The 55231-nt window shown below is 36.5% G+C and carries 74 protein-coding genes and 1 riboswitch (2 of these 75 running past the window's edge); of the genes, 64 read left to right on the forward strand and 10 right to left on the reverse strand.

Annotated elements, in window-relative coordinates; translation table 11 throughout:
- From rplC to rpsI, 36 genes are all read left to right on the forward strand, one after another.
- Positions 1-177, forward strand: the 3' end of a protein-coding gene (gene rplC, locus ACONDI_RS15135) for a 50S ribosomal protein L3 (RefSeq protein ID WP_241079364.1). The gene continues 459 nt to the left of window position 1, outside the view; 177 of the gene's 636 nt are visible here — the last part of the coding sequence; its start codon lies off the left edge, out of view; its stop codon occupies positions 175-177.
- Positions 178-229: 52 nt separating this feature from the next.
- The gene (rplD, locus tag ACONDI_RS15140) at positions 230-853 is read left to right on the forward strand and encodes a 50S ribosomal protein L4 (protein ID WP_241079365.1); all 624 of its coding nucleotides are present in this window, start codon (positions 230-232) and stop codon (positions 851-853) included.
- Positions 853-1134 carry a 50S ribosomal protein L23 gene (gene rplW, locus ACONDI_RS15145; protein WP_241079366.1) on the forward strand — a complete coding sequence of 94 codons (282 nt, stop codon included), beginning with the start codon at positions 853-855 and terminating at the stop codon, positions 1132-1134. The genes rplD and rplW overlap by 1 nt, the downstream gene beginning before the upstream one ends.
- 34 nt (positions 1135-1168) lie before the next feature.
- Positions 1169-2008, forward strand: coding sequence for a 50S ribosomal protein L2 (gene rplB / locus ACONDI_RS15150; protein WP_241079367.1), 840 nt, complete (start codon positions 1169-1171; stop codon positions 2006-2008).
- 51 nt (positions 2009-2059) lie between these two features.
- A complete protein-coding gene (gene rpsS / locus ACONDI_RS15155) occupies positions 2060-2344 on the forward strand; it encodes a 30S ribosomal protein S19 (RefSeq protein WP_241079368.1) in 285 nt (94 codons plus the stop codon).
- Between the two features lie 29 nt (positions 2345-2373).
- Positions 2374-2715, forward strand: a complete 342-nt coding sequence (gene rplV, locus ACONDI_RS15160; RefSeq protein WP_241079369.1) for a 50S ribosomal protein L22 — start codon at positions 2374-2376, stop codon at positions 2713-2715.
- 4 nt (positions 2716-2719) lie between these two features.
- A complete protein-coding gene (rpsC, locus tag ACONDI_RS15165) occupies positions 2720-3397 on the forward strand; it encodes a 30S ribosomal protein S3 (RefSeq protein WP_241079370.1) in 678 nt (225 codons plus the stop codon).
- 2 nt (positions 3398-3399) lie between these two features.
- Positions 3400-3834, forward strand: coding sequence for a 50S ribosomal protein L16 (gene rplP, locus ACONDI_RS15170; protein ID WP_241079371.1), 435 nt, complete (start codon positions 3400-3402; stop codon positions 3832-3834).
- The gene (gene rpmC / locus ACONDI_RS15175; RefSeq protein WP_241079372.1) at positions 3824-4021 is read left to right on the forward strand and encodes a 50S ribosomal protein L29; all 198 of its coding nucleotides are present in this window, start codon (positions 3824-3826) and stop codon (positions 4019-4021) included. The genes rplP and rpmC overlap by 11 nt, the downstream gene beginning before the upstream one ends.
- A gap of 14 nt (positions 4022-4035) precedes the next feature.
- Complete coding sequence (gene rpsQ, locus ACONDI_RS15180; RefSeq protein ID WP_277397792.1) at positions 4036-4293, forward strand: 30S ribosomal protein S17; 258 nt, start codon at positions 4036-4038, stop codon at positions 4291-4293.
- Between the two features lie 53 nt (positions 4294-4346).
- Positions 4347-4715, forward strand: a complete 369-nt coding sequence (gene rplN / locus ACONDI_RS15185; RefSeq protein WP_241079373.1) for a 50S ribosomal protein L14 — start codon at positions 4347-4349, stop codon at positions 4713-4715.
- A 19-nt stretch (positions 4716-4734) separates the two neighbouring features.
- A complete protein-coding gene (rplX, locus tag ACONDI_RS15190; protein WP_420848155.1) occupies positions 4735-5058 on the forward strand; it encodes a 50S ribosomal protein L24 in 324 nt (107 codons plus the stop codon).
- A gap of 30 nt (positions 5059-5088) precedes the next feature.
- Positions 5089-5628 carry a 50S ribosomal protein L5 gene (gene rplE, locus ACONDI_RS15195; RefSeq protein WP_241079374.1) on the forward strand — a complete coding sequence of 180 codons (540 nt, stop codon included), beginning with the start codon at positions 5089-5091 and terminating at the stop codon, positions 5626-5628.
- A 32-nt stretch (positions 5629-5660) separates the two neighbouring features.
- A complete protein-coding gene (locus tag ACONDI_RS15200; RefSeq protein WP_241079375.1) occupies positions 5661-5846 on the forward strand; it encodes a type Z 30S ribosomal protein S14 in 186 nt (61 codons plus the stop codon).
- A 36-nt stretch (positions 5847-5882) separates the two neighbouring features.
- The gene (gene rpsH / locus ACONDI_RS15205) at positions 5883-6281 is read left to right on the forward strand and encodes a 30S ribosomal protein S8 (protein WP_241079376.1); all 399 of its coding nucleotides are present in this window, start codon (positions 5883-5885) and stop codon (positions 6279-6281) included.
- Positions 6282-6327: 46 nt separating this feature from the next.
- Positions 6328-6864: a 50S ribosomal protein L6 gene (gene rplF, locus ACONDI_RS15210; protein ID WP_241079377.1), complete on the forward strand. Its 537-nt coding sequence runs from the start codon at positions 6328-6330 to the stop codon at positions 6862-6864.
- A 28-nt stretch (positions 6865-6892) separates the two neighbouring features.
- Positions 6893-7255: a 50S ribosomal protein L18 gene (gene rplR, locus ACONDI_RS15215; protein WP_241079378.1), complete on the forward strand. Its 363-nt coding sequence runs from the start codon at positions 6893-6895 to the stop codon at positions 7253-7255.
- A gap of 36 nt (positions 7256-7291) precedes the next feature.
- Entirely contained in the window at positions 7292-7786 is a 495-nt protein-coding gene (gene rpsE, locus ACONDI_RS15220; RefSeq protein WP_241080980.1) for a 30S ribosomal protein S5, read from the forward strand.
- 12 nt (positions 7787-7798) lie between these two features.
- Complete coding sequence (gene rpmD, locus ACONDI_RS15225; RefSeq protein ID WP_241079379.1) at positions 7799-8005, forward strand: 50S ribosomal protein L30; 207 nt, start codon at positions 7799-7801, stop codon at positions 8003-8005.
- Positions 8006-8023: 18 nt separating this feature from the next.
- Positions 8024-8461 (forward strand): 50S ribosomal protein L15, encoded by a 438-nt coding sequence (gene rplO / locus ACONDI_RS15230; protein ID WP_241079380.1) that lies wholly within the window; start codon positions 8024-8026, stop codon positions 8459-8461.
- A 3-nt stretch (positions 8462-8464) separates the two neighbouring features.
- Positions 8465-9724: a preprotein translocase subunit SecY gene (gene secY, locus ACONDI_RS15235; protein ID WP_241079381.1), complete on the forward strand. Its 1260-nt coding sequence runs from the start codon at positions 8465-8467 to the stop codon at positions 9722-9724.
- 142 nt (positions 9725-9866) lie between these two features.
- Entirely contained in the window at positions 9867-10514 is a 648-nt protein-coding gene (locus tag ACONDI_RS15240; protein ID WP_241079382.1) for an adenylate kinase, read from the forward strand.
- Positions 10515-10518: 4 nt separating this feature from the next.
- The gene (map, locus tag ACONDI_RS15245) at positions 10519-11277 is read left to right on the forward strand and encodes a type I methionyl aminopeptidase (protein WP_241079383.1); all 759 of its coding nucleotides are present in this window, start codon (positions 10519-10521) and stop codon (positions 11275-11277) included.
- A 9-nt stretch (positions 11278-11286) separates the two neighbouring features.
- Positions 11287-11505, forward strand: a complete 219-nt coding sequence (gene infA / locus ACONDI_RS15250) for a translation initiation factor IF-1 (RefSeq protein WP_241079384.1) — start codon at positions 11287-11289, stop codon at positions 11503-11505.
- 41 nt (positions 11506-11546) lie between these two features.
- Positions 11547-11660 carry a 50S ribosomal protein L36 gene (gene rpmJ, locus ACONDI_RS15255; protein WP_241079385.1) on the forward strand — a complete coding sequence of 38 codons (114 nt, stop codon included), beginning with the start codon at positions 11547-11549 and terminating at the stop codon, positions 11658-11660.
- 37 nt (positions 11661-11697) lie between these two features.
- Positions 11698-12063 (forward strand): 30S ribosomal protein S13, encoded by a 366-nt coding sequence (gene rpsM, locus ACONDI_RS15260; protein ID WP_241079386.1) that lies wholly within the window; start codon positions 11698-11700, stop codon positions 12061-12063.
- 38 nt (positions 12064-12101) lie between these two features.
- Positions 12102-12497 (forward strand): 30S ribosomal protein S11, encoded by a 396-nt coding sequence (gene rpsK / locus ACONDI_RS15265; RefSeq protein ID WP_241079387.1) that lies wholly within the window; start codon positions 12102-12104, stop codon positions 12495-12497.
- Positions 12498-12556: 59 nt separating this feature from the next.
- Positions 12557-13186 carry a 30S ribosomal protein S4 gene (gene rpsD, locus ACONDI_RS15270; RefSeq protein WP_241079388.1) on the forward strand — a complete coding sequence of 210 codons (630 nt, stop codon included), beginning with the start codon at positions 12557-12559 and terminating at the stop codon, positions 13184-13186.
- 106 nt (positions 13187-13292) lie between these two features.
- Entirely contained in the window at positions 13293-14243 is a 951-nt protein-coding gene (locus ACONDI_RS15275) for a DNA-directed RNA polymerase subunit alpha (protein ID WP_241079389.1), read from the forward strand.
- A gap of 25 nt (positions 14244-14268) precedes the next feature.
- The gene (rplQ, locus tag ACONDI_RS15280) at positions 14269-14616 is read left to right on the forward strand and encodes a 50S ribosomal protein L17 (RefSeq protein ID WP_241079390.1); all 348 of its coding nucleotides are present in this window, start codon (positions 14269-14271) and stop codon (positions 14614-14616) included.
- Positions 14617-14650: 34 nt separating this feature from the next.
- A complete protein-coding gene (locus tag ACONDI_RS15285) occupies positions 14651-15481 on the forward strand; it encodes an energy-coupling factor transporter ATPase (protein WP_241079391.1) in 831 nt (276 codons plus the stop codon).
- On the forward strand, positions 15475-16335 hold the full coding sequence (locus ACONDI_RS15290) for an energy-coupling factor transporter ATPase (RefSeq protein WP_241079392.1): 861 nt from the start codon (positions 15475-15477) through the stop codon (positions 16333-16335). Before ACONDI_RS15285 ends, ACONDI_RS15290 begins: the two co-directional genes overlap by 7 nt.
- Before the next feature lie 6 nt (positions 16336-16341).
- Positions 16342-17151 (forward strand): energy-coupling factor transporter transmembrane component T family protein, encoded by an 810-nt coding sequence (locus tag ACONDI_RS15295; RefSeq protein ID WP_241079393.1) that lies wholly within the window; start codon positions 16342-16344, stop codon positions 17149-17151.
- 31 nt (positions 17152-17182) lie between these two features.
- On the forward strand, positions 17183-17929 hold the full coding sequence (gene truA / locus ACONDI_RS15300) for a tRNA pseudouridine(38-40) synthase TruA (protein WP_241079394.1): 747 nt from the start codon (positions 17183-17185) through the stop codon (positions 17927-17929).
- A 108-nt stretch (positions 17930-18037) separates the two neighbouring features.
- A complete protein-coding gene (gene rplM, locus ACONDI_RS15305; protein ID WP_241079395.1) occupies positions 18038-18469 on the forward strand; it encodes a 50S ribosomal protein L13 in 432 nt (143 codons plus the stop codon).
- A 49-nt stretch (positions 18470-18518) separates the two neighbouring features.
- Entirely contained in the window at positions 18519-18911 is a 393-nt protein-coding gene (rpsI, locus tag ACONDI_RS15310; RefSeq protein WP_241079396.1) for a 30S ribosomal protein S9, read from the forward strand.
- A gap of 267 nt (positions 18912-19178) precedes the next feature.
- Here rpsI and ACONDI_RS15315 read toward each other — a convergent pair whose 3' ends face one another.
- Positions 19179-19697 (reverse strand): chromate transporter, encoded by a 519-nt coding sequence (locus tag ACONDI_RS15315; protein ID WP_241079397.1) that lies wholly within the window; start codon positions 19695-19697, stop codon positions 19179-19181.
- A gap of 25 nt (positions 19698-19722) precedes the next feature.
- On the reverse strand, positions 19723-20334 hold the full coding sequence (locus ACONDI_RS15320) for a chromate transporter (protein WP_241079398.1): 612 nt from the start codon (positions 20332-20334) through the stop codon (positions 19723-19725).
- Between the two features lie 65 nt (positions 20335-20399).
- Between ACONDI_RS15320 and ACONDI_RS15325 the strand changes: the two genes are divergently transcribed.
- From ACONDI_RS15325 to glmS, 7 genes are all read left to right on the forward strand, one after another.
- The gene (locus tag ACONDI_RS15325; protein WP_241079399.1) at positions 20400-21137 is read left to right on the forward strand and encodes an N-acetylmuramoyl-L-alanine amidase; all 738 of its coding nucleotides are present in this window, start codon (positions 20400-20402) and stop codon (positions 21135-21137) included.
- 115 nt (positions 21138-21252) lie between these two features.
- Positions 21253-22101 (forward strand): AmmeMemoRadiSam system protein B, encoded by an 849-nt coding sequence (gene amrB / locus ACONDI_RS15330; RefSeq protein WP_241079400.1) that lies wholly within the window; start codon positions 21253-21255, stop codon positions 22099-22101.
- A complete protein-coding gene (gene amrA, locus ACONDI_RS15335) occupies positions 22098-22622 on the forward strand; it encodes an AmmeMemoRadiSam system protein A (protein ID WP_241079401.1) in 525 nt (174 codons plus the stop codon). Before amrB ends, amrA begins: the two co-directional genes overlap by 4 nt.
- The gene (gene amrS, locus ACONDI_RS15340) at positions 22615-23640 is read left to right on the forward strand and encodes an AmmeMemoRadiSam system radical SAM enzyme (protein ID WP_241079402.1); all 1026 of its coding nucleotides are present in this window, start codon (positions 22615-22617) and stop codon (positions 23638-23640) included. The genes amrA and amrS overlap by 8 nt, the downstream gene beginning before the upstream one ends.
- A gap of 80 nt (positions 23641-23720) precedes the next feature.
- Positions 23721-24548, forward strand: coding sequence for a diadenylate cyclase CdaA (gene cdaA, locus ACONDI_RS15345; RefSeq protein ID WP_241079403.1), 828 nt, complete (start codon positions 23721-23723; stop codon positions 24546-24548).
- Positions 24549-24583: 35 nt separating this feature from the next.
- Positions 24584-25933, forward strand: coding sequence for a phosphoglucosamine mutase (glmM, locus tag ACONDI_RS15350; protein ID WP_241079404.1), 1350 nt, complete (start codon positions 24584-24586; stop codon positions 25931-25933).
- A gap of 297 nt (positions 25934-26230) precedes the next feature.
- Positions 26231-28060: a glutamine--fructose-6-phosphate transaminase (isomerizing) gene (gene glmS, locus ACONDI_RS15355; RefSeq protein ID WP_241079405.1), complete on the forward strand. Its 1830-nt coding sequence runs from the start codon at positions 26231-26233 to the stop codon at positions 28058-28060.
- Between the two features lie 303 nt (positions 28061-28363).
- On the opposite strand, the gene ACONDI_RS15360 is transcribed toward glmS, so the two are convergent.
- Positions 28364-29653 carry a hypothetical protein gene (locus tag ACONDI_RS15360; protein WP_241079406.1) on the reverse strand — a complete coding sequence of 430 codons (1290 nt, stop codon included), beginning with the start codon at positions 29651-29653 and terminating at the stop codon, positions 28364-28366.
- Between the two features lie 288 nt (positions 29654-29941).
- Here ACONDI_RS15360 and ACONDI_RS15365 point away from each other — a divergent pair, with 288 nt between their 5' ends.
- Together ACONDI_RS15365 and ACONDI_RS15370 are read left to right on the forward strand one after the other, a co-directional pair.
- Positions 29942-30634: a 4Fe-4S double cluster binding domain-containing protein gene (locus ACONDI_RS15365; protein WP_241079407.1), complete on the forward strand. Its 693-nt coding sequence runs from the start codon at positions 29942-29944 to the stop codon at positions 30632-30634.
- A 170-nt stretch (positions 30635-30804) separates the two neighbouring features.
- Positions 30805-31767 carry a DUF1848 domain-containing protein gene (locus tag ACONDI_RS15370; protein ID WP_241079408.1) on the forward strand — a complete coding sequence of 321 codons (963 nt, stop codon included), beginning with the start codon at positions 30805-30807 and terminating at the stop codon, positions 31765-31767.
- Between the two features lie 41 nt (positions 31768-31808).
- Here ACONDI_RS15370 and ACONDI_RS15375 read toward each other — a convergent pair whose 3' ends face one another.
- On the reverse strand, positions 31809-33011 hold the full coding sequence (locus tag ACONDI_RS15375) for a cation:proton antiporter (protein ID WP_241079409.1): 1203 nt from the start codon (positions 33009-33011) through the stop codon (positions 31809-31811).
- 42 nt (positions 33012-33053) lie between these two features.
- A riboswitch (Fluoride riboswitch) is annotated at positions 33054-33130 on the reverse strand.
- A 40-nt stretch (positions 33131-33170) separates the two neighbouring features.
- Positions 33171-33644, reverse strand: a complete 474-nt coding sequence (locus tag ACONDI_RS15380) for a hypothetical protein (RefSeq protein WP_241079410.1) — start codon at positions 33642-33644, stop codon at positions 33171-33173.
- A gap of 291 nt (positions 33645-33935) precedes the next feature.
- Here ACONDI_RS15380 and ACONDI_RS15385 point away from each other — a divergent pair, with 291 nt between their 5' ends.
- The 6 genes from ACONDI_RS15385 to ACONDI_RS15410 all read left to right on the forward strand — a co-directional run bounded on the left by ACONDI_RS15385 (position 33936) and on the right by ACONDI_RS15410 (position 39927).
- Positions 33936-34820, forward strand: coding sequence for an N-acetylmuramoyl-L-alanine amidase family protein (locus ACONDI_RS15385; protein WP_241079411.1), 885 nt, complete (start codon positions 33936-33938; stop codon positions 34818-34820).
- 198 nt (positions 34821-35018) lie between these two features.
- Entirely contained in the window at positions 35019-36191 is a 1173-nt protein-coding gene (locus tag ACONDI_RS15390) for a YibE/F family protein (RefSeq protein WP_241079412.1), read from the forward strand.
- A gap of 20 nt (positions 36192-36211) precedes the next feature.
- A complete protein-coding gene (locus ACONDI_RS15395; protein WP_241079413.1) occupies positions 36212-36994 on the forward strand; it encodes a sugar phosphate isomerase/epimerase family protein in 783 nt (260 codons plus the stop codon).
- A 187-nt stretch (positions 36995-37181) separates the two neighbouring features.
- Positions 37182-39041 (forward strand): proton-conducting transporter transmembrane domain-containing protein, encoded by a 1860-nt coding sequence (locus ACONDI_RS15400; RefSeq protein WP_241079414.1) that lies wholly within the window; start codon positions 37182-37184, stop codon positions 39039-39041.
- Between the two features lie 41 nt (positions 39042-39082).
- Entirely contained in the window at positions 39083-39373 is a 291-nt protein-coding gene (locus ACONDI_RS15405; RefSeq protein WP_241079415.1) for a hypothetical protein, read from the forward strand.
- A 383-nt stretch (positions 39374-39756) separates the two neighbouring features.
- Complete coding sequence (locus ACONDI_RS15410; protein ID WP_241079416.1) at positions 39757-39927, forward strand: hypothetical protein; 171 nt, start codon at positions 39757-39759, stop codon at positions 39925-39927.
- Positions 39928-40036: 109 nt separating this feature from the next.
- Here ACONDI_RS15410 and ACONDI_RS15415 read toward each other — a convergent pair whose 3' ends face one another.
- The 3 genes from ACONDI_RS15415 to rd all read right to left on the reverse strand — a co-directional run bounded on the left by ACONDI_RS15415 (position 40037) and on the right by rd (position 42544).
- Positions 40037-40312 (reverse strand): hypothetical protein, encoded by a 276-nt coding sequence (locus tag ACONDI_RS15415; protein WP_241079417.1) that lies wholly within the window; start codon positions 40310-40312, stop codon positions 40037-40039.
- A gap of 40 nt (positions 40313-40352) precedes the next feature.
- A complete protein-coding gene (locus ACONDI_RS15420) occupies positions 40353-41603 on the reverse strand; it encodes a DNA polymerase Y family protein (protein ID WP_241079418.1) in 1251 nt (416 codons plus the stop codon).
- A gap of 221 nt (positions 41604-41824) precedes the next feature.
- Positions 41825-42544, reverse strand: coding sequence for a rubredoxin (gene rd / locus ACONDI_RS15780; protein WP_241079419.1), 720 nt, complete (start codon positions 42542-42544; stop codon positions 41825-41827).
- A gap of 223 nt (positions 42545-42767) precedes the next feature.
- On the opposite strand from rd, the gene ACONDI_RS15430 reads away from it, so the two are divergent.
- From ACONDI_RS15430 to ACONDI_RS15450, 5 genes are all read left to right on the forward strand, one after another.
- On the forward strand, positions 42768-43061 hold the full coding sequence (locus ACONDI_RS15430) for a hypothetical protein (protein WP_241079420.1): 294 nt from the start codon (positions 42768-42770) through the stop codon (positions 43059-43061).
- 125 nt (positions 43062-43186) lie between these two features.
- Positions 43187-43744 (forward strand): GerMN domain-containing protein, encoded by a 558-nt coding sequence (locus ACONDI_RS15435; protein ID WP_241079421.1) that lies wholly within the window; start codon positions 43187-43189, stop codon positions 43742-43744.
- Between the two features lie 183 nt (positions 43745-43927).
- Entirely contained in the window at positions 43928-44464 is a 537-nt protein-coding gene (locus tag ACONDI_RS15440; RefSeq protein WP_241079422.1) for an RNA polymerase sigma factor, read from the forward strand.
- On the forward strand, positions 44454-45854 hold the full coding sequence (locus ACONDI_RS15445; RefSeq protein ID WP_241079423.1) for a LolA family protein: 1401 nt from the start codon (positions 44454-44456) through the stop codon (positions 45852-45854). The genes ACONDI_RS15440 and ACONDI_RS15445 overlap by 11 nt, the downstream gene beginning before the upstream one ends.
- A 142-nt stretch (positions 45855-45996) precedes the next feature.
- A complete protein-coding gene (locus ACONDI_RS15450) occupies positions 45997-46914 on the forward strand; it encodes an SIMPL domain-containing protein (RefSeq protein WP_241079424.1) in 918 nt (305 codons plus the stop codon).
- 105 nt (positions 46915-47019) lie between these two features.
- Here the strand turns inward: ACONDI_RS15450 and ACONDI_RS15455 are convergent, their stop codons facing one another.
- Positions 47020-47217 (reverse strand): hypothetical protein, encoded by a 198-nt coding sequence (locus tag ACONDI_RS15455; protein ID WP_241079425.1) that lies wholly within the window; start codon positions 47215-47217, stop codon positions 47020-47022.
- Positions 47218-47346: 129 nt separating this feature from the next.
- Positions 47347-47709, reverse strand: coding sequence for a hypothetical protein (locus ACONDI_RS15460; RefSeq protein WP_241079426.1), 363 nt, complete (start codon positions 47707-47709; stop codon positions 47347-47349).
- 207 nt (positions 47710-47916) lie between these two features.
- On the opposite strand from ACONDI_RS15460, the gene ACONDI_RS15465 reads away from it, so the two are divergent.
- From ACONDI_RS15465 to ACONDI_RS15500, 8 genes are all read left to right on the forward strand, one after another.
- A complete protein-coding gene (locus ACONDI_RS15465) occupies positions 47917-49032 on the forward strand; it encodes a THUMP domain-containing class I SAM-dependent RNA methyltransferase (RefSeq protein WP_241079427.1) in 1116 nt (371 codons plus the stop codon).
- A 294-nt stretch (positions 49033-49326) separates the two neighbouring features.
- Positions 49327-50160: a CoB--CoM heterodisulfide reductase iron-sulfur subunit B family protein gene (locus ACONDI_RS15470; protein ID WP_241079428.1), complete on the forward strand. Its 834-nt coding sequence runs from the start codon at positions 49327-49329 to the stop codon at positions 50158-50160.
- The gene (locus tag ACONDI_RS15475; RefSeq protein ID WP_241079429.1) at positions 50150-50560 is read left to right on the forward strand and encodes a 4Fe-4S dicluster domain-containing protein; all 411 of its coding nucleotides are present in this window, start codon (positions 50150-50152) and stop codon (positions 50558-50560) included. Before ACONDI_RS15470 ends, ACONDI_RS15475 begins: the two co-directional genes overlap by 11 nt.
- Positions 50561-50719: 159 nt before the next feature.
- Positions 50720-52687: a CoB--CoM heterodisulfide reductase iron-sulfur subunit A family protein gene (locus ACONDI_RS15480; RefSeq protein ID WP_241079430.1), complete on the forward strand. Its 1968-nt coding sequence runs from the start codon at positions 50720-50722 to the stop codon at positions 52685-52687.
- Positions 52684-53106 (forward strand): hydrogenase iron-sulfur subunit, encoded by a 423-nt coding sequence (locus ACONDI_RS15485; protein ID WP_241079431.1) that lies wholly within the window; start codon positions 52684-52686, stop codon positions 53104-53106. Before ACONDI_RS15480 ends, ACONDI_RS15485 begins: the two co-directional genes overlap by 4 nt.
- Entirely contained in the window at positions 53088-54065 is a 978-nt protein-coding gene (locus tag ACONDI_RS15490) for a 4Fe-4S dicluster domain-containing protein (RefSeq protein WP_241079432.1), read from the forward strand. The genes ACONDI_RS15485 and ACONDI_RS15490 overlap by 19 nt, the downstream gene beginning before the upstream one ends.
- Positions 54062-55117: a 4Fe-4S dicluster domain-containing protein gene (locus tag ACONDI_RS15495; protein WP_241079433.1), complete on the forward strand. Its 1056-nt coding sequence runs from the start codon at positions 54062-54064 to the stop codon at positions 55115-55117. Before ACONDI_RS15490 ends, ACONDI_RS15495 begins: the two co-directional genes overlap by 4 nt.
- Positions 55089-55231: the 5' end (the start) of an FAD/NAD(P)-binding protein gene (locus ACONDI_RS15500; protein ID WP_241079434.1), read on the forward strand. The gene runs 673 nt beyond the window's last position; 143 of the gene's 816 nt are visible here — the first part of the coding sequence; it begins with the start codon at positions 55089-55091; the stop codon falls past the right edge of the window. Before ACONDI_RS15495 ends, ACONDI_RS15500 begins: the two co-directional genes overlap by 29 nt.

Below are 55231 nucleotides of genomic sequence, written 5' to 3' on the forward strand. Positions count from 1 at the left end.
GTTTATAAGAATCAAAAAATGCCAGGAAGAATGGGCGGCGACACAGTTACCGTACAAAATCTAGAAATAGTAGACATTGACCCAGAAAAGAATGTAATACTAGTTAAAGGTGCCCTGCCTGGACCAAAAAGAAGCCTGGTAAAAATAGTTGACGGCGTTAAAGCAGAAACATCATAAGTTAAGTTCATTAGGGTAGTTACTGACAGTGAAGTCAGAAAGGAGGAATAGCATGCCTAAAGTGGCTCTTTATAATAAAGAAGGCGAAGAAGTCGGAGACATTAACCTTGTCGATGAAATCTTTGCTGCTGAGATAAAAGAAGATGTGATGCACGATGTAGTTAATATGCAGCTTGCATCAAAAAGAAGAGGGACAGCTTCTGCCAAAAAAAGAGGAGAAGTTAGAGGCGGAGGCCGTAAGCCATACCGTCAAAAAGGTACTGGCAGAGCACGTGCTGGTACAACAAGATCACCTTTATGGGTAGGGGGGTCAGTAATCTTTGGCCCAAAGCCTAGAGATTATTCATATAAGCTGCCCAAAAAAGTTAAGAGAAAAGCATTAAAGTCTGCTTTAAGTGCTAAACTTAGAGACGGGGAACTTGTAGTAGTAGACAGCTTTGAACTAGATCAGCCAAAAACTAAAGAGGTAGTAGGTCTACTAGAAAATCTAAAGGTTAACAAAAAGGCAATGCTTGTAACAAAAGGTTCTGACAAAAATGTATATAAATCCTCAAGGAATATACCTGGAGTTAGATCAATAGAAGCAGACAATATTAATGTCTATGACATTTTAAAGTATGATCACTTAATTTTAACTAAAGATGCAGTTAACCGTATCGAGGAGGTGTTTTGCTAATGGATCCTCGAGATGTAATTATAAGACCTTGGATTACTGAGAAAAGTACTGAGGAGATTGAAGACAACAAATATACTTTTGTAGTTGACAAGAAAGCTAATAAAACACAGATAAAACAGGCCGTTGAGAAATTGTTCGAGGCTGATGTCAAAAAGGTAAGAACAATGAATATGACAGGAAAGCCAAAGCGCCTTGGTAGGTATGAAGGTAGAAGGCCAGATTGGAAAAAAGCAATTGTAGTTCTAAAAGAAGACTCTAAACCAATTAAGATATTTGAATAGAATTTTGGAGAGTCGTTAAGGAGGGAATAGGAAGATGGCTTTAAAAAGATTTAAACCCACCTCTCCCGGTAGACGTTTTATGACAGTAGTAGAAAAGCCAGAGACTGCCAAAAAAGAACCGGAAAAGTCTTTACTTGAACCGCTTAAAGAAAAAGCGGGAAGAAATAGTAGAGGCACAATATCTGTAAGGCATCAGGGTGGAGGACATAAAAGAAAATATAGAATTATTGATTTCAAAAGAGATAAAGAACAAGTTCCTGCAAAGGTGGCAGCAATTGAATATGACCCCAATCGTTCTGCATATATTGCACTTCTAAACTATCTTGATGGTGAGAAAAGATATATATTAGCACCGCTAGGATTAAAAGTGGGAGATCAAGTGGTTAGTGGACCGAGTGCTGACATTAAGCCTGGAAATGCCAAGAAACTAAAAGATATTCCTACTGGTGTATTAATTCATAACGTCGAGCTAAAACCTGGAAAAGGTGGACAATTAGCTAGATCAGCTGGTACAGCGTGTCAACTGGCTGCAAAAGAAGGTAAATATGCTCACGTAAAATTACCTTCAGAAGAAGTGAGATTAGTGCTTTTAGAATGTAAAGCTACTATAGGTCAAGTAGGGAATGTAGAACACGAAAACCAAAGCATAGGTAAAGCTGGTAGAAGTCGCTGGCTAGGTAGAAGGCCAACGGTACGCGGGGTAGTAATGAATGCAGTTGACCACCCGCATGGTGGAGGAGAAGGGAAAACTCCAGTTGGACGTGTAAGCCCAATGACACCATGGGGACAAAAATCAAAAGGTTATAAAACCAGAAGAAAAGCAAAGCCTAGTGATAAATACATTGTTCGCAGTCGCCATAAGAAGAAAAAATAAGTTTGTCTTATTAGAGGCTATTTAATACAAGAAGGGAAGGGAGGTAAAATTATGGGTCGCTCCTTAAAAAAAGGTCCTTTTATAGATGACCATTTGCTAAAAAAAGTTAGGAAAATGCAGAAGGAGAAAAAGAAACAGGTTATTAAAACCTGGTCAAGACGTTCGATTATTTTGCCCGAAATGGTAGGGTTTACAATAGCTGTCCATGATGGCAGAAAACACGTGCCTATATATATATCTGAAGATATGGTAGGCCATAAGCTAGGTGAGTTTGCGCCAACCCGTACTTTCAGGGGACACGGTGACCATACAGAAAGATCCACTGCCCTTAAATAAACATGTGAAAGATAAGGAGGGAATTGAGAATGGAAGCTAAAGCAAAAGCCAGGTATGTGCGGGTTGCTCCAAGAAAAGCCAGGGAAGTTATGGATTTAGTTAGAAATAAAAATGCAGAAGAAGCAAAAGGTCTTTTGAAGCTTTCTACTAAAAAATCAGCACGGATTTTGGAGAAACTTCTAGACTCCGCATGTGCTAATGCGGAAAATAATTTTGAAATGGATCCTGATAATTTATATATAGCAAAAGGTTGGGTCGACGAAGGACCAACTCTAAAAAGATTTCGTCCCCGTGCTATGGGTAGAGCAACTCCGATAAATAAGAAAACAAGTCATATAACTATGGTTGTAAAAGAAAAAAAGGAGGGATAAAAACTTGGGAAATAAAGTAAGCCCAATAGGACTGCGTCTGGGAATTATACGTGACTGGGATGCTAACTGGTTTGCAGATAAAGATTACCAAGAACTTCTTCATGAGGATTTAAAAATAAGAGACTATATTGAAAACAATTTAGAAAACTCAGGTGTAAGCAAAGTGAAAATTGAACGTGCTGCGAATAGAGTTCGGATTACAGTCCACACTGCTAAACCTGGTATGGTAATCGGTAAAGGTGGAAGTGGTGTTGAGAAGCTAAGACATGATTTAGAAAGTTTGACAGAGAAAAAAGTACACATTAATGTCATGGAAATTAAAAGTCAAGAACTAGATGCTAACCTGGTAGCAAGTAATATTGCTCAAGCTCTAACCAGACGTGTTGCTTTTAGAAGGGCCATGAAACAGGCAGTTGGACGTGCGATGAGAGCCGGAGCTGAGGGAATAAAAGTTATGTGTAGCGGCCGCTTGGGTGGTTCTGACATGGCAAGAAAAGAATGGTATACAGAAGGGACCGTTCCTCTTCATACTTTAAGAGCAGACATTGACTACGGCATGGCAGAAGCCCATACAACTTATGGAAGAATAGGTGTTAAATGCTGGATTTATAAAGGAGAAGTATTACCTGAACTAGAGACAGAGGCTACTGAAAAAGCGAGTGAAAAAGAAGGAGGCAGATAACAATGCTAATGCCTAAACGTACAAAGTTTCGCCGTTATCAAAGAGGCAGAATGAAAGGCAAAGCAAAAGGTGGAAAAGAAGTTGCCTTTGGTGAATATGGTCTACAAGCCCTAGAACCTGCATGGATAACAAGCAGGCAAATTGAGGCTGCCAGGGTTGCAATGACTAGATATATAAAACGCGGAGGAAAAGTTTGGATTAAGGTTTTTCCAGACAAACCATATACAATGAAACCAGCCGAAACAAGAATGGGTGGTGGAAAAGGTACACCGGAAGAGTGGGTTGCAGTTGTAAAACCAGGTAGAATTATGTTTGAGCTTGCCGGTGTTGGTGATGAAGTTGCAAGGGAGGCTATGAGATTAGCATCCCATAAACTGCCAATCAAAACTAAGTTTGTAAAAAGAGAAACCTTTGGTGGTGATGATGATGAAAGCTAAAGAAATAAGAGAACTAACAAACCAAGAATTAGATAAAAAGTTAGACGAATTGAAAGATGAATTATTTAACCTTAGATTCCAATCTGCTACTGGCCAAGTTGAAAACCCGATGCGAATTAGGCAGGTTAAAAAAGAAATAGCTAGAGTAAAAACAATTATCAGAGAAAGGGAATTAAACACAGGTTAAAGGAGGGATAATGTTTGGAAAGAAGCAATCGCAAAGTTAGAGTAGGTAAAGTTGTAAGTGATAAGATGGATAAAACTAGGGTAGTTGCAGTAGAAGGTTTTATAAAACACCCTTTATATAAAAAACGAATAAAAAGAACCAAAAAGATGAAAGTTCATGATGAGAATAATGAAACAAGACAGGGCGATACGGTAAGAATTATGGAAACTAGACCAATCTCAAAAGATAAAAGATGGCGCTTGGTCAATGTAGTTGAAAAAGCCAAACTATAACGTCCTGTTTATCCTCGCCGAAGTTTACATGAGTGAAGAAAGGGGGAACTAATATGATCCAACAGGAGTCTACACTAAAAGTTGTTGATAACTCCGGGGCAAGAAAAGTTAAATGTATAAAAGTCCCCGAGGACTCAATGAAAAAATATGCCAATATTGGCGACGTAATAGTGGCTTCTGTTAAAGAAGCTACACCGGGTGGAACAGTTAAAAAAGGTGAAATAGTACGTACAGTGATAGTCAGAACAAAATCAGGGATTAGAAGAAAAGATGGTTCATATATAAAATTTGACGAAAACGCGTGTGTATTAATTAATAATGAAAAAGATCCAAGAGGGACCAGAATATTTGGTCCGGTGACCAGGGAACTAAGAGAGAATAACTATATGAAAATAATATCTCTTGCTCCTGAGGTACTGTAGGAAGAGGGAGGTGTAACAGATGGGCAAAGCCAAAATTCATGTTAGAGAAGGTGACACGGTAGTAGTCCTTTCAGGTAAAGACAAAGGCAAAAAAGGAAAAGTGCTTAGAGGGTTCCCTTCAGAAGAGAAAGTGCTTATAGAGGGTGTTAACATGATAAAAAAACATACCCGTCCTAGTCAACAAAACCCTCAGGGGGGTATTGTGGAGCAAGAAGCTCCTATATATGCGGACAAAGTAATGTTGTTTTGTTCAAAATGCGATCGCCCGGTTAGAACTGGAAAGAAAGTGACGGATGCGGGTGAAAAAGAAAGAATATGCAAGAAGTGTGGCAAGTCACTGTGATAAGTAGTCATAGGAAAGGAGGCGAGTTTTTTGTCCCAATTAAAAGAAATGTACACTGATACCTTAAAAGAAAAAATGATGGAGAAATTTGAGTACGAGAATGTAATGCAGGTGCCCAAAATAGAAAAAGTTATAGTTCATATGGGTGTTGGAGAAGCAAAAGAAAATCCAAAACTGCTTGACTCAGCCTTTGAAGATATGAAGAAAATAACAGGGCAACAGCCTGTTATTCTTAGGGCAAAGAGATCCGTTGCTGGATTTAAGATAAAAGAAGGTATGCCAATTGGATGCAAGGTGACTTTGAGAAGAGAAAAAATGTATCACTTTTTAGAGAAGTTAATTAATGTTGCTCTTCCAAGGGTTAGAGACTTCAAAGGAGTTTCCCCAAAATCTTTTGATGGAAGAGGAAACTACAGCTTGGGTGTTAGGGAGCAGCTGATTTTTCCGGAAATTGAATATGATGATGTAGAGAAAGTTCAGGGTATGGATATAATAATTAACACAACAGCTGAGACTGACGAAGAAGCAAAAGAATTGTTAAGTTTATTCGGTATGCCTTTTGCAGACTAAATTACTAACAACTACCGTTAGGAGGGAAATAGATGGCCAGAAAAGCTTTAAAAGAAAAAGCTAATAAGAGGCCTAAATTTAAAACAAGAGCATATACACGTTGCAATGTATGTGGGCGCTCTAGAGGTTATCTTAGAAAGTTTGGACTGTGTCGAATTTGTTTTAGAAAGCTTGCAAGCGAAGGGAAAATTCCCGGAATTAAGAAAGCAAGCTGGTAATTACTATCATATGAAAGGAAGGGGGTCTTACCTGAGATGTCAATGAGTGATCCTATTGCTGATTTTTTGACCCAGATAAGAAACGCAAATGACGTTTATCATGAAAAAGTTGAAATACCAGCATCTAATTTGAAAACAGAAATAGCGAGGATTATGAAAGAAGAAGGTTTCATTTCTGATTACAAATATATAGAAGATAACAAACAAGGTAAACTAAGGGTATATATGAAATACGGACCTAATAAAGAAAAAGTTGTATCAGGACTAAAGAGGATAAGCAAACCAGGCCTAAGAGTCTATGCAAATAAAGACGAACTGCCTAAAGTTTTAGGTGGTATAGGAGTTGCTGTTATTTCGTCCTCCAGAGGTCTAGTGACTGACAAAGAAGCAAGGAAAGAAGGAATTGGTGGCGAAGTTCTCTGTTATATTTGGTAATAATCGCTGCCAGTGGAAAAGCAAAGGAATGGAGGTGTATGTATTAATGTCCAGGATTGGCGTTTTGCCGATAAAAATTCCTGATAATGTGGAGTTTACACTAGATAAAAATAAAGTTAAAGTAAAAGGACCTAAAGGTGAACTTGAAAGAACTATACCAAGCGCTATGATAATAAAAGAAGAAGAAGGCCAGGTAGTAGTTGAAAGGCCAACTAACAGTAAAAAGCATAAATCGCTTCATGGACTGACAAGAAGTTTGATTAATAACCTGGTTGAAGGTGTAGTTAACGGATACGAAAAGACTCTGGAAATACATGGTGTTGGATATCGTGCAAAAAAGGAAGGGAACAATCTAGTACTAAATGTAGGATATTCTCACCCGGTGACTTTGGAACCACCTGAAGGAATTGAAATAGATGTTCCAAAAGCTAATATTATTACCGTTAAAGGAATTGATAAAGAAAAAGTCGGCCAGATCACTGCACAGATAAGAGATATCAGACCGCCGGAGCCATATAAAGGAAAAGGTATAAGATATCAGGACGAGAAAGTTATTAGCAAAGTTGGTAAAGCTGGTGGCTAATGGGTCTTTTTAGAAAGGAGGGAGTTTAATGGCAAAAATTAATAGAAATTTAGCTAGAAAAAAACGTCACAAAAGAGTTAGGAAAAAGGTGTATGGAACAACTGAAAAGCCCAGGCTTAATGTGTTTAGAAGCCTTAATAATATTTATGCTCAAATAATAGATGACAATGAAGGACACACTCTGGTTTCTGCCTCTACAGTAGAGCCAGATCTAAAAGAATATAAGGGGAAACCTGATATAGAAGCCAGTAAAAAGGTAGGAGAAAAACTGGCGAAGAAAGCCCAGGAAAAGGGTGTTGAAGAAGTTATATTTGACCGAGGTGGATATAAATTCCATGGTAGAGTCAAAGCACTAGCGGATTCTGCTCGTGAAAATGGCCTAAAATTTTAAAAGGGAGGGAATTTGATTTTGCTTAAAAAGCACAGTATGATAGATGCTGAACAGCTTGAATTAGAAGAAAACGTAGTTGCCATAAACCGGGTTACTAAAGTTGTTAAAGGTGGTAGAAGATTTAGCTTTAGTGCAGTGGTTGTTGTAGGCGATAAAAATGGTCATGTTGGTGTCGGCCTTGGAAAAGCTGTCGAAGTACCAGAAGCTATCAAAAAAGGAGTCGACGATGCCAAAAAGAGTCTTATAAAGGTTCCTATCGTGAATACCACTATTCCTCACGAAATAACAGGAGTGTTTGGTGGGGGAAGAGTATTTTTAAAACCGGCTAGCGAAGGTACTGGTGTTATTGCAGGCGGGCCTGTTAGAGCCGTGCTTGAACTGGCAGGAATCAGGGATGTTTTGACCAAGTCTATAGGTTCTAATAACCCGCTAAATATGGTTAAAGCTACAATGACCGGCCTATCTGAATTAAAGCGTGCTGAGGAAGTGGCGAAGCTACGCGGCAAGTCAGTAGATGAATTACTAAACTAAGGAGGTAGCAGTATGGGCCAAAAAAAATTGAATGTTACCTTAAGACGAAGTGTTATTGGGTGCGCTCCTGTACAGCGTAAGACTATAAAAGCTCTAGGGCTTGGGAAAATAGATTCTAGCGTTGTAAAAGACGATACCCCAGAGATCAGAGGTATGTTAAAAAAAGTAAACCACCTTGTTGAAGTGGAAGAAATCGACGAGGAGAAAGTTTCTAGTTAATTAGAGGAGGTGTGTACCTTGAAGCTTAATGACCTTAGACCAAATGAAACAAGAAAAAACAGGAAAAGAAAAGGCAGAGGACAGGGCTCTGGTCTTGGAAAAACTGCCGGAAAAGGTCATAAAGGACAAAATGCTCGTTCTGGTGGGAGGGTATCCCCCGGTTTTGAGGGTGGTCAACTGCCATTACAGAGAAGACTACCTAAAAGAGGATTTAATAATCCGATGAAAAAAGAGTGGAGTATAGTTAACGTTAGTGATTTAAATATATTTGACGAAAATGAAGAAGTGACTCCAGACGCTTTGATTGAGCAGGGTCTAATTAAAAAAGTAAAAGACGGAGTAAAGATTCTAGGAGATGGTAAGCTAGAGAAAAAGCTGACAGTCAAAGCAAATAAATTTAGTAAAAATGCAGTAGAAAGAATTGAAGAAGCCGGCGGAAAAGCTGAGGTGATTTAGAACATGCTAGGGACACTTAAAAATGCATGGCGAATACCCGATCTAAGAAAAAAATTGACCTTTACCCTTGCTATGTTTATTGTATTTAGGCTGGGTTCACATATTCCGGTTCCAGGAATAGATGCCGCGCAGCTTCAAGAGTTATTTGAAGGAGAAACTCTTTTTGGGTTTATGAATATAATTGCTGGTGGTGCCCTTAGCATGCTTTCAATCTTTGCTATGGGTATTATGCCGTATATAAATGCTTCGATTATCATGCAGCTTTTGACGGTTGTTATACCAAAGTTTGAACAATGGTCTAAAGAAGGAGCAGAAGGGCGTAAAAAACTGGCTCAATACACTAGATATGGTACAGTTATATTAGCATTTTTACAGGCGACGGGTATGACTTTTGGACTGCTTAGACCTGCTATGGATCAGCACTCCTTTGCAGCATACATGGTAGTAATTATAACATTAACAGCTGGAACGGCGTTTTTGATGTGGCTTGGAGAGCAAATAACAGATAAAGGTATAGGAAACGGGATATCTTTATTGATATTTGCAGGAATCGTTTCAAGGATACCTCAAGGATTGACACAACTATACACACTAGTAGTCGAAGGACAGTTAAACATTCTTGTTGTAGTTCTTCTTGCTGTTATTATACTAGGTGTAATAATGGGAATAGTTGCCCTTCAGGAAGGGCAGAGAAAAATTCCAGTACAGTATGCAAAAAAAGTTGTTGGGAGAAAAATGTACGGTGGTCAATCAACTCATATACCTTTAAAAGTTAATCAAGCAGGAGTTATTCCGGTAATCTTTGCATCGTCTATATTAATGTTCCCAGAAACTATCGTACAGTTTATTCAGCACCCCTGGGCTATCTGGATTGCTGAAAGGATTGGATTTGGTACACTGCCAAACACAATATTGTACGTAATTTTAATAATCTTTTTCACTTACTTTTATACGGCTATTCAATTTAACCCCCAGGATATGGCCGAGAATATGAAAAAGTACGGCGGCTTTATTCCCGGTATAAGGCCGGGCAAACCCACAGCTGATTATCTTAGCCGTGTTATGGACCGGATTACTTTGGCGGGCTCTCTTGCCCTTGCTGGTATAGTTGTACTACCAATTGCCCTTCAAGGTGTAATTGACCTGAATATTATGTTCGGTGGTACGGCTATGATAATTATGGTAGGTGTGGCCCTTGAAACAATGAAGCAGATTGAAAGTCAAATGCTTATGAGACATTATGAAGGATTTATGAAAAAGTAAAAGAATATGAAGGTTAATAGGCTTTTTATAAATTTTAATTTAAATTTGTCGGACGCCGGGTAATGATTGAAGGTGTTTTGGTACAGGTAGCTGGTAGGTTAGTGTTAATAAAATTTTTATAAAGGCTAAGGGGGTTATTTTAATGAGAGTTATCTTGATGGGAGCACCTGGAGCAGGAAAAGGTACTCAAGCGGAAAGGTTAGTTGAGGCACTTAAAATCCCACACATTGCTACAGGGGACATTTTTAGAGCGGCAGTTAAAGAAGGGACTGAACTTGGCAACAAAGCTAAAAGTTATATGGATGCCGGAAAACTAGTACCTGACGAGATAGTTATTGGGATAGTAAAAGAACGTTTAATGAAGCCCGATTGCAAGCAAGGATTTTTACTAGATGGTTTTCCAAGAACGGTTTCTCAGGCAGAAGCTTTAGATGAAAATTTAAAGGATCGTCCTATTGATTATGCCGTTTATATTGATGCGGATTTTGATGACCTAGTAGAGAGAATATCTGGCAGAAGAATTTGTAGCAAATGTGGCAAGAGCTATCATGTTAAATTTAATCCTCCTGATGTTCGTGGAGTATGTGACGATGACGGTGGCGACTTATACCAGCGAGATGATGATAACGAAGAGACTGCTAAAGAAAGACTTGAAGTTTATAACGAGCAGACTTCACCTTTAATTAAATATTACGAAGACAAAGGTCTATTGAAAAGAGTGAATGGGTCACAAGATCCAAACGGCGTATATAAAGAAATCCTAAATGTATTAGGTGTTCAGGAAGGATAATAAAATGGTAGTTTTAAAAAGCGATAAAGAACTAGATATTATGAAAGATGCTGGTAAAATAGTTGCTGAAACACATGCACTATTAAAAGAAAACATTAAGCCTGGGATAACTACATTAGAGCTAGACCATATAGCAGAAAAAAATATTAAAAAAAATGGTGCAGAACCTTCATTTAAGGGATATAGAGGGTTTCCTGCTAGCATTTGTGCTTCGATAAATGAGCAGGTAGTACACGGGATTCCTGGAATAAAAAGGATAGAAAACGGGGACATTATTAGTATTGACATAGGAGCTTACTATAAAGGCTACCACGGAGATGCTGCCAAGACCTACCCGGTAGGGGATGTTGATGAAGAGCTGATCAGGCTTATAAAGATAACGGAAGAATCGCTCCACAAAGGAATAGAAAAGGCACTTGTAGGAAACAGGTTAAGTGACATATCAAATGCTGTTCAAATCCATGCCGAGGAAAATGGATTTTCAGTGGTGAAAAATTTTGTTGGTCATGGCATAGGCAGTGAAATGCATGAAGAACCCCAGGTACCAAACTTTGGGCCACCAGGGCGTGGCCCGAGGCTCAAACAAGGAATGGCTTTAGCAATAGAGCCGATGGTAAATATGGGCACATGGGAAGTAAAAACTTTAGAAGATGAATGGACTGTGGTTACAAAAGATCACAAACCATCAGCACATTTTGAGCATTCTATAGCAATTACTGAGGATGGTCCAATAATTTTAACTGTAGGTGAGGAAGGAGGGTAACTTTTTAATATGTCCAAGGAAGACGTAATAGAAGTTGAAGGTACGGTAATAGAACCCCTTCCGAATGCTATGTTTAGAGTAGAACTAGATAACGGGCATAAGATACTTGCTCATGTATCTGGAAAAATTAGAATGAATTATATCCGAATATTAGCTGGAGATAAAGTAAAAGTGGAGCTATCACCTTATGATTTAAGCAGAGGTCGGATCACTTATCGCTACAAATAATCGAACTAATGGGGCTTTTTAGAAAAAGGAGGTTTATGAAGATGAAAACCAGAGCTTCAGTAAAACCAATATGTGAAAAGTGTAAACTTATCAGAAGAAAAGGTAAGATAATGATAATTTGTCAAAATCCTAAGCATAAGCAAAAGCAAGGCTAATTGAGCAGATTAATTTGTTTGGAGGTGAATAAATCAAATGGCAAGAATAGCAGGTGTGGACTTACCAAGGGACAAAAGAGTGAAAATATCTCTGACATATATTTATGGTATTGGTCATTCAATTGCAAAAAGAATTCTCGAAGAAACAGGTGTTGATGAATCTACTCGAGTTAGGGATTTAACAGAAGATGAAATAAGTAGATTAAGAGATTATATAGATAAAGAATGTACCGTTGAAGGGGATCTTCGAAGAGAGACTACAATGAATGTAAGAAGGCTAATGGAAATAGGCTGCTACAGAGGTCTAAGGCATAGAAGAGGACTGCCGGCAAGAGGGCAGAGCACCAAAAATAATGCTAGAACGAGAAAAGGTAAGAAAAGAACTGTTGGTGCGAAAAGATAAGTTAGGATAATTTATGATTTAAGGAGGGAAGTTTTTTAATGGCTAAGAAAAAAGCTGCAACAAGGACAAAAAAGAAGGTTAAAAAGAATATTGAAAATGGCATAGCCCATATTAATTCAACATTCAACAATACTGTTGTAAATATAACCGATAATACTGGAGGAACTATTGCCTGGTCTAGTGCAGGCGGTTGTGGATTTAAAGGGTCTAGAAAAGGAACTCCCTTTGCGGCTCAGGTAGCTGCTGAAACGGCTGCCAAAAGTGCAATGGAACACGGTCTTAAAGGCATTGAGGTCAGAGTTAAAGGTCCAGGATCAGGTAGAGAAGCAGCTATCAGATCACTACAGGCTGCTGGGCTGGAAATTAATGCAATTAGAGATGTGACTCCAATTCCGCATAATGGTTGCAGACCACCAAAAAGACGTAGAGTCTAACAAATACTAAAATACTTTATATATTTGAAGGAATATTATTCAGGAGGTGTTAATTAAGGATGGCGCGTTATAGAGGTTCGGTGTGTCGTTTGTGCAGAAGAGAAGCAACAAAGCTCTTCCTAAAAGGTGAGCGTTGCTACACTGATAAATGCTCAGTTGATAAAAGAAATTATGTTCCAGGACAGCATGGTCAGAGCAGAAGAGGAAAACAGAGTCAGTACGGAATACAGTTAAGGGAAAAGCAAAAAGCAAGAAGAATGTACGGCATTATGGAGAACCAGTTTAGACGCTATTTTAGAAAAGCAGAGAAAATTAAAGGGATTACAGGAGAGAATCTTCTTAGGCTTTTGGAGATGCGTCTTGATAATGTTGTGTATAGATTAGGTTTTGCTTCAAGTAGACCTGAAGCACGTCAACTTGTTAATCATGGTCACTTCTTGGTAAATGGTAGAAAAGTTGATATTGCTTCATTCAGTGTTAGCGCAGGAGACGAAATTGAACTTAAAGAGAAAAGCAAAAAGAGCCCACGCCTTAAAGAATTGGCTGAACTGGCTGAAGGACATAAGGCGCCCGAGTGGTTAGAAAGAGACATTGAAAACTTTAAAGGGAAAGTACTAAGAAATCCTGACAGAGAAGAAATAGATGCTCCTGTGGAAGAACATTTAATAGTTGAGTTTTACTCAAGATAAAATTACAACCCGAAGAATGCTGTGTAATGATATATTGTCATTTAAGTAGTACCCTTACAGATTCAGGCAAGCTTGAATTTGTTAGGAAAAAGGGGGCAAGTTTTTTATGATAGAAATTGAAAAGCCAAAAATTGAATATGTCGACCAACCCGATGAGGAATTTCACGGTAAATTTGTGATTGAGCCTCTTGAAAGGGGTTATGGGACCACCCTGGGCAACTCTCTTCGAAGAATTCTTTTATCATCTTTACCAGGAGCTGCTGTAACCACTGTAAAAATAGATGGAGTTTTACATGAATTTTCATCAATACCCGGGGTAGTTGAAGACACGACAGAGATTATTCTAAACTTAAAAAATCTAGTTTTAAAAATCCACACGGAAGAAAAACAGGTGCTAACACTAGAAAAAGAAGGTGAAGGCCCGGTAACAGCTGGAGACATTCAGGCTGGCGCAGATGTGGAAATTATTAATCCTGATCTTCATATTGCTACACTATCAGGTGATTCAAGACTCTACATGGAGATTACAGCCGAGACTGGTAGAGGTTATGTTAAAGCCGAGAGAAATAAAGAAGAAGAACAGCCAATCGGTATTATTCCTGTAGATTCAATATTTAGCCCAATTAGACGAGTGAACTTTAATGTAGAAGATACAAGGGTTGGACAGATTACGGACTTTGATAGATTAACCATGGAAGTGATTACAGATGGAAGTGTAAAGCCAGAAGAAGCTATCAGTCTTGCAGCAAGGATAATGCAAGAACATCTTAATTTATTTGTTAACCTAACAGAAAAAGCAAGTGATGTTGAAGTCATGGTAGAAAAAGAAGATGAAGATAAAGAGAAAATAATGGAGATGACCATTGATGAACTTGATCTATCTGTCCGTTCGTATAACTGCCTAAAAAGAGCAGGAATTAACACAATTCACGAGTTAACCCAAAAAACGCCGGAAGACATGATGAAAGTAAGGAATCTAGGGAAAAAGTCACTTGTAGAAGTTAAAAATAAATTATCAGAACTAGGACTTTCACTTAAAAATGCAGATGACAGCTAAATGGATAGATTAAGGAGGGTGGAAAATGCCACAAAGAAAACTAAGCAGAGAATCAGGGCACAAGAAGGCTTTGCTGAGAAATCTTACTACCTCTTTACTCAAAGAGGAAAGGATTGAAACAACAGAGCCAAAAGCAAAAGAGGTAAAGAGCATAGCTGAAAAGATTATAACTCTTGGTAAAAAGAATGATTTAGCTGCTAAAAGAAGAGCTCTTTCATATATTTATGATGAAGATGTAGTAACCAAAGTTTTTGAAGAGATTGCTCCCAGATATAAAGAACGTCAGGGTGGTTATACAAGGATGCTTAAAAAAGGCCCAAGAAGAGGAGACGGCGCGCCAATAGCGATCTTGGAATTGGTTGAAGAAGAGTAGGCGCGTTGCTAGACGACAGGAGGATGAGTCTGTCATGGTAGCGGTGCTAAGGGCTAAAGACCTAAATTTTTATTATAATAAAGATAAAGAGAATGAAGAAAAAGCACTTGACAATATTAACTTAGATATACACAGGGGCGAATTTGTAACAATAATAGGCCATAATGGGTCTGGTAAGTCAACGTTTGCCAGGCACTTTAATGGGCTGCTTTTGCCATTTGAAGGTAAAATAGTTATAGACGGATTAGACACCGTGGTAGAAGAAAACATTTGGAAGGTCAGGCAGAAAGTCGGGATGGTATTTCAAAATCCCGACAACCAAATTGTAGCAACAACTGTAGAAGAAGATATAGCTTTTGGTCCAGAGAATCTGGGCATACCTCCAAATGAGATAAAAGCAAGAATTAATGAAGCCACCAAGATGGTAGGATTAGAAGGACAGCTAGGACATGCACCACATCTTCTTAGTGGGGGACAAAAGCAAAGGTTAGCAATAGCAGGGGTAATTGCTATGCGGCCAGAGATTTTGGTTTTGGATGAACCGACTGCTATGCTAGATCCTAGAGGCAAAAGAGAAGTTTTAAATACTTTAAAACAGTTAAACGAAAATGAAAATATCACTATTGTGAACATTACCCACTTTATGGATGAGGCTTTGGAAAGTGATAGAGTTATTGTAATGAATGAAGGAAGAATAGAATTAGACGACACACCAGGTGGAATATTTTCTCAGATAAATAATATTAAAAGACTTGGCCTTGAAGTTCCACAAATAGTTGAGCTCGCTCATTCTCTAAGAGAAGAGGGCGTGAAATTGTCTGAGAATGTCTTTAACATTAAAAAATTGGTGGAAGAGATATGTTGATTGAGTGCAAAAATTTATCGCATGTTTATGTGCCGGGCTCGCCAATGAGTCATAAAGCCCTTGATGATATTAATCTTAGTATAGAAAAGGGAGAATTCATTGGTGTAATTGGTCAAACGGGAAGTGGGAAATCAACTTTAGTTCAACATTTCAATGGACTTTTACTACCAACATCAGGCAAGGTTCTAATAGAAGGAAAAGATATTTCAAGTGACAAGAAAAGCCTTAAAGAGATAAGAAAAAGAGTAGGTCTTGTGTTTCAATATCCTGAACATCAACTTTTTGAGGAAACAGTAGCTAAAGATATTGGCTTTGGCCCCACAAATCTAGGGTTTAGTAAGGATGAAGTAGAAGAAAGAAGTAGGTATGCCTTAGAGAAAGTGGGACTTTCTTATGACGAATTAAAAGATAGATCGCCTTTTGAGCTTAGTGGAGGCCAAAAACGAAGGGTAGCAATTGCTGGTGTTTTGGCTATGATGCCAGAGGTGTTGATTTTGGATGAACCAACAGCCGGGCTTGATCCTCAGGGCAAAAAAGACATATTTGAAAAGATAACTGAGCTTTACAAGGAATTAAATATCACTATAATATTGGTAAGCCATAGCATGGAAGATATAGCCGAATTAGTAAACCGGTTGTTTGTTATGCATGAGGGGAAAATAAAGATCAGTGGAAAACCAAGAGAAGTCTTTGGCGAATCAGATATTCTTGAAGAGCTGGGGTTAGGTGTTCCACAGATAACTTTATTGATGAATGAGTTGAGACAAAAAGGCTTAGAAGTACCTTCAGATGTCTTTACTGTAGAAAGTGCTAAAAAAATTTTGCTACCATACCTTAAGGATAAGCGGAAGTGATACTAAATGTTTAAAGGCTTAACAATAGGCCAACACTTGCCAGGGAACTCAATATTACACGTAATGGATCCTAGAATGAAAATAATGTTACTTCTACTTACAGTTGTAGTTTTATTTTTGCTAAACACTTTTACAGGCTATTTTTTACTTGGCTTATTTTTCTTTTCAGTTATAACTATTAGCAAATTGCCTATGAAAATGATTCTTAGAGGGATAAAGCCGCTTTTCTTCATAATAGCTTTTACATTTGTTTTACATTCTTTTTTAACAGAAGGTGGAGAAAAGCTCTTAGAATTAAACACATGGGCAGGTTCATTGACAGTTGAATCCGAAGGGATTTTCAGAGGTAGTTTTATGGCACTAAGACTAATTTTTCTTGTGATAATCGCTTCTGTACTCACCTTGACTACATCACCAATAGCATTAACAGATGCAATAGAACACTTGCTCTCACCTTTTAAGAGAATAGGTGTCCCGGCCCACGAAATAGCGATGATGATGTCAATTGCCCTTAGGTTTATTCCTACTCTTACTGAAGAAACAGAAAAAATAATGAAAGCCCAAAAAGCTAGAGGGGCTGATTTTGAAACAGGGAATATAATACAAAGGGCTAAAAACTTGGTCCCTTTATTAGTACCTCTTTTTGTAAGTGCTTTTAGAAGGGCAGATGAGCTAGCAGTTGCTATGGAAGCTAGATGTTATAGGGGTGGAGAAGGAAGAACAAGGCTAAATGAGTTAAACCTTGAAAGAAGAGACTACCTAGCTTTTGTTACTCTTATCTTTTTTGCAGCTATCTTAATAATTTTTGGCTTTTAATTTATATTTTTAGGCCCTCGGAGTGGTAACAGTGGAAAAAAATAATATAAAAATGACTATAGCTTATGACGGTACTAATTACTTTGGGTTTCAGCGTCAAAAAAATGTATTGACTATACAAGAAGTGCTAGAAGAAGCATTAGAAAAATTATATGGCCATGAAATAAAAATTTTGGCTGCAGGAAGGACAGATTCAGGAGTCCATGCCAGAGGACAGGTAATTAATTTTAGAACCATTAATGACAGGATTCCTATCCATAAACTGCCCCTTGCTCTAAACTCAGTTTTGCCAGATGATGTGGTAGTCAAAGAAGCAACCAGGGTACCGTTAGAATTTAACTCAAGAAAACACGCTAAAAAGAAAAAGTACAGATATTATTGTTATAAATCATATTATAGAGATCCTTTTTTAAGAAACTATGCTTACCAATTGAAAGAAGGGAATTTAAATTATGACAAGATGAACGAAGCTTGTAGAGAATTTATTGGTAAACATGACTTTACAGCATTTTCTGCGTCTGGAACTGAAGTGGAGAATAAAGTAAGAGAGATATATGATCTAAACATGAGTAATACTAAGAATAGTTTAACATTTGAGTTCTTAGGTGATGGCTTTTTATATAAAATGGTCCGAATAATTGTAGGGACAATTATAATAATAGGTAATGGAAAGATTTGTCCTTCTAAAGTCAAGGATATAATTAAGCAAAAGGACAGGTCGCTAACTGGTCCAACAATCGCACCCCATGGACTGTATTTAGAGAAAGTTTACTATTAGAGAAGTATTGAAAAAGATAAATTCGCAAAGGAATTTGACATGTCAGCAGTAGTTGTATTAAAATACACTTCGTAGATTTTAAAGTGTAAATGTGAAGGAGGGAAAGCGATGAAATCAACTTATATGGCTAAGCCAGGTGAAGTGGAGAAAAAATGGTATGTGATAGATGCAGCAGGGAAGCCTCTTGGTAGGCTGGCAGTTGAAATAAGTAAGGTTTTGATGGGAAAGCACAAGCCAGAATATACTCCCCATGTAGATACAGGAGATTATGTGATAGTAGTTAATTCTCAAGATGTGCTTTTGACCGGTAAGAAAAAGAAGCAAAAATTCTTATACAAACACTCTGGTTTCCCAGGTGGCCTAAAAGCAACCAGCTACGAAGTGCTACTTAGAGATAACCCTGAAAGAGCTGTATTTGAAGCAGTCAAGGGGATGATCCCTAAGAATAGACTAGGCCGTCAGATGATTAAAAAATTAAAAGTATACAGAGATTCTGAGCATCCACACCAAGCGCAACAGCCAGAAAGCTGGGATTGGTAAATAATTAAGAAGGTAAGACATATCAAAGCAACTAGAAAGGAGGAAGATGATGGAGCAGGTAAAATATTACGGTACCGGAAGAAGAAAAACTTCTGTTGCCCGTGTTAGATTAGTTCCGGGTTCCGGGGATTTTGTTATTAATAAGAAGCCAATTAATGAATATTTCGGAATTGATACTTTAGAAACAATAGTAAAGCAACCCTTAAGAGAAACCGAATTAGAAGGCAAATTTGATGTTTTGGTAAACGTTAGAGGTGGTGGCTTTACTGGTCAGGCAGAAGCAATAAGACATGGTCTAGCAAGAGCATTACTTAAAGCAGACAATGAATTTCGTCCGGTGCTAAAAAAGAATGGATTTTTGACTAGAGATGAAAGGAAAAAAGAAAGGAAGAAATACGGCAGAAAGAAAGCTCGTAAATCTCCACAGTTTTCAAAGAGGTAATCAGTGGTCTGCCTCCAAACAAAAGGGTTTGGAGGTTTTGTTTTGTGCAAAAAGTCTATTCACATAAGTGATAGTGTTTTTAATTGATACATCTAAGACTCGGCAGCAGTCTAAATAAGGTTTCCTAATCAAAGAACTCATCGGCGAGTTCGATTAGCTAATGACTTGGCGTCATTAGACCTTATTTCGACTGCTTTCTCATCAAGATGTATTACAATTAAAAACAAAACTTTGTTCATATGACTTTTTGCACTAGAATTATAAATGTTAATATATGATAACTCCAGCTACAGCTGATAATAGGATTAGAAGAAGGGGATGCCAGTTTTTAATTAGCATCAATAGACATGTGCCAACTCCTATTATTATTCCCCCAATATCATCGACTGCCCTAAAACCGATGAAAACTGCAGCTGATAAAATCAACCCTAAAATAGCTGGCCTAAGTCCATCAAAAAATACCTTGACTTTATCCTTAGATAGATATTTATTTAGTATAAAAGCTATTAGTAATATCAATATTAAAGAAGGAGTGATGACTCCAATAGTTGCGATAATACTGCCGGTAACACCATCGATCTTGTAGCCAACAAAGGTGGCAAAATTTATTGCAAGGGGACCAGGTGTCATCTCTGCGATAGCCATTATATCAAGAAATTCATCTAAATCCAGCCAGCCTCTAGATTCAATAATTTCTCTTTGGATAAGCGGTATCATTACATAACCGCCGCCAAAACTAAACAGCCCTAATTTAATAAATACCCACAGCAATTCAAGACCATGCATTTTTTTATTTAGTCCTCCTCTTTAATTAATCATCATTGTTCTTTTCTTTATCTTCTTTAACATCTTCATCTTCTTTGTCTTCTTTATGTTTTTTTTCTCCTTTATTTAAGATAAAAGCCAGTACTCCAAAAGCAACTATAACTCCTATAGGATGTAAACCAATAACAGCAAGAAAAAAAGCTGCCAGGAAAATTATGATTGATTTCTTTTGTGTTAATATGGGCTTTCCTATGCTAATGACAGCGGCAAAAATCAGTCCCACAACGCCAGGTCTTATTCCCATGAAGGCCTTATTTACTATGCCTACTTCTTGAAATCTAAGAAAATACATTGCTATCAACAAGATGATAGTAAAAGATGGTATTATTACCCCGAGAAGACAGACAAAGGCTCCAGGAGTTCCTTTTATTTTATAGCCTGTGTAGATGGCTGTATTTATAGCGACCGCCCCAGGTACAGATTGAGATATTGTAAGGGCATCCAAAAATTCACCTTCATCTAACCAATTTTCTTTTTCTACAATATCTCTCTTTATTAAAGGCAGCATGGCATACCCTCCTCCAAAGGTAAAAGCACCAAGCCTCAAAAAAGTTATAAATAGTTTTAAACAGGTATTCTGTAATAATCTGCTTTTCAATTTATTCACCTCTTTTGATTCTATTTTTTTCCCAAATACCATAACTTATATTGAGGAGGGTTATAATGAAAGCAAAGTTTGCTGTAATAAAATTAACTAAAAAGTTTATTTTTAAAATATTGATTGTACTATTTATATTAATATTAATAGTAGCTGCCTGGTTTTTCAATAACCTTTATATGTTTAACATATTTTCTTCTCCAGAACTATATACCAACTTAGATAATAAGGTTGTTGGAATTGATCCGGGACATGGCGGGTATGACCCTGGGTTTTTCAAGGGTGAAGTAAGAGAGTGCGATGTAGTGTTAGATATTTCTCTCAAATTAAGAAGGCTGCTAGAACAGGGGGGAGCCCAGGTTGTAATGACAAGAGAAGAAGATAGTGATATGTGGGATTACTATGATGATAACAACAATAATAATACTCATCCTGACTTAGGCAGCAGGGCAAGACTGATGGAAGAACATGATGTCGATCTATTTGTAAGTGTCCATGCAAATAGTATACCATCAAGTGTCTGGAGTGGAGCACAAACTTTTTATCAAGAAGGTGATGAAGAAAGTGAGATTCTTGCCCATAATATACAAGACCAATTGATTGAAACCTTAAAAAATACTGATAGAACACCTCTATCAGCTGATTATTATATATTAAATAATACGGCCGCTCCGGGGGTAATTGTGGAGGTAGGATTTTTATCTAACCCAACGGAACGTGAACTGCTAGTAAATGATGAATACCAAGAAAGAGTTGCGTGGGCAATGTATTTAGGTTTGATAGAATTTATGTCCCAATACTAAAACACTCATCTTTATGGTTCAAAAACATGGTTAGATTGTAGTAAAATATAGATTAAAGGCTTGCAAAATGTAAATAATAATTATGTTAGCCTGTATGAATCAAGGAGGGTTTAATATGGCTTTAAAATGGGCAGTTCTTACTCCACATCCGCCTTTACTCGTGCCGGAGATAGGAAAAGATGCACTGAATCAGGTCATAGATACTAAAAAATCAATGGAAAAAACATTTGAGGAGCTAAAAAATGATAATGTAGATACATTGCTTATTATAACACCACATGGTCCTTACCTTTCTGATGAGATTTCAATTTGGGACAAGGACATTTTGGAAGGGTCTTTGGCTAGATTTGGTGGCAGAGAAAAGTTAAAGTTTGATTGTGATAGGGATCTTGTCAAAGAGATTGCGGACGAATGGGAAAAGCATAGAATGCCTTATAGTAGTCTTGGAGAAGATGAGTCTGCAAGACTAGGGGAAGAGCTAGATCATGGAGCTTTTGTCCCTTTGTACTATCTTAATCAAAGTTTTGACAATAAAGTTAACCTTGTATCTATTACTCCTGGAGGGGCAGATTATGATCTTTTATGGAAGTCGGGAGAATTACTTGGGCAAGTAATAAATGATGAAGACAAGAATATAGGAGTTATTGTAAGTGGAGACTTATCTCACCGGCTTACAAGGAATGCGCCTGCAGGATATCATCCTGAAGCTCATAAGTTTGATCAAAAACTAAAAGAGATTTTAAATCAGGGTAATTTTTCTTTACTAAAAGAAATTCCAGAAAAATTATTGATACAAACTGGAGAATGTGGATACAGGCCAATGCTTATTGCGGGAGGACTTTTGGAAAATCTTCATCCAAATAGTGAAGTTTTTTCATATGAAGGTCCTTTTGGGGTAGGTTATATGGTAGCTTTATTATACAGGGCATTAAACGAAAGCGATAAGGAAGGTGAGAAGGCTTGAGCAATAACAAAGAGATAGCAATTAAGCTTGCGAGGGATAGTCTAAAGACATATTTGAAAGAAAATAAGATACTTTCTTTGCTGCCGGATATGCCTGAAGACTTTTTGAAAAGGGCTGGATGTTTTGTTTCCTTGAAAAAAGAAGATGGTTCTTTAAGGGGGTGTATTGGCACAATTGAGCCAGTTTATGATACATTGGCAGAAGAGATAATAAGGAATTCTATTAGTGCTGGTACAAAAGACCCCAGGTTTCCAAAGGTAGAAATCATAGAGCTAGATAGCTTAGTTTTTGCCGTTGATGTACTGCATCCTAAAGAGGAAATAACGGATTTTGACTATTTGGACCCATATAAATATGGAGTAGTTGTTGAAAAAGGAAGACAAAAAGGGGTTTTGTTACCTGACCTAGAAGGGATTGACACAGCACAAAAACAGGTGGAAATTGCAATGACTAAAGCTTCGATAAATGATATTAATGGGACAAAAATTTATAGATTTAAGGTGGAGAGATACAATGAGTAACAAATCAATTGAATCAATGTTCTATCAAAAAGAAAATGAAAAGATTAGATGTCTTCTATGCCCTCATAAATGTATACTTACTGAAGGGGAGTTTGGCAGGTGCAAACTCAGAAAAGTTGAGGAAAGCACCGGCGAATTAAAACTACATTCCCCGTATCAGTCAAGGGTAGCAGCTATATGCTTGGATCCAATTGAAAAAAAGCCTTTGTATCATTTTCATCCGGGTTCTCAAGTACTGTCTGTAGGAATGATTGGCTGTAATTTGGCATGTCCTTTTTGTCAGAACTGGGAGATATCCCACAGTAGAGACCAGGATAAAGGCAGAAAAATTACACCCCAAGACTTAACTAATATATTAAAAGAATATAGTGAGAGTGAGCCTGATAATATCCTGGGTCTGGCATTTACTTACTCCGAGCCAACGAGCTGGTATGAATATGTCTTTGAAGCTTCAAAATTATCATCAGAAGAAGGATTTAAAAATGTTATAGTTAGTAATGGTTTTATCAATAAAACACCGCTTAAAAACCTGATGCCATATATCCATGGTGCTAATATAGACGTTAAAGGTTTTCGGGAGAGCACATATAAACATGTGGGTGGTCAACTGCAGCCAGTAATGGATACTGTTGAACTTTTATTAGAGAGTAAGCATGTAGAACTTACCTATCTTGTAATCCCGGAAGTAAATGATCACAAAGACGAATTAAATGACTTTATCAATTGGGTTTCAGAATTAAATCCTGATATACCAGTACATTTTAGTAGATATTTCCCCCAGTACAAATATGAAAGAAACGCCACACCAGTATCCACATTAAGATGGATATATGAAAAAGCCAAGGAAAAACTTACTTACGTATACCTGGGAAATGTAGGCGAACAAGAAAGCCAAACCACATGGTGTCCAAAATGTAAAAAACCTATAATAGAACGGGTTGGTTTTGGGGTTATAACCAATTTAGTGGAAAGAAACCAATGTAAGTTCTGTAATCATAAGATAGCCGGGGAGTTTTAAAGGAGTTTAGGGTCTTTTGTAGAATTGTAATTATAATATAAGGTTTAATTAAAACTAAGCAGTGGTGGGAGTGGCGTTTAATGAATGAGTTAGTCCAGGAGTTTTTTGCTCAATTTTCCTGGAGGGATTTAATTGATCTTTTAATCGTTGCTTTTTTGTTTTACAAAATTGTCATGATAATTCGTGGTACAAGAGCAGTTCAACTACTTAAGGGTCTTTTGGTTTTGGTGGTTGCTATGGTTGTCAGTGACTGGTTAGGCTTTAGGGCTATTAATTGGCTTTTGACCCAGCTAATAACAGTTGGTGTAATTGCTATCCCCATTGTATTTCAGCCTGAACTGCGCCGTGCATTAGAAAAACTAGGGAGAGGCCAATTTTTTACTGATACTTTTTCAATTACGTCTTCTAAAGAAAAGCATGGAGAAGTAATAACAGAAATAGTTAAAACATGCAGTGTATTAAAGAAAAGGGGGCTTGGTGGTTTAATTGTAATTGAAAGAAAAACAGGTTTAAGAGACTTTGTGGAAACGGGAATAATGATAGATGGTAAAATAAGTGCAGAGTTTTTAATTAATATATTTATGCCAAGAAGCCCACTTCACGACGGGGCGGTAGTAATTAAAGATGATGTAGTTAGAGCTGCTGGTTGTTATCTTCCTTTAACAGAAAAAGAAGGTCTAAGCAAGGACCTTGGAACCAGGCACCGGGCTGCGATAGGAATAACAGAACACTCAGATGCAATAAGTATTGTAGTAAGCGAAGAAAATGGGAAGATCTCTATTTCGGTAAATGGTAAAATTATACGGGATATTAAGGAACAAGACCTTGAGAAAAAATTAAAAGAACTTTGGGAACCAGGTGAGAGTTCCTTTGTAAATCTTTGGCATTGGAAGTTTGGGAATGGATGAATTCCCTTATTTTTTTGAAAAAGGAGTGTAAAATATTGACGGAACTGTTTGGTACTGATGGAGTTAGAGGAGTTGCAAATAGTGATCTGACTCCAGAACTTTGCTTTAAGATAGGAAGAGCAGGAGCATGGTTTTTAAGAAAAAACTATAATATTGATAAAATTCTTATAGGTAGAGATACCCGGGTATCTGGTCCAATGCTTGAAGGAGCAATAGTAGCAGGTATAACATCTGTGGGTGTGGATGTAATACGTTTAGGGGTAGTTACCACACCTGCAGTTGCTTTACTTACTCGCGAAGAGGAAGATGCGTGTGGGGTTATGATATCGGCTTCACACAATCCTGTCCCAGACAACGGGATAAAGTTTTTTAACAATGAGGGTATCAAGCTGACAGAGCAAGAAGAAAAAGAAATAGAATCTTTAGTTAAAGCAGATGAAGATACTCTTCCAAGACCTACTGGAGAAGAAGTTGGTAATGTTAGCTACTTAGAAGAAGCGGGATGGAAATATATCAACCATGTTTTAGAAAGGTTAAAGCCATTAGATTTGTCGGGATTAAAGATAGTATTAGACTGTGGGTATGGGGCTTCTTATGAAATAGCTCCTCTAATATTTGAAAAGCTAGGTGCCATGGTTATAGCTATTAATAGTGAGCCAAATGGAGAAAAAATCAATGTAGACTGTGGTTCAACCCATCCAGATAAAGCAGGTGATATAGTGATTGATCATAATGCGGATGTAGGATTTTCCTTTGACGGGGATGGGGATAGAGTGATAGCTTTGGATAAGCAGGGCAAAGTCCTTGATGGTGACAAAATATTGGCAGTACTCGCAATGTATTTGAATTCTAAAAAAGAACTTCCTGAAAGCACCTTTGTTGCTACAGTAATGAGTAATTTGGGGCTTGAACTTGCCATGGAAAAAGAAGGGATTAATGTTGAGAAGACAAAAGTAGGTGATAGGTCAGTACTATATCATATGAAGAAGAATGGTTATATACTGGGTGGAGAGCAGTCTGGACATATAATCAATCTTAGAGAAAATGTTACAGGTGATGGAGTTATTACAGCACTTAATTTGATGAAAGCTGTAAAAGATCAAGGTAAAGAACTAGGAGAGCTTGCTAGTGTGGTAAAACCTCTACCCCAGGTCCTTGTAAATGTTAATGTTGATGATAAGGAAGGACTTTGGACAGATTCAGAAATTGATGAACAAAAAAGAAAAGCTGAAAAAGAACTAGGGGATACAGGAAGAGTATTAATTAGGCCATCTGGTACAGAACCAAAAATTAGGGTTATGGTAGAGGGTCAAGATGAAGAGTTTTTGCATAAGATAGCTAATGAACTGGTTGGTGTTATAAAGAAAAAATTAAACAAAAAATGAATAGCAGCCTTAAAACAAGCGATTATTTGAAGGGAGGTAGATAACAAATATTTTTTAATAAAAGCGCCAGGGCATACCCGTTATTAATATAGTGGGTATGTTGACGAGGTAGAGGGTTTATCGAGTTATCGGCGGATGCCCTCCGGTGCTCCACCACCGTCAAAGGTACAGAACAAAACCTGAAAGTAATTTCAGGGACAAAAAGTGCCAAGTGGAGGACAACTGAATAAAGTTTAACGTAGAAGGAAAATTGTAACTTTAGCTTATATTATTTGACTGTATGGAGGTATGAAGACAATGTGTGGAATAGTTGGATATATAGGGAAAGAGGACGCTTTGGATGTATTAATTAATGGACTCGAAAAACTTGAGTATAGAGGATATGATTCTGCTGGAGTTTCATTTATAGATGATGGAGAAATAAAAATTACAAAAACAAAAGGAAGAATTGATGATCTAAAAAAACAAATAAATGGCTACAAAAATGGTGCTAGTATTGGTCTTGGCCATACCCGTTGGGCAACTCACGGAAAGCCTTCGGATGAAAATAGTCACCCTCATTGTGATTGCTCAGGTAAAATATCTTTGGTGCACAATGGAATTATCGAAAATTATAAAGTGTTAAAACAAATGTTAAAAGAAAAAGGTCATAATTTTATTTCTGAAACGGATACAGAAGTAATAAGCCACCTTATAGAAGAATATCATGAGGGTGATCTAATTGAGGCAGTAAAAAAAGCTGGCAAAGAATTAAAAGGGTCATTTGCCCTTGCAGTTATGGAAGAAAACGGGGAAGACAAAATAATTTGTCTAAGGAAAGATAGCCCACTCGTTATAGGAGTTGGTGATGGAGAAAACATTATAGCATCTGATATACCCGCTATACTAAATCATACAGATGAAGTATTAATCTTAGAAGATGGGGATCTAGCGGTAGTCGATGATAAAGAGGTGACAGTTTATGATATTGAGGGACAAAAATTAGAAAAACAAACTTATAAAGTCGATTGGGATGCAGAGGAAGCCGAAAAAGGCGGCTATGAACACTTTATGCTTAAGGAAATACATGAGCAACCGCAAGCTCTTAAAAACACCCTCAGAGGAAGATTTGATGATAACAGAAACTTAGTAGAACTTGATGAATTATCATTAACTAAAGAAGAGATAAATAGCTTTGATAAAATATATATGGTAGCCTGCGGCACAGCGTATCATGCAGGGTTAGTAGGAAAAGCTGTTTTTGAAAACATGGTAAAATGCCCGGTGGAAGTGGATATAGCTTCTGAATACAGGTATAGAGAACCACTTATTACTGATAATACTCTGGTAATAGTGATAAGCCAATCAGGGGAAACAGCAGATACCCTGGCAGCTTTAAGAGAATCAAAAAAATGGGGAGCTAAAGTAATTGCAATAACTAATGTAGTAGGAAGTACTGTATCTAGAGAAGCAGATGAAGTTATGTACACTTGGGCAGGACCAGAGATAGCTGTTGCATCCACGAAAGCCTACTTAACGCAGTTATTAGCACTAAACTTGCTTGGGATATATTTTGCCCGCATAAGAAACAGTGCACCTGAAAAAAGATTAAATCAATTGTCGTTAGACCTAAGCAGGATGCCAGAACTACTTGAAAAGGTTTATGAACAAGAAGATGACTTAAAAGAGATGGCGGGAAAAATAGCAAAATGGGAAAGCACCTTCTTTATCGGTAGAGCACTAGATTGGGCTGTGTGTGAAGAAGGAGCACTAAAACTAAAAGAGATATCATATATTCAGGCAGAAGCTTATGCCGCAGGAGAACTAAAACACGGAACACTTGCTCTAATAACAGAAGGGGTGCCAGTCATAACCCTAGTGACGCAACCGCATGTGTATGAAAAAACTATCTCGAATTTACAAGAGGTTAAAGCTAGAGGGGCTAACGGTTTTGCCCTGGCCTTTGAAGATGATGAAACGATTCACCAAGAAGCAGACAATGTAATGACTATACCAAGAGTTGATACGCTTTTAACACCTATTTTAAGTGTTGTACCTTTGCAGTTGATTTCGTATTATGCTGCTACTGCAAGAGGATCAGACGTTGATAAGCCAAGGAATTTGGCAAAAAGCGTAACTGTGGAATAAATTGGAAATAATTATTGTTAAGTTGTCCCCCAATAAAAAAAGCGGTAAAAAATTCTAGTAAATTCTGCAAGAAAAAATTAGGACACAAGAGTGTAAATCCACCCCCTTTAGATGACGGATAAATAACGAAAGTGATCTTTGGTGATCATGAAATGTCACTACTGGGGGTGGACTTTTTTGTTTTTGAGTGTGTTGATAAGAGGATTATTTTTTAATTGGCTATGTACAAAATAAAAGTAGCCAGCGATAAAGTACCAAAGGCTGTTAACGAGTATCAATATATTCATGGTTGATTTTTTAAAATTAATAAAAGAATAAACTGTTAATTTTATCAGGGTCATCAATTGGTATACGATGATCATCTTGAATTGTTCTAAATATACTTACAATTCTAGCAAGACTTTGTTCATGCCATCTAGCAGGTAACATTTCATCTCCGTATATACTTCTATTTCTATATTGTGGATGCCTACGCATTTTATAAAAGAATTCCTCTCTATAATATTCATTTTCTTCCATTGCTTCTTCTGGAAAATAATATTCTAGAGTTCTTTCGCAATCTACTTCTTTTATAGGTAAATTGTCATCTTCTATAATTTCAAAATGTATGATTTCATTTACTTTGTGACCAATTTTATAAACTTCGCCAAATTTTAAATCTTTTTCTTCCATTTTTTCAAATTGCTTATCTCTAGGTATGGGTTCTATATATAAATATATAGGTACTTTATAAGCATTTTCATCGGCAGGTATATCAAATTGGTTGTCTTCATCTGTTGTTTTAATAATTAAAAAACCTATCATGCTAGTTAAATCTGGTGACCCTGAAGCATTTTCTATAAAATTGATTAAATCAGGAGAAGAAACAAATTCTGCTTGTGTTTTATCATCATTAAATTTGTGATAAACACTATTATTAAAATTATTAAAAGACATGTTTAATCTATTAATTCTAGAGTCAATTTCGTCATTTCCTTTACTAGCATATAAAAATTCAGTACTAGGATTTATCAGTCTATCACTTAATTCTTCACCATCATTGTATTGTAGTTTATCTTTTTTGAAATCATCTGGTAGATTATTTTTTAGATGTTGAAATTCTTCATAATCTATTCCTGGAACTACAGTGTCATATTCTGGCTGAGGTAACTTTGTTTGTAAGTTTAATAAATCCATAATAAATAAATTTTTACGCATTGTTTCATCATCAGGTACATATTTTGCTCCATAATCTCTTGCTCTTAATAGTTGCTTGTAAAGATATTCTCTGTTATTAAACTGTTCATCTTCATAAGCTCGTGTCTCAAGGTTTGTTTCTAGTCCCTTATAGTCATCTTTTCTAGTTAGTTCTAACAAATCATAATCACTATATTCTTCTGCTTTTTCTTCTGCAATTTCGTTTATTTCTTCGGTTGCTAGGAATTTTTCCTCCTCACTTCTTTTCTCAGTAGCATCTTCTTGATTATGACTATCACTAGCATGTTGCTCTTCACTGTCAGCTTCGCTTTTTTCTTCATCAGGTATAACAAGTCCAGTAATCAGTAGTAATAAAATAAAACCTAAAAGAATCATAGGTTTTTTCATGCTTTGCATATATCATCCCCTCCAAAGTATCGGATAGATGTTAATATTACTTCAAAGTTTAAGTCAAAATTCTTCTTATTACGTCTAAAATCCTGCTTTTTTTATATTAGGACTATTGCTACTGTCAATTTCAAATAAAATACTCCCATTTATCCCAAGAGGACTTGAAGATAAAGTGATGAACAAATGGAATTATCAACCGCTTGTCTACTTTTTAAATTAGCGTAATAATAGCGTAAAGAAGAAATTTTATGAATTGGCTTTAGGGTGATATTTCAGTAGAAAGGATGATTAAAAGTGGGTTTAACCGAGCGGATAAAGGAACTGTCACTACAGAATGGTGTTAATTATTTTGGTGTAGCGGATCTATCAAAAGCGAAGCAAGCCATTCTTAGTCAAGGTGGTTCGGAGATTGCGGATTTTCCCTATTCTATTTCTTTAGGTATTTCGCTAATAAATCATATTGTTGACCAGTTACCAAGAAGGTCTGAACGATCTGCAGCACTTAACTACAGGCACCATGCTTATGATATTATTAATCAGCGGTTAGACACGGTTGCATCAATAGTAAGTGGATTCATACAGCGACAGGGATATACTGTACTTCCTATTCCAGCGTCAAAACGAATTGATGACGAAAGAATTAGTGCCTCTTTTTCCCATAAGATGGGAGCAAGTTTATCAGGGCTCGGATGGATAGGTAAAAGCTGCTTATTAATTACCCCTGATAGTGGACCTCGAGTAAGGTGGGTATCAATTTTGACGGATGCTCCAATTGAACCAACAGGAGAACTCATGGAAGAGCAGTGTGGTGATTGTTCTGCTTGTGTAGATGTATGTCCGGTGAAAGCATTTACTGGTAAGCCATTTAATAAAGAAGAGCCTAGAGAAGTAAGATATGACGCTAGAAAGTGTAATAAATATTTTGAAAAAATGAAGGAAAGAGGCAAGATAGAAGCTTGTGGAATGTGTTTATATGTGACTTTTTAGGTCAAAAAGCTGGCTATAGGGGGTAGATATTTTTATATCTGTTTCTCCAGAGAAAAGCACGTCATTTTCAGCAGCTATAATTAAGGTGGATGCAAATAAGGTGGGAGCTAAACTTGACAGGAAAAGTTGCTAGCATATAGAAAATATCTTTAGAAAGGTTGGGTGTTCTAATGAAAAAAAGACAAATAATTTCTGCTAGTCGCAGGACAGATATACCTGCTTTATATGGTAAATGGTTTATGAATAGAATAGAAGAAGGCTGGGGAATAAAATACAATCCATATAACAAAAAAGCAAAAATAATATCTTTAAAGCCAAAAGATGTGGACCTAATAGTTTTTTGGTCTAAAAATTATCGCCCATTTTTAGAATGTATAGAAGACTTGAATAAGAAAGGCTACAATTTATTTTTTCATTACACAATTACGGGAGTTAATAGAAAGCTTGAAACGAATATACCTATGCACAAAGAAACTATAGAAACATTTAAAATAATTTCAAATAAGTTTTCTCCGAAACATATATTTTGGCGTTATGATCCCATCATATTTACGCGTTATGATAGTTTTAATACATATTTAGAAACTTTCAATAACATATGTCAAGAATTAGAAGGTTATACGGAAAGGTGTTATATTAGTTTTGCAAATATTTATGGTAAGGTTTTTAAGAGATTAAAAGATAATAGAATTAGCTTGAATGAAGCAAATGAAGAGATAAAAAAGAAATTAGCTAATCAATTAGTTGAAATTGCAGAAAAATATAATATTCAATTATACAGCTGTTGCAATGAATTTTTAATAAATGACAAAATTCAAAAAGCAAGTTGTATAGATGTTAATTTATACAAAGAAATATTTGACATTGAAGCGGATAAATATAAAAAGGCCCCAAGTCGAAAGGGCTGTGGTTGTTTTGAAAGCATAGATATAGGTTTATATGATACTTGTTCTTATCAATGTTTGTATTGCTATGCAAATAATAGTAAAAATAAAATCATGAAAAATATAGATCTTCATGATCCATTTTATCCTGCTTTGCATAAAGGTATAGATGTAAATGCAAAAGAAATGTTAAAAGATATACCTAAAGAGTTTAATGAGCAGCTTTCTATATTTGATATAATTCAATAATTAGCTAAAATGATATAAGAGCTAAACCATCAAATATACTATTATTCTTTTGAGGAAAGCTCGGCAGTTTCATCACTTTTACTTGAAAGAAGTTTATCGGCAAAAAAGTTTATTCCAAGTGCACCTAAAGGAGCTGTATAGATTACCGACAAGACAGCCAGTGCTAGTATTAGTTCTCCTCCGGGTAGCCCCATTGACAAAGGGACTCCACCCATTGCAGCTTGAACAGTAGCCTTAGGGCTGTATGCAATTCCGCAGAAAAGGCGCTCTTTGGAGTTTAAATTTGAGCCTAAAGTTGAAATATAGACCCCTGCCATTCTTATCATTACTCCTGCTGTAATTATCAAAATACCCAGTGGTCCAGCACTAATTGCTACAGATACATCTACAATGGAGCCGATTAAGACAAATAAGAATATCTCTCCAAAAGACCATACTCCCTTTAACTTCTCGGAAAACTCTTCTGCAAACAATTTATGCTTTTCTAAAAGATAAGCCCCAGCTATCATGATGGCAAGTAGGCCGGCGACTTGTAGATAAGAGCTTGCAGTATAGGCAAAAAGAGCTCCCACTGCTAGCACTACCATTCTATCAGTATCGGCCATATCTAATTTTTGATAGATTTTGGTAAGGATAAAACCTACAAGGAGGCCAAATAAGATACCACCTATTATTTCTCTTGGAATAGCTAGTAGGCTAAGTAAGGAACCATCAGTGCCTCCGCCTACAAGCCCAAGAAAAATAGAAATTAGAGTTATGGCAAATACATCATCAATAGAAGCTCCTGCCAAAATCATTACAGGGACTCCTTTATCGTTGCCAACGCCTCTATCCTTTAACTTCAGCATTGAGGGTACTATTACTGCAGGGCTAACAGCAGCTATGATAAAACCCAATATACCCGCTTCGACAAACCCAAGCCCAAACAGATAATGAGCTAACAAAAGTACAGTGAATCCTTCCAATAAACATGGTAGCGAGCCTAACTTAAGGGAGAGCACTCCTACCTTATTTAAAGTTTCACGTCTTAATCCAAGACCTGCTCTAAGCAAGATTAAAATCAATGCAAGCAACCTAATGTCATCAGAGATAGCCAAAATTTCACTTGAAATCAAATCATAATAATTTGGTCCTAACAAAATACCCGTAAGAAGCATTCCTAACAAACCCGGAAGATTTAACTTTTCAAAAACCTTTCCCATTATGAAGCCAGCAACCAGTATAATCAAGATACTTTCGATCATTGTAATATCATCCTTTCTTAAAAAAATAGACTCCTATCCTAATTAAGGATAGGAGCCATTAGCTTCTTAAGAAAGCAGTTTGGAAAATAATCCTGGCGAGCTCCATCGCCGTCAAATTATTTACTTTAGTTTATAGTATACACTTCTAACAGTCAAAATTTATTTTTCAGTAACAATTTGTTTTAATAGCTTAATGTCTGTATCATGTTTTTTGACTAGACTTTGCATCTGAGCTTGGAATTCCGTAAGTCCTGCTGTATGTTCATATACATTATCAACTTTGCGGTTTAACTTTTTTAATTCAGAAGATATATTATCCATCCTAATATCGACTTGCTCAAACCTTTTGTCAACTTGCTCGAACCTCTTATCAATGTGTTCAAACCTCTTGTCAACTTGCTCAAACCTCTTATCTATTTGTTCAAACTTCTTGTCTATTTGCTCGAATCTTTCATCAACTTGCTCAAACCTCTTATCTATTTGTTCAAATTTCTTGTCTATTTGCTCGAATCTTTCATCAATCTGTTTAAATCTATTATCAACTTGCTTAAATCTATTATCAACTTTTTCAAAGCCATCCTTCATTTCAGAATATATATTGTTTAATAGATCAAAGAGTCTATCATTCTCCACTATGTACCCCTCCCAACTACCTTCCCTATCAGTTAACTACTTTCCTTTTATTATTATATCTTTAAATTAATTGCTGAGCAATGTTTACAGGGAATAAAAGTTTAAAATTTTATTGGAGTTATATTGGTTGTAATTGGATTTGCGGGATATAGAAGAAGAGATATACAAGGATAACAGTTAATCACTTTTTCTAGTAATTATATGTAGTTTTATTTTTTGGCCTCTCTTAAGCTTCTTATAGTTTATAATAGTACTCGGTTATTAAACAAAATAGGGAGGGGCTAAATTTACATGAAATCTGTCAAAGCCATTGTTTTATTAATGTTTTTTTTACTGGTTCTAAGTTCCCTAGGCACAGCTATAGTTAATGCAGCAGATGAGGGACAAGATCAAGGAGAAGCCTTTATATCTGCTAGTACACTAAACGTTAGAAGTGGACCTGGTACCGACTATTCAAAGTTAGGTGAAGTGCACGTTGGAGAAAGTTATCATATAGTGGACGAGCATACGGATAGTTCTAAGGAATACAGTGAATGGGTAAAAATCAGTTTGCCAGAAAATTTTGATTACAGTGAAGGCTGGGTTAGTGCTGATTATGTTAATAGCTATGCACCTCTTCAAGGTATTAGTATAGCATTAGACCCTGGTCATGGCGGACCCTGGGATCCGGGTGCAGTAGGGCCTACTGGATTAACAGAGAAAGAAGTTGCATTAGATGTGTCCTTAAGATTGGAGAATTTACTTGAGGACTTAGGTGCAGAAGTTTATATGACTAGAGAAACTGATATTGATGTGCCGCTTTGGAGTAGAGTTAATACAGCGACATGGACCGGAGCAGATATGTTTATAAGTATACATGCTAATGGATCTTACAACAGGGGGTCCCAAGGTACAGAAACCTATTATTCAAACTTCTTTGGTTATCAAGACTATTATTTGGCAGCAAGTTTACAAAATAGCTTAGTAAATCATTTAGGTAGAATGGACAGAGGAGTGCTAAACGGCAATCACTTGTATATTCTTAATCGTTCTACTATGCCTTCTGCTTTAGTTGAATTAGCTTTTATGACAAATTATGATGAAGAGTATCTATTAAGCACCGATTACTTTAGGCAAAGTGCTGCCCAGGGTTTGACTGAAGGTATCGTAAGCTACGTATATAATTATCATTATTAGAATCCTAATTCTGGTACAAGAAGTATGTATTGACTTATAATTGATGTACAAAATTATATGTGGTATAATATGGCCGTGCCCCGGTGCCCCGGGGCACGGGCATATTATGTACTGGTGACAATGTATTAGTTAAATATTATAATTTTAAAAGAGGTTAATGAATATATTTTTGTAAAATATAAGACGGGAGGGTTAGCCTTGTCTACTAAAGTACATAAAAGACTAATTGTTGGGTTTTTATTGATATTTGCTATATTTTCTTTTGGAGTAATGACATTTGGTGAGATAACAGCGACTTTTGCTTATGAAGGACCTGATGAATTTGATAAAAGCGTTGAAATGAAAGAAGAAGATCAAGCAGATACCTATAGGGCAAGAGTTTTAAATGTTAGTGAACAAGATCCTCCGGCAAGCCAACAAAGCTTCACGGAGAAAATACAGATGTTAGAAATAGAAATACTAAATGGCCCGTACGAAGGCGAAGTTTATGAAATAGAAAACCCGATCTCTGGAAATGAATTTTATGATTTTAATGTCTCTGAAAATGACAGAATATTGATTAGGGCAGAAACCGTTGGAGAAGATATAAGTAACTTATATATACAAGATTTTTTGAGGGAGACATATATTTACTACGCTGTAGGAGCTTTTGCCCTGGCTTTATTATTGGTTGGAGGGTTAAAAGGTCTTAAAACCATATTTACATTGTCTCTAACCCTATTTATTATATTTAGATTTATGATACCATTAGTAGCAGAAGGATATAATCCTCTATGGCTTAGTGTAATGCTTGCCTCTTTAGTGGCACTTATAAGCTTGTGTGTTATCGGAGGCCTGAATAAAAAGACCGTTATTGCAATTATTGGTACTGTAGGTGGAGTGTTAGTAGCTGGTGTATTAGCTTTGATAGTGGGTGAAGCAGCTACCCTGACCGGCTTTTCTAATCAGGAGGCACAGCTTCTTCAATATACTGATATTGGAGAGATTGATGTTCAGGGGCTTTTATTTGCAGGGATAATTATTGGTGCCTTAGGTGCTGTGATGGATATTGGAATGAGTATTGCTTCTGCCTGCTATGAGATGAAAGATATAAATCCCGAAATTGAAGGGCAAGACATTTTTAAAGCTGGTTTGAATGTAGGCCGGGACATAATGGGTACAATGTCAAACACACTGGTACTAGCTTATACAGGGACTGCTATGCCGCTTTTATTATTGTTTTTGGCCCAGGACATGGGTTATTCGGAAATAATAAATATGGATATTATAGCAACAGAAGTTGTAAGAGCTATTGCTGGGTCAATGGGTCTTTTGGTTGCCATACCTATTACTGCTATAACTTCAGGATTCTTGTTAGGAAACAAAAAATAGTTATTCGAAGGGGTAATAATATGAAGTATAGAAATAATGATTTTAAAATAGGATGTGGGATTTTTTATGAACGTTTTAAAGAAGACCCTGACTTTTATCTGGAATATTTTGATCATTTAGAAATTCAGGATTTTGTTTTGCCCATTAATTTAGATGAGCGTGCAAGCAAAATAATAAGATTTTATAAAAAACATCTTAAAAATTTTAAAGGAACACTGTCTATTCATGGACCTTTTAAGGAACTGTTTCCAAGTAGTATGGATAAACAAGTGCGTAAATTAGCGTATGAACGTTTCAATAAAGGGTTAAGTATAGGGAAAGAGTTGGGCTGTGATTTGATGGTTGTTCATTCCTGTTACAACCCACTTATGAATTATACCGGGTATCGGGATAACTGGCTAGAAAATAGTTCGATCTTTTGGGAAGAATTTTTAAACAAGTGCAACAAAAACGATATGACGATAGCTATTGAAAACATATGGGATAGGACTCCGGATCATCTAATTATGCTTATGAAAAACTTTAATACGCCCAACCTCAAAATTTGTTTTGATACAGGCCATGCAAATCTATTTTCTTATTTAAGTCAAAAGGAATGGTATGATAATTTGGGTGAGTATTTAGGACATTTGCATATACATGATAATAATGGCGAAGAAGATGAACACCTGCCACCAGGACAAGGAAATATTGATTTTACCCCGTTATTTTCACTTGAAGAATGTAAAGAGATTGCTTTTGTAGGTGAAGTCCAGGGATACACTAAAGAAGGAGAAAGTTTTATTAAATTTTTTTCTCAGTAAAAAGCGCCATATGGCGCTTTTTTATAATATTTTATTTTTTGTAAAAGTTGCACTCACCCTTCAAGCCTGTTATAATATAACAAAACAAAAAACAATTGGCTGTTGTATTACATTTTTGTTTTACTGTATGAAATATTGGTAATATTCACACTATTGCAAAAATTATTCGTCAGATGGGGTGGTTTGGGTGTATCTTTTTGTTATATTGGGGATTTTACTTCCCGTATTGGTTTCACCATTGATGTTAATACTATCGGATAAAAAACGTAAAAGGCTAATGCTCACTATAATTGGTTCGTATGTGTTCTTGGCAATTTATAACTTTTTAGGTGGTTTTCTTGGTGAGGCGGTACTGTTAAGTGAAATAGGATTTTTTGAAGGGTTTCATTTTCAGGAGCACGCTTATAGTAGAATTGCCTTAATTGGCTTTACCTTTGTTGGTGCTTTTGCTTTGTTATTTGGTTTACAAACCCAAACAAAAAGAGAAATGACCATATCTCTTTGGGCATTAGTTGGAGCAGTTGGTGTTTCTTTAGCCGGAGATTTCTTAACAATGTTTTTATTCTGGGAGATTTTGACCTTTTCAGTAGCAGGCTTAATTTTGATAGGAGCTGTTGATAGAGGCAAGATAACATCAGGGATAAAGTTTTTATACTTGCACGTAACAGGAGGGTTATTTCTACTTCTTGGAATATTGCTGCATTATAGTGAGGCTGGCTCTTTTGCTATAGACCAACCTGAAGCGGGAGCAATATTTTTCCTTTTAGGTTTTGGCTTTAAAGCTGCATTTTTGCCTCTTCATGTGTGGGTCAACTGGGGTTATCCAACGGCTTCACTATCTACAAGTGTATTATTGTCAGGTTTGACTACAAAAATTGGAGTTTATGCCATAGCTAGGGTTTTACCTTCGCATGAAGGTATAGTATTGATGGGGGCATTAATGGCAGTAGTAGGTATTACCTGTGCACTATTTCAGAATAATCTTAGAAGTATACTGTCGTATTCTATTGTTAGTAAAATAGGGTATATGTTAGCTGCCATCGGTCTTGGTAGCAGTTTGTCTGTTGATGCGGGGATGCTTCACCTGATTAATCACATGCTTTACAAAGCCTTGTTATTTATGAGTGTGGGAGCATTGTTATATTCTACAGGAAGTGAAGATATAAGAGAGCTTAACCATGGGGAAGATAAATCTAACTTTGATAATGAGCTTAGTCCAGCTTTCAAAATAGTTCCAATAGCATTTGTGGGGGCAGTGATAGGATCATTATCAATATCAGGAGTTCCTCTATTTAATGGATATATTAGTAATTATCTAATAAAATATGCCACAGAAGGAACAGGAATTGTGGAGCCTATGCTGCTTATAGCAAGTGTAGTAACTGTACTGACTTTTGCTAAGTTTGTTTATTATGGATTTTTGAAGGCAAAAGGATATCAAAAAAGAGAAGTTCCCATTTCGATGCAGTTATCTATTGTAGCTACTTCTATTACAATATTGGCTTTAGGTATTTTTCCAGAAATAATATCAGGCTTAGTTCCTTACAGCTCTTCGCTTAGTGTATATTCCCTGTCAGGAGTGAGCGATGTATTGCTCTTAATCGGGGTAGGAATTTTGATCTTTGTAATTACTAAGGGCATTTTGGCTACAAGAATCTTACTGCCTAACTGGCTTAGTATAGAATATATATTTTCAGCTTTTGTTAGAAAGGCGGGATATTCGCTTCATTATCTTCTTGTCAATCTTTTAGATAGGAAAAATAATAAGTCATTTCTAAAAATATTGTTAGATACAGAGACTATTCTTGGAGAAACTACCCTGGTTAACTTGATACAGACCAGCAATGACAGCCAAGCGGCAAAGGCAGAAGGTGAAAGAGGGTTAAGTTTTGATAGTAAGGATGAGAAGATAAAACGTACCTTTAGAAAACCAATAAAGGAGCTAAGAAGGCCGATACAAGAAAGGTTTGAAAATATTAATTTTGACCAAACGCTAATATTTGCTTGCTTAGCTTTGATAATGGCTCTATTAATGTTTCTTGGATAGGGGACATTGGGTAGAAAATTGTTAATAGATGGGAGGTGTGGATGATGAAAGTAAAAGGGGTATTTACGGTAAGTTTGCTGCTGGTATTGTTTGGTATGGCTCTTTCAAGTTTAGGAAATACTGCTCCTATTTTGATTTTGATCCTTGGAGTGGGCTGGCTAGGTGTATTCTCTAGTGGAGCAATATTACTTAAATGTCAGTTTACTACAAACCATGTATGCAAATGTTGTAGAGAACAGTGGCCAGTAGTTACCTTTACCCAAAGTATGATCAAAGGTGCTAGGGACGTACAAGAAGAGCTTTGCCCTAAATGTAGGGAAGAAGTATTTTGACAAAAGCTTATAATAAATTTAGCGGCCCCCTTAGTAGGGGCTTTATTTTTTGCGGTGTTTTTTAGTATAATAAAAACTCGAATAATAGTAAACTTCCAATAACAATTGTTGTGACAATTGATAGAGCAATTATACTTCTAAAGAAAAAAACTGCCCAAAAGTATGTGTTCTTTTGTGAATAGAGTTTTTCAAAAAGATTGCTTTTAAACCTTGAAATAACATTTTTGTTTTTACTCGTGCTTTCTTTTGGTTTTTCCATAAAAATCACCCATTTCAAAATATATTAGTTTTTAGACGTGTTATAAGATTTATATTACTTATCTTGGGTGACTAAAACTATAATTTATAATTTTTAAAAATCATGGGAGGGAGGATTCTTTGCTATGTCCGAACATTCGTCAAATGGGACTAGGTCAAGAATTAAAGAGCTAGAAAAAGAAATAAGCGAGCTTAAAAAAAGGATGCCCGCTCACTCTGTTAAACCTGAAATGGTTTTGGAGCTAGAAGAAAAAGAAGAAGAGCTTAAAGAACTTTTGAAGAAAAAACCTTCATAACTTTAAACTCAAACATGACTCAGGCTGCAAAAAGTCATATGAACAAAGATGTTCTAGATGTATCAATTAAAAACACTATAATTTTGTGAATAGAATTTTTGTAGTAGAATCAAATTTTATATAAAAACCATCTACAGGTTTGGATTTCGTATTTAAGTTCATAGATTTTTTCTGTTTTATTAATCATGCTCTGACATCTGTAGATTATAGTTTTTTTGCCTGCTAGCTTTTCTTCTTTTTTTAGCAGTATTTTGTTTACTTTTACGATAATATTGGAAACTTCCGGGTTTTCTTTTTTTTCATTTATTCTAAACCTTAAAGGGGTTAGAGCCCCGTCTATAGTAGACCAGGAGATCACTTCGATAGGTTTCATGATAATTTTCATAAATATCACCATCACTTAATGATTTATTTAGAACATTTATTCATAAAAGACTTGACATCATAGGATAATCTTTTTCTTTAATGACTCCGCCAAGCATGGGATCTAGGCCTGAATGTAAAAAACAGGAGCGGATCAATACTTCATGACCATATTTTTGGCGCAGCTTATCAATTGCATTATCCATTTTACTTTCTTTTTCGTTATTGTAAGAAAAGATAGTAAGCTGATGGAGTTCATTTGAACATAGATCTGAAAGATGAATCCCCATATGCCTAATAGGTTCCTTCTGCCAGGCTTCTTTCAAAAGTTCTTTGGCATGATGATAAACTTTTTTGGTAGAATCTGTTGGTACTTCAAGCTTTTTCTGGTGTGAATAGGATAAAAAAGAACTGTTTTTTAACTTTATAGAAACAAGGCCAGCAGATTTTTTTGATTTTCTAAGCCTCATTGACACTGTTTCTGTAAGAGAAAGAAGAATTTTTTTGGCTGTGTCCATATCCTTTACATCGAAGGGGAGGGTAGAAGAGTTGCCAAGCCCCTTCATGGGAAGACCTTCCCTTCGAACAGGTGAATTTTCAATTCCATTTGCGTAGTTCCATATCAATATACCGTGGCTTTTTAAGAAACGTTCTAAGTAATATGGCTTTGATCTAGCAAGCTCTCCGATGGTTTTTATCCCTCTATTTGCAAGCTTTTCTCTTGTTCTACTTCCAACCATCAAAAGTTCTTTTGTATCAAGAGGCCACATCTTGTCGGCTATTTCATCAGGATAAATAGTATGAACCCTATCGGGCTTTTTTAGCTCAGAAGCCATTTTGGCAAGAAGTTTGTTGGGGCCTATTCCTATATTAACTGTAAAGCCCAGTTCTTTTTTTATCCTTTCTTTAATTTCATGGGCTGCTGTTATTTCTTCGCCAAAGTGTTTTTCCATATTGGTGTAGTCCAAAAACATTTCGTCTATAGAATACTGCTGTATTAAAGGAGAGTATTCTTCTAACACCCTGACCATCTCTTCAGAACATCTGGTGTAGAGAGTATAGTTTGGAGGAACAGTTTTAAGAAAAGGGCACTTTCTTTTTGCCATAAAAAGGGTTTCTCCTGTTGAAATGCCGTATTTTTTTGCAGGGATTGATTTTGCAAGTACGATGCCATGGCGCTTTTCTTCATCTCCTCCCACTATGGAAGGAACAGTTCTTAAGTCAAGTTCATAGCCCTTTTCTAGCCTATCTATGGCTTCCCAGGAGAGATAAGCAGAATTTACGTCCACGTGGAAGATAGTTCTTTTAGACATTTTTTGCTCCCCTTTTTTAGTGTAATAATGTAATGGAAATTCTGGTGCAAAAAGTTATTTTTTGCACCAGAATCAACTGTGTATAGACATTATATATCAAACATTAGTTCGGTGTAAAGCCTAAACAAAAAACAATTTTTTCCAGTGATAAATATAAAAAGAGCTGCTTTGACTTATTAAAGTTTAAGATAGCAGCTCTTTTTAAAAAAATTATTAACTTTTTATTTTACTAATTCAAAATCGTCCTTACCTGCCCCACAAATAGGACAAACCCAGGATTCAGGGATGTCTCCAAAGGAAGTCCCTGGGGAAACATCATTTGTCGGGTCTCCTTCTTTAGGGTCATAGATGTACCCACATACGATACAGCGATATTTTTCGTTTTCACCTTCTGGTGATTCTTTTTCATTTTTATTTTCTGTTTCTCTAGAGGTGTCTTCAGCCTGGTAAGTGGGAGCTGTTTTTGGGGCTTTTCCTTTTTTGACCTGGTGGTAATAAGCGTAGGTCATGGGTTCGCCTTCTCCTACTATTTGGGCATCAACTAGCTTACCTACAAAGATGGTATGGGTATAAACATCTATGCTGTTTATTATTTCGGCTTCTAGAACAGAAAGTGAAAAGTCTTTAAATAAAGGTGCTCCTGTCACCCCTTTTTCACAATCTATATCTTTAAATTTATCAATGTCTCTACCGCATTTGAACCCGAAGTGTCCAATCGTCTCCATGGGAATGTCCTGTGTTAAGACTGAAGCACTAAAAACTTTACTTTCTTTTACGTATTCATGGGTTAGATTTTCTTTGTTAATGCTTACGGCAATAGTTACAGGTTCAGAAGTGATCTGGATGATGGTGTTGGCTATTTGTCCGTTCCACTTATCTCCTTTTTTGGAGCAGACTATATATAATCCATAACTGATACTTCTTAATGCTTTTTTGTCCATGATAATCCCCCTTAGTGTAATTAATTTGATTTTACTTATAAAATTATAAATTGCTAATTATATTGTACCAAAAAATGTAAAGACATTAAATAATAAATACTGACAGTAATTTTCATAAAAAAATAATTTGATGTTAAGAATTAATTAATAGCAGGCAAAAAGTAGTGGTTAATAGAAGTATCTCAATAACCATTCAATAAATATCAAGGAGGTAGAAATAGCTGTGAATTTAGTTTTATTTGTTATATTAGTTGCAATTGCAATTTATCTTTATCGAAACGATAAAAAAGACTGGGTTGAAGTATATGAAGAGGATGAAGAGTCGTTAAATAAAGTACAGAGAAGAATTAAATATCTAAAAGATAAAGGAATAAAAAGCCGTTTAAAAGCACCTGCTACAAAAGGAATAGCATTACAAAATTCACCTGCCGACGTAGGGAGGGTGAAAATACTTGTAAAGAAAAATGATGAAGAAAGAGCTCGGCAGCTTTTGGAAGAATATTCGCTTGAAGAATAAATAAAAGAAGAGTAATATATATATTACAGTGACATTTTTCATTAAATTTTCGTCTTAATAATATGAAAAAGATATAGATATAGAGAAGTAGTAATGAAAAATTTATATATTTGAGGGGGATTTATATGAAAAATTTTGGGAAACTTAAAAGTCCTAAAAGTTTTTGGCTTATTGTACTAATCTTAGGTATTACTATGATGGTTGTGGCAGGATGTGGTAATGACACAAACAACGAGAATGAAAACGAGAACGAAGAAGAGACTGCAGCGAACGGCGGTGAAAATGGAATTTATCAAGAAGATGAGATAAAAATTTATTTTACAGAAGATACAGGGACGAGTTTTGTTAAGGGTTATGAAACTAGAGAGGTGGAAAGAGTTACCCCTGAAGAAGCAATGGAAATGTTTTTAGATGGGCCAGAAGATGAAGATCTATATGGTATCCCAGAGGATGTGAAATTACTTGGGATAGAGGTGGAAGATGAAATTGCATACGTTGATTTTTCTAGTGAACTTTTAGATATAGTTTTAGGGCATGAATCTGAAATGGTTTTGGTTGATACTATTGTTAGTACGCTAACTGATTTTGATGGGATTGAAAAGGTGCAGATATTAGTAGAAGGGGAAACGGCTGAAAGTATCTCGGGCCATGTGGAGATTAATGAGCCTCTAGAAAGATGGTAGTAGACCAAAAGGTTAATAAATTTATGTTTGTATAAATCTTGCTAAAAGGAGTCCTTAGAGGGCTCTTTTTATTTTAATAGAAAATTGATGTAATTATGAATAAAAAGGGACAAATTTTAAAATGCTTCGTCTTTATAATTGAACACAGAAGTGAATAGATCCCCTGAAAAAGAGGTGAAAAAGGTGATAAAAAAGCCTGATGAAGAGTTATATGATTTCGATGAAATATATGAGAACTATAATTTAAAGATATATAATTTTTTATACTATAAAGTTCAAAATCATGAAGAAGCCCAAGAGCTGACCCAGGATACTTTTAGAAAAGCCTGGACAAAAATCAAAAACCTTGAACTTACTGAAGAACAAATACAGAGTTATCTATATACTACAGCAAAAAATACATTGTATGATACCTGGAGAAAAAGAAGGATAAAAACAGTTAGTATAGACAATGTCAAAGATTCTGCTTCAGAGATGTTACTCCCGGAGGATCAGGCTATAGAGAAAGAAGAGATGGAAACTCTTCGAAGTGCCATGGATAAACTTCCCCCTGATCAGAAAAAAGTTTTGGAGCTCAGGGTAATGGAGGGTTTGTCATCCAAAGTAGTTGCTCTAAAAATGTTAAAGACTCCAGGTGCCGTAAGAAACCTTCAGTATCGGGGGATTAAAAATCTAAGAGATATATTAAAGGGAATGGAGGCATTTGAAAATGACTTCTAAAAGGAAAGAAGAATTGTTAGATAAATTTATAGATGATATTAATAACGATCAAAAGCCTCGTGTATATAAAAAAGAGAAAATTAATCAAGAGTTGACCCCAGATTTGGAAGAAGATTTTGAAACGATAAGAAAGCTAAAACGTTGTAAACAATTAAGACCAGATAGCAGGTCAAATGAAAATTATAGAACCAGTGAATCTATTGGGAGAACTATTGTGAAAAAGCCTGTATTTAAAGGAGTAGCAGCGGCTTTTGCATGTTTTTTACTCTTGTTCTTTGGAGGAATATTTACAGATGATAATAATGCTAATATAGTTCAAGCGATGGTTGAAAAATATGAAGAGATAACTGGCTACTCGGCTGAAGTAAAAGTAACTTCCATAGATAATGGGGAAGTAACCCATGAGACTTTTAGAGAGATAAATTTTAAAAAACCTGATCTATATAAAGCAGTTGAATCATGGGATAATGTAAAGAGAACAAATATAAGCGATGGAGACACATTATGGATAATTAATGAAGCTGTAGATAAGTCAACGGATACATCTAATAAAAGCGTTACTGTTGAGCCTCTTTTTCCAGAAAAAGAGTTATGGCGATATCATTTAGGAACTCAAATATCGGGGATTGATGAAGCAGAGATTATTGAAGAGATGGATAAAGAAGAAATAGCGGGGCGAAGTGCCCGGGTGATTAGATACAAATACAACGAAAAAGAAGAATACTGGCATAAAATCTGGATTGACGAAGAAGAAAAGTTTCCTTTGAAATTAATATTAAAGGGAGGTCCGGATAGTAAGCTGGTAGTTGAATATGAAAATCTTGAAATAAACCCTGGCTTTGATGAAAATACTTTTGTATTTGATGAATTGGATGTTGATATTGATAGTATAGATAAAAGTTTGACTTTTAATAAACTCCTTGATGATAAACAAGAATTAGAAAGTCTGTTGGAAAGGGAGGTATATTCTCTAGATAAAGATGATGTATCAGGAAAGGATATAGACCTTGAATTGAACAAAGTCGGGTATATAGATACTAATTGGTTGTATCAGGGAGTTTTAAGATATGAGGACAAAGAAGATAAAGAAAACTTCTTAGATATCTATCAGGGAACAGCAAGAGAAGAGGAAATGCTGCTTTTTGGAGGAGGAGAAAAGGGTGAGGTAGGTAAGATAGGTGAGGATAACTTACTTGAATTCTTGGAAGGTGAGACTGGACTTTTTGATAATTATCCAAAACCCGTTAATTATTTGAGGTTTAGAATTAACGGGGGAAATGCTGAGAATGGAAAAGATAAAGTTGCAATAGTTTCTAACCTCCCCGCAGAAGTTATGGTTAATTTTGCCGAAGAGTTAACAGGAAAACAGATTAAATTAGAAGGATACTAACAAAATTTCCACTTCTTAAAGCTTAAAGTGGTTGTGACTTTGCTTTAAGAGGTGGATTTTTTAATATTTTATAACTACTTTTTTTCCATTTATCCGTCTTGAAAGGATAAATGATAAAATTTTTTGGGAGGGGAGATGGATTATGTTAAAGAAACCAATGATTATTTTGTTAGTAGTGTTACTTAGTTTACCAGTTATTACTGCGGCAGAAGAACAAGAAAATGAGGTAGGAGAAGATGTTGTTGAAGATTTGCCAGAAAATGAAGTGCAAGAAGATGAAGCTGAAGTGGAAGGAAGAGAAAAAGATGGGGTGTTGATCGAAGTAGTTGAAGAGGTAAGAGAAGATGACGAATATAGTTCTGAGATGGAAGCAGGAGAAGCTATCCCAGAAGAGGCTGAAGTCAAAAGCCAAAACTCGTCGGGTGATATAAATGTGAGTGGGGAAGGTAGTGTGTCAGTAGAACCAGATATTGGTTATGTTAATTTTTCAATAGTAGCAGGTGGTGAAAATATAAATGAGCTTTATCAGGACAATGTAAGTACTGTCAATGAAGTCGTAGATGCACTAGTAGAACATGGCGTTAGTAGGGATAATATAACAACTGAAGGATTTAATATAAGAGATGATTATCGTCATTTGCCACCTGAAGAAAGAGAAAAAGAACCTTCCTATGTTGTAACTACTGACTTAAAGGTATTAGTTGAGGACCTTGAGGAAGAGATGGGCGAGGTTATGAATATTGGAATAGACAGCGGGGCTAACCGTGTAAGTTCAATTCAGTTTGATGTAGAAGATCCAGAAGAACATTATTACGATGCTTTAGAAAAAGCACTTGAAAATGCCGAAAAAAAGACTGAAAGAATAGCTGACTTTTATGATGCTTCCCCAGGTGAAGTTAAAATGGTAAATGAAGACCGGGCCCAAATAGGAAGAGGAGTCCAAATGGAAATGGCAGATGCAGAATATGCCGAGGAAGCTGCATTAGGAGATACACTTCCCATTGAGCCAGGCGAAATAAGCTTTGAGAGTCAGGTGCAAGTTAAATATGGCCTGAATTAAATTTAAAAAAATCTACGAAAATAAAACTCCAAAGCAGTAATGTTTTTATCTAAATATTACTGCCTTGGAGTTTTTATTTGTATATAAAAATTTTTGCTGGTTGGGTTATGTATTTTCAGCTACTATGAACTTTAACACGTCAAGGGTTAGGTTTTTATCTTCTTTTATTTTAAAACCAGCTTTCTTTATATTAGATAATGTTTGCCTATTGATATTAGCTCCCCATAGTCGAACAGTTATTGGGTTGAATAAATTCATAAAAGCCTTCATAATTTTATATTCACTTATTACATGCTCTAGCATGATTAACTGCCCTTCTGGTTTTAGTACCCGTTTCTAACCCTTTAACAGGATTGCAACACGGTCATACCTTCGTTTAATTTTAGAAGTATTATCTAACACCATTTTATTCACCCTCAAAGCATAAGGTCATCATAAATATTTACTGTCCCAGCCGAATTTACATTTTTTACATTGGAATTGACTTTTCAAAACTCTCATTATTACAAAGCCAGCAGTAACCGCACCTACCACTCCATAGGTGGATATAGTCGGTTCAAACGCTTCGGAAATTTCACCCCAGAGTATAATGATTCCAAACACTACAACTGCTGAGAATATATTAATTTTAACCCTGACATTACGTGGATGGTTATTTTTTACCTGGTTGCTACTGCAGTTGGGACAATATATAACTTTTTCATTATCTTTTTTTGTATTATCTTTGTTGGCTTTTTTTATATCTTTTCTAGGTTTATTGTTTTTTTTCTTTTGTTTTTTCTTTTTTTTGCCCAAATTTAATTCCCCTTTCAACAACTAATCACAATTTAATAATTCCTCAAAAAAAGCCTGTCCTAATTAATTTTACATTAAACTCTATTCATGCTACAAATGATTTTTAGATTTTTAGGATAGGAACTAACTTAAGCGTATAATTTTGTTAATTCAATAAATTATGATATATTAAAATGTGTTTAGAATATAATTGCAGGAGGTACTAAAATGGAACAGATGAATCTTGTAGCTACTTCCACGTTTGGGCTTGAAAGGGTCCTTGCTGATGAACTTCAAGACTTAGGATATAAGGATCTTGAGATCGAAAACGGTAAAGTAAACTTCAAAGGTGATGTTTACGATATATGCAGGACTAATTTGTGGCTTAGAACAGCTGATAGGGTTAAGATTACTGTTGGAGAATTTGAAGCTACTTCTTTTGAAGAGCTTTTTGATAAGACATATGACCTGCCCTGGGAGGATTATATCCCGGCTGATGCTCACTTTCCTGTTGAAGGGAAGTCAGTCAAATCAACGCTTTACAGTGTCCCTGACTGTCAAAAGATTGTAAAGAAAGCTGTTGTGGAAAAATTAAAAACTAAGTACAAAACCGATTGGTTTGAAGAAGAAGGTCCTTCCTTTGTAATTGAGGTAGCCCTTCTAAAAGATACGGCTTCATTAACTATAGATACTACTGGAGCGGGTCTGCATAAAAGAGGATACAGGCAAAACTTTAAAGGGGCACCGCTAAAAGAAACCCTCGCAGCAGGGCTTGTAAAGTTAGCAAAGTATAAAGCTGAAACCCCTTTGGTTGATCCCTTTTGTGGTCTTGGTACGATACCAATAGAAGCGGCATTGATTGGGAAAAACCTTGCCCCCGGTCTTTTTAGGGATTTTACCTTTGAAGACTGGCCCTTTGTTTCTATGGAGACTTTTGACAGAGCAAGAGAAGAAGCAGATGATTTGGCAGAGCCGGATAGGTCTCTTTCTATAATAGGAACAGATATCGATGAAGAAGTGGTTAAGATGGCCAGGGATAATGCAAGGCAGTTTGGTTTAGAAGATGATATTCACTTTCAACAAAAGCCTTTATATCGGTTTGGCACTAAGAAAAAATATGGCAAAATAATTTGTAACCCTCCTTATGGCCATCGACTAGAAGAGGAGAAACAGGTAAAAAAACTATACAAGGAAATGGCAAAAATGTTTTCAGATTTAGAAACTTGGTCAATTTATGTCTTAACTCCAGAGAAAAACTTTGAGAAAATTTTTGGCAAAAAAGCAGCTAAAAGAAGAAAGTTATATAATGGAAGGATAGAGGTTCATTATTATCAATATTTTTAATTTATAGATAAACTTGAATTTAGTTAACAGATTGATGGACTAAAACACATAATGGGGCTTGAGCTGGACTGATCCAAAGATAAATCTTTGGATCAGTCCATTTTTATTGTTTAAATTTTTTGATTTTTTATCTATTGTTGAATCTTATGACATTTAGTACTATAATAAAAAGTACTACAATATATAGTAAAACTTTTTAACATTCTATAAAGGTATTCCATTAAGTGTTCCAATATAAACTTTTTTAAGTTAAGCGATATATAAAACATAATTTATCTAGAGGGAGGTAAAAAAATGCTTGGTTATTACCCCGGATGTACGGTTAGGGCAGAAGAGCAGGGATTTGAAAGACAAACCTTGGATTTATTTGATTATTTTGATGTAAGTGTAAAAGAGCTAAGTGAGTGGGAGTGCTGCGGGGCGGTATATCCTCTATCAAAGGATGAGTATACACCTCTTCTTTCATCAGCACGAGCCTTACTGCAGACAAGAGAGGAAGGGTTCGACGGTCTTATTACCCTTTGCAGTGCATGCTATCACGTGCTGCAGCGGGTTAAGCTTCGCTTGAAAAACGATAAAGAAGCAGAGAGAAGAGTAAACAGTATTATTGAAGAACAAATACCCACTGATGTTAAGGTGTATCATTTTTTGGAGGCAATTGAGGAATATATTGGCTTTGATGCTTTGAAAGAAAAAGTAGTTAACTCATTAAACGGAGAAAAAATTGCACCGTATTATGGATGTTTGCTCCTTAGGCCTTATGATGAGATTGGCTTTGGCGGTGAAAATAAGCCAGAAGCTATGGAAAAAGCTATAGAAGCTATTGGCGGAGAAGTTATTAATTATCCCTACAGTTCAGATTGTTGTGGGGCTAGCTTAATGTTAACCAAAAAAGAAGCTGCCTATAAAATGTCTGGGAAAATTATTGAATCAGCCTGGTCAGCTGGTGCTAATCGTATTGTGACTTCATGTCCTCTATGTAAATATAACCTGGAAAAAACATTACAGGAAGATATTACAGATCCTAAGATGCAAGCAGGGTTGAAAATAGATTACATCACATCACCTTTAGCAAGTGCTTTAAACATAAAGCACAGGGAAGGAGGGGTAGACAAAAATGCGGTTTAGTTTAAATAGTGAAACCTCTGGAACAAAAAAAGAAAATGCTGCTATTTTGGATGAGTTAGAGATGATTACAGAAGAAAAGTTTTCTAACTGTTTTCAGTGTGCTAAATGCAGTGCAGGGTGCCCTGCATCTGAATATATGGATTTATACCCCCATCAAGTAATTCTGATGGCTAAGCTTGGACTTTTTGAAAGGATTTTTGAGAGCAAGTCTATATGGATCTGTACATGTTGTTTTGCCTGCGGCAGCCGCTGCCCACAGGATCTCGATCCTGCGAGGATTATGGAAGGATTTAGATTGATTGCGTTAAGAAAAACAGAAAGTAGACCCGAAGTTTATCCTTTCAAAGGGGAAATTCCCCGCCAGGCTTACGTAGCACATTACAGAAAGAATTTTAAATAGAGAGGGTTTTTCCATATACTGCATGAAGAATGGGGACGGTTCTGCTGCTTCGGCAAGAAAAAAGGAAGCACCAGAACCGTCCCCAGCAAAGTCATGGAAAAAACATTACAGAAAAAACAGAACCGGTAGAGTAGAATAGATAGAAGGAGGAGAGAGCTTATGCGGATAGGTGTATTTATATGCTGGTGCGGTAGTAATATAGCCGGCACCGTTGATGTAGAAAGCCTTAGTGAAAAGGCTAAATTTTTACCCGATGTGTACTACTCTGAAGATGTAAAATACATGTGTTCTGAGATAGGTCAGGAATCTATAAAAAAAGCAATTAAAGAGCAAAAACTTGAGAGGGTTGTTATCGGGTCCTGTTCTCCAAGAATGCACGAAGAAACTTTCCAGGAAGTCTTAAAAGATTCAGGACTTAATCCTTATTATGTTGAAATTGCTAATCTAAGAGAACAGTGTTCCTGGGTACATGATGAAGGTGAAGAAACTACCCAAAAAGCTTTTGAACTGGTTGAAAAAGCTGTGGCAAAGATTAGGTTTGCAAAACCTCTGACAACTGAAACCCTTCCTGTAACCAAAAGAGCTCTAGTTGTAGGTGGAGGTATAGCAGGGATACAATCTGCCCTTGATATAGCAGAAGCTGGGTATGAAGTAGACCTAGTTGAAAACACCCCATCTCTTGGAGGCAGGATGGCACAGCTAGACAAAACCTTTCCTACTTTAGACTGTTCGGCCTGTATTCTTACTCCAAAGATGGTAGAGGCTTCTTCTCACCCGAATATTCGCCTCTTAACTTATGCTGAGATTGAAGATGTTTCAGGTTTTGTTGGAAACTTTGATATTAAAATACGCCAGAAGGCAAAAAGTATAGATCATGATAAATGTACCGGCTGTGGTGATTGTACTGAAAAATGCCCTGCCAAGATAGATAATGAGTTTGAAGAAGATAAGGAGATAAGAAAAGCGGTGTATACTCCTTTTCCACAGGCAGTGCCTAATAAACCTGTGATTGATCGTGATAATTGTCGTTATTTTCAAAAAGGTAAGTGTAAGGTCTGTCAGAAAGTTTGTCCTGCCGAAGCTGTTGACTATGAACAAGAGGATGAAATCATTGAAGAAAGATATGGGGGAGTTATCCTTGCCACAGGTTTTGATCAGCTAAAGCCTGAAGGATGGGAAGAGTTTGGCTATGGTGCGCATCCTGATGTTATCACTTCCCTTGAGCTTGAGAGGATGTTTAACTCTTCTGGGCCAACAGGTGGAAAAGTAGTTTGTCCTTCTACAGGCAGAGAACCTAAGAGAGTGGTCTTTATTCAGTGTGTAGGTTCAAGAGATAAGAATAAAGGAAATGCTTACTGTTCAAAAGTTTGCTGTCTCTATACAGCTAAGCATACTCTTTTACTAAAAGAAAAACTTCCCGATACTGAAAGCTTTGTCTTTTATATAGATATAAGGACAGCTGGTAAGAGCTATGAAGAGTTTTATGAAAGAGCAAGAAGTACAGGAGCCAAATACCTGAAAGGCCATGTCTCTAAAGTCGAAACAGACGGTAAAGAGCTTCTTGTAAGAAGCTATGATAACAGCATTGGGGAACAAATAGAAGTTGAAGCAGACCTTGTTGTTCTTGCTTCTGCCATTAAAGCAAAAGGTACAACAGAAGGTCTTGCCCAGATGTTTGGAGCTACAGGTGACAAAGATGGTTTCTTATCAGAAGCCCACCCCAAATTAAAGCCGGTAGAAACCCAAACTGCAGGGGTGTTTCTTGCAGGAGCATGTCAGGGGCCAAATGATATTCCAGATACAGTTGGACAGGCAGGAGCTGCTGCCTCAAAGATAATCGGGCTGTTTAACCGCGGTGAGGTTGAGAGTCTACCAACTACTGCAGAGGTGGATGCTTCAATCTGCAGTGGCTGTCTAAAATGTGAGCCGGTTTGTCCTGTAGGAGCGATATCTTCAGAACAGATTGAAGAGAAAGTGCCAGGTGGCGTAGTAACAAGACAAGTGGCAGGTGTAAATAATGCTCTGTGCCGGGGTTGTGGAGCTTGTACTGCAGCCTGTCGAAACGGAGCGATGAACTTAAAAGGATATACCCACAGAGAATTGCTTGCGGAGGTGGATAATCTATGATAAAGATAGCTGCTTTTTGCTGTAACTGGTGCAGTTATGCAGGGGCCGACCTCTGCGGCAGCAGTAGGTTGAAGTACCCGGCAGATATTAGAATAATCAGGGTTCCCTGCAGTAGCAGAGTTGATGCTTCTCTTGTTCTTAGAGCATTTCAAAAAGGTGCAGATGGTGTGATGGTTAATGGTTGTCACCCGGGAGACTGCCACTATGTATCGGGTAACTACCATACCCGTCGCAGGATGGCACTATTAAAGAATCTGTTAAAGTTTATGGGATTAGATGATGAAAGATTGGAAGTTAACTGGATCTCAGGAAGTGAAGCTGGGAAGTTTCAACAAACGGTGTTGGACTTTACGGATAAAATTAATAAATTAGGTCCTGCCGAAGAAATGAGGGATATGAGATGCCAAAAACCCAGTTAACAAAAGATAAACTACAACAAAAAGTAAAAGAATTATTAGAAAGTGAAAAGATCGAGGCTTTTGTAGGATATGGGGAAGGTGATCTTTCTCTCAAGAAAATTCCTCTTGTGATAACAAGACCCGAAGATGTATCCAAATTAACATTTGATCAAACATCAACGCCTCTATTATCAAGATATTTACTTGATGGGGAGCTTAAGGACAAAAAAGTTGGGATACTCTTAAAAGGGTGTGACAAGAGAGCCTTAGATTTATTTGAAAAAGAAAATCGGATAAATAAAGAAAATATATATACACTTGGAATTAGCTGTAATGGTGTTATTTCTATAAATAAAATGAGTGAATATTTAAATGATCCTACAGAATATGAGTTAAATTTTGACGGGGAGAAAGTCAAAGCTTCATCAAAAACAGGTGAAGAAGTTGAGTTTGATTATCAGGACATTCTCTCTCCTCACTGTCATATATGCCAAAGCCCTACTCCGGAAGATGTGGATGATTTAATTGAAAATGAAGCGAGTGAAGCTTTAGTCCCTATCAAGGAAGATGGCATTATGGACTCTATAATAGAATTAGAAAAAGCTTCTAAAGAAGAAAAATACCAGTATTTCATAGAAAGCTTAAACCGGTGCAGACGTTGTTTTGCCTGCAGGGAAGCGTGCCCTGTCTGCAACTGTCCAAAATGTCTGTTTGATATTGAAAACCCTAGATTCTTGGATAAAAGCACTGAGGAATCTGCCCAACACCAGTATTATCATATACTAAGAGCTTTTCACGTGGCAGATAGGTGTGTTGGTTGTGGTGAATGTGAGAGGGCTTGTCCTGAGGAGATACCTTTTTATCTATTGCACGAAAAAATTAAAAAAGACATTGATGAAATGTTTGGTGAAAAAGAAGATGCCCTTTCTTATGCTTACCCTGATGATGTTGAACCTTTTGAAGAGGGGGGAGAAGCTTGAAGTTAACTGATATCAAAAAAGTTTTAGAAGAAGCTTTTGAAAAAAACGAGAAGTTGGAAGAAAAATATAATATATGTGACGGGGAAAAGGAAAATATTAAATCCTTTTTCTTTCCCCAGACTGAGAAGTATTTAGAATTTAAGAGGACTGATAAAGGAACAGAATTTTTTCCTGTAAATAATGGCCTTGTAAATGATAGCGATGGAACTGGTAGCGATGAAACTGATGGCGCTAAAGAAAAAATAAATGTAGTAGTTAGGGCTAAGCCATGTTCTGTTGAGGCATTAGAGGTTTTTGACTATGTTTTTTTGAGTGAACCAGTAGATCCTTTGTACAAAGAAAAAAGAGAAAAAACTATAATTATATCTTCGTCCTGCAGGGAGCTTAAAAATAGCTGTTTTTGTACGTCTGTTGGAATAGATCCATATAAGCCTGTTGGAGGAGATGTGAGAATAGATGACTCTACAGGTGGAGTAGTAGGGGTAACTCCCAAAGGAAAAGATTTTTTGGAGGAAATCTTTGAAGCTGATGAAAGTAAAAAATCCGAGATTCAAAAGCTAGAAGTTGATCAAGAAAGTGACCTTGAAAAAGGAAATGTAAAGACGTCAACTGAAAGAGAAGCTGAAAAAGATTTGGCAAATAGATTAAAAGATAAGCTAGATAACATGCAGGACTCAAAGCTATGGGATGAGTTGTCATTAAGATGTCTTGGGTGTGGGGTCTGCACTTATTACTGTCCTAGCTGTCACTGCTTTGACGTGTGCGATTACTACAAAAAGGATACAGGGAGCAGGTATCGTGCATGGGACAGCTGTATGTTCTCTGAGTTTACCAGCATGGCAGGAGGACATAATCCCAGGCCTACCAAAAAAGATAGGATAAAGAATCGCTTTTATCATAAATTCAACTATTTGCCTAAATTATACGAAAAACTTGGATGTGTTGGCTGCGGGAAATGTCTTGTCCACTGCCCGGTAGGGATTTCTCCGCTTACTTTACTTCGAGAAATGGGGGAGATAGAAGATGAAGACAAATCCATTAGTACCAGCTAAAGCAAAGATAGTTAGTATAAGAGAAGAGACTTCTGATATTAAGACCTTTGAAGTTGAGCCGCCACCAGAGTTTCCAAAGCATATTCCGGGTCAGTGTGCTATGGTTTCAGTCTT

Source organism: Natranaerofaba carboxydovora, from assembly GCF_022539405.1.
Classification (GTDB): Bacteria; Bacillota; Natranaerobiia; order Natranaerobiales; family Natranaerofabaceae; genus Natranaerofaba; species Natranaerofaba carboxydovora.

Bases quoted from the DNA above. Each gene is read 5' to 3' on its own strand.
- rplD (WP_241079365.1), top strand. From the start codon at position 230: ATGCCTAAAGTGGCTCTTTATAATAAAGAAGGCGAAGAAGTCGGAGAC.
- rplW (WP_241079366.1), top strand. From the start codon at position 853: ATGGATCCTCGAGATGTAATTATAAGACCTTGGATTACTGAGAAAAGT.
- rplB (WP_241079367.1), top strand. From the start codon at position 1,169: ATGGCTTTAAAAAGATTTAAACCCACCTCTCCCGGTAGACGTTTTATG.
- rpsS (WP_241079368.1), top strand. From the start codon at position 2,060: ATGGGTCGCTCCTTAAAAAAAGGTCCTTTTATAGATGACCATTTGCTA.
- rplV (WP_241079369.1), top strand. From the start codon at position 2,374: ATGGAAGCTAAAGCAAAAGCCAGGTATGTGCGGGTTGCTCCAAGAAAA.
- rplP (WP_241079371.1), top strand. From the start codon at position 3,400: ATGCTAATGCCTAAACGTACAAAGTTTCGCCGTTATCAAAGAGGCAGA.
- rpmC (WP_241079372.1), top strand. From the start codon at position 3,824: ATGAAAGCTAAAGAAATAAGAGAACTAACAAACCAAGAATTAGATAAA.
- rplN (WP_241079373.1), top strand. From the start codon at position 4,347: ATGATCCAACAGGAGTCTACACTAAAAGTTGTTGATAACTCCGGGGCA.
- rplX (WP_420848155.1), top strand. From the start codon at position 4,735: ATGGGCAAAGCCAAAATTCATGTTAGAGAAGGTGACACGGTAGTAGTC.
- ACONDI_RS15200 (WP_241079375.1), top strand. From the start codon at position 5,661: ATGGCCAGAAAAGCTTTAAAAGAAAAAGCTAATAAGAGGCCTAAATTT.
- rpsH (WP_241079376.1), top strand. From the start codon at position 5,883: ATGTCAATGAGTGATCCTATTGCTGATTTTTTGACCCAGATAAGAAAC.
- rplF (WP_241079377.1), top strand. From the start codon at position 6,328: ATGTCCAGGATTGGCGTTTTGCCGATAAAAATTCCTGATAATGTGGAG.
- rplR (WP_241079378.1), top strand. From the start codon at position 6,893: ATGGCAAAAATTAATAGAAATTTAGCTAGAAAAAAACGTCACAAAAGA.
- rpsE (WP_241080980.1), top strand. From the start codon at position 7,292: ATGATAGATGCTGAACAGCTTGAATTAGAAGAAAACGTAGTTGCCATA.
- rpmD (WP_241079379.1), top strand. From the start codon at position 7,799: ATGGGCCAAAAAAAATTGAATGTTACCTTAAGACGAAGTGTTATTGGG.
- secY (WP_241079381.1), top strand. From the start codon at position 8,465: ATGCTAGGGACACTTAAAAATGCATGGCGAATACCCGATCTAAGAAAA.
- ACONDI_RS15240 (WP_241079382.1), top strand. From the start codon at position 9,867: ATGAGAGTTATCTTGATGGGAGCACCTGGAGCAGGAAAAGGTACTCAA.
- map (WP_241079383.1), top strand. From the start codon at position 10,519: ATGGTAGTTTTAAAAAGCGATAAAGAACTAGATATTATGAAAGATGCT.
- infA (WP_241079384.1), top strand. From the start codon at position 11,287: ATGTCCAAGGAAGACGTAATAGAAGTTGAAGGTACGGTAATAGAACCC.
- rpmJ (WP_241079385.1), top strand. From the start codon at position 11,547: ATGAAAACCAGAGCTTCAGTAAAACCAATATGTGAAAAGTGTAAACTT.
- rpsM (WP_241079386.1), top strand. From the start codon at position 11,698: ATGGCAAGAATAGCAGGTGTGGACTTACCAAGGGACAAAAGAGTGAAA.
- rpsK (WP_241079387.1), top strand. From the start codon at position 12,102: ATGGCTAAGAAAAAAGCTGCAACAAGGACAAAAAAGAAGGTTAAAAAG.
- rpsD (WP_241079388.1), top strand. From the start codon at position 12,557: ATGGCGCGTTATAGAGGTTCGGTGTGTCGTTTGTGCAGAAGAGAAGCA.
- ACONDI_RS15275 (WP_241079389.1), top strand. From the start codon at position 13,293: ATGATAGAAATTGAAAAGCCAAAAATTGAATATGTCGACCAACCCGAT.
- rplQ (WP_241079390.1), top strand. From the start codon at position 14,269: ATGCCACAAAGAAAACTAAGCAGAGAATCAGGGCACAAGAAGGCTTTG.
- ACONDI_RS15285 (WP_241079391.1), top strand. From the start codon at position 14,651: ATGGTAGCGGTGCTAAGGGCTAAAGACCTAAATTTTTATTATAATAAA.
- ACONDI_RS15290 (WP_241079392.1), top strand. From the start codon at position 15,475: ATGTTGATTGAGTGCAAAAATTTATCGCATGTTTATGTGCCGGGCTCG.
- ACONDI_RS15295 (WP_241079393.1), top strand. From the start codon at position 16,342: ATGTTTAAAGGCTTAACAATAGGCCAACACTTGCCAGGGAACTCAATA.
- rplM (WP_241079395.1), top strand. From the start codon at position 18,038: ATGAAATCAACTTATATGGCTAAGCCAGGTGAAGTGGAGAAAAAATGG.
- rpsI (WP_241079396.1), top strand. From the start codon at position 18,519: ATGGAGCAGGTAAAATATTACGGTACCGGAAGAAGAAAAACTTCTGTT.
- ACONDI_RS15315 (WP_241079397.1), bottom strand. From the start codon at position 19,697: ATGCATGGTCTTGAATTGCTGTGGGTATTTATTAAATTAGGGCTGTTT.
- ACONDI_RS15325 (WP_241079399.1), top strand. From the start codon at position 20,400: ATGAAAGCAAAGTTTGCTGTAATAAAATTAACTAAAAAGTTTATTTTT.
- amrB (WP_241079400.1), top strand. From the start codon at position 21,253: ATGGCTTTAAAATGGGCAGTTCTTACTCCACATCCGCCTTTACTCGTG.
- amrS (WP_241079402.1), top strand. From the start codon at position 22,615: ATGAGTAACAAATCAATTGAATCAATGTTCTATCAAAAAGAAAATGAA.
- cdaA (WP_241079403.1), top strand. From the start codon at position 23,721: ATGAATGAGTTAGTCCAGGAGTTTTTTGCTCAATTTTCCTGGAGGGAT.
- glmS (WP_241079405.1), top strand. From the start codon at position 26,231: ATGTGTGGAATAGTTGGATATATAGGGAAAGAGGACGCTTTGGATGTA.
- ACONDI_RS15360 (WP_241079406.1), bottom strand. From the start codon at position 29,653: ATGCAAAGCATGAAAAAACCTATGATTCTTTTAGGTTTTATTTTATTA.
- ACONDI_RS15370 (WP_241079408.1), top strand. From the start codon at position 30,805: ATGAAAAAAAGACAAATAATTTCTGCTAGTCGCAGGACAGATATACCT.
- ACONDI_RS15375 (WP_241079409.1), bottom strand. From the start codon at position 33,011: ATGATCGAAAGTATCTTGATTATACTGGTTGCTGGCTTCATAATGGGA.
- ACONDI_RS15385 (WP_241079411.1), top strand. From the start codon at position 33,936: ATGAAATCTGTCAAAGCCATTGTTTTATTAATGTTTTTTTTACTGGTT.
- ACONDI_RS15395 (WP_241079413.1), top strand. From the start codon at position 36,212: ATGAAGTATAGAAATAATGATTTTAAAATAGGATGTGGGATTTTTTAT.
- ACONDI_RS15405 (WP_241079415.1), top strand. From the start codon at position 39,083: ATGATGAAAGTAAAAGGGGTATTTACGGTAAGTTTGCTGCTGGTATTG.
- ACONDI_RS15410 (WP_241079416.1), top strand. From the start codon at position 39,757: ATGTCCGAACATTCGTCAAATGGGACTAGGTCAAGAATTAAAGAGCTA.
- ACONDI_RS15415 (WP_241079417.1), bottom strand. From the start codon at position 40,312: ATGAAAATTATCATGAAACCTATCGAAGTGATCTCCTGGTCTACTATA.
- ACONDI_RS15420 (WP_241079418.1), bottom strand. From the start codon at position 41,603: ATGTCTAAAAGAACTATCTTCCACGTGGACGTAAATTCTGCTTATCTC.
- rd (WP_241079419.1), bottom strand. From the start codon at position 42,544: ATGGACAAAAAAGCATTAAGAAGTATCAGTTATGGATTATATATAGTC.
- ACONDI_RS15435 (WP_241079421.1), top strand. From the start codon at position 43,187: ATGAAAAATTTTGGGAAACTTAAAAGTCCTAAAAGTTTTTGGCTTATT.
- ACONDI_RS15445 (WP_241079423.1), top strand. From the start codon at position 44,454: ATGACTTCTAAAAGGAAAGAAGAATTGTTAGATAAATTTATAGATGAT.
- ACONDI_RS15450 (WP_241079424.1), top strand. From the start codon at position 45,997: ATGTTAAAGAAACCAATGATTATTTTGTTAGTAGTGTTACTTAGTTTA.
- ACONDI_RS15455 (WP_241079425.1), bottom strand. From the start codon at position 47,217: ATGCTAGAGCATGTAATAAGTGAATATAAAATTATGAAGGCTTTTATG.
- ACONDI_RS15465 (WP_241079427.1), top strand. From the start codon at position 47,917: ATGGAACAGATGAATCTTGTAGCTACTTCCACGTTTGGGCTTGAAAGG.
- ACONDI_RS15470 (WP_241079428.1), top strand. From the start codon at position 49,327: ATGCTTGGTTATTACCCCGGATGTACGGTTAGGGCAGAAGAGCAGGGA.
- ACONDI_RS15475 (WP_241079429.1), top strand. From the start codon at position 50,150: ATGCGGTTTAGTTTAAATAGTGAAACCTCTGGAACAAAAAAAGAAAAT.
- ACONDI_RS15480 (WP_241079430.1), top strand. From the start codon at position 50,720: ATGCGGATAGGTGTATTTATATGCTGGTGCGGTAGTAATATAGCCGGC.
- ACONDI_RS15485 (WP_241079431.1), top strand. From the start codon at position 52,684: ATGATAAAGATAGCTGCTTTTTGCTGTAACTGGTGCAGTTATGCAGGG.
- ACONDI_RS15490 (WP_241079432.1), top strand. From the start codon at position 53,088: ATGCCAAAAACCCAGTTAACAAAAGATAAACTACAACAAAAAGTAAAA.